53 protein-coding genes, 1 tRNA gene and 1 pseudogene (2 of these 55 only partly in view) are annotated in these 57,671 nt (G+C 50.4%); 22 read left to right on the top strand and 33 right to left on the bottom strand.

What is annotated here, in order from left to right; all coding sequences use genetic code 11:
* On the top strand, positions 1-598 hold the 3' portion of the coding sequence (locus XMA127_RS02500) for an RluA family pseudouridine synthase (protein ID WP_173480445.1). It extends 35 nt beyond the left edge of the window; 598 of the gene's 633 nt are visible here — the last part of the coding sequence; its start codon lies beyond the left edge, outside the window; its stop codon occupies positions 596-598.
* A gap of 52 nt (positions 599-650) precedes the next feature.
* On the opposite strand, the gene purC is transcribed toward XMA127_RS02500, so the two are convergent.
* Genes purC through dapA form a run of 3 tightly spaced genes read right to left on the bottom strand, consistent with a single transcriptional unit; the run spans position 651 to position 3,645 of the window.
* Positions 651-1,361 carry a phosphoribosylaminoimidazolesuccinocarboxamide synthase gene (gene purC, locus XMA127_RS02495; protein WP_173480444.1) on the bottom strand — a complete coding sequence of 237 codons (711 nt, stop codon included), beginning with the start codon at positions 1,359-1,361 and terminating at the stop codon, positions 651-653.
* A gap of 39 nt (positions 1,362-1,400) precedes the next feature.
* A complete protein-coding gene (gene bamC, locus XMA127_RS02490; protein ID WP_173498878.1) occupies positions 1,401-2,759 on the bottom strand; it encodes an outer membrane protein assembly factor BamC in 1,359 nt (452 codons plus the stop codon).
* A gap of 10 nt (positions 2,760-2,769) precedes the next feature.
* Positions 2,770-3,645: a 4-hydroxy-tetrahydrodipicolinate synthase gene (dapA, locus tag XMA127_RS02485; RefSeq protein WP_173480442.1), complete on the bottom strand. Its 876-nt coding sequence runs from the start codon at positions 3,643-3,645 to the stop codon at positions 2,770-2,772.
* Between the two features lie 153 nt (positions 3,646-3,798).
* On the opposite strand from dapA, the gene bcp reads away from it, so the two are divergent.
* Entirely contained in the window at positions 3,799-4,248 is a 450-nt protein-coding gene (gene bcp, locus XMA127_RS02480) for a thioredoxin-dependent thiol peroxidase (protein WP_173480441.1), read from the top strand.
* Positions 4,249-4,303: 55 nt separating this feature from the next.
* Here the strand turns inward: bcp and XMA127_RS02475 are convergent, their stop codons facing one another.
* The gene (locus XMA127_RS02475; protein ID WP_173480440.1) at positions 4,304-5,377 is read right to left on the bottom strand and encodes an AI-2E family transporter; all 1,074 of its coding nucleotides are present in this window, start codon (positions 5,375-5,377) and stop codon (positions 4,304-4,306) included.
* A gap of 7 nt (positions 5,378-5,384) precedes the next feature.
* Positions 5,385-5,621: a sulfurtransferase TusA family protein gene (locus XMA127_RS02470; protein WP_173480439.1), complete on the bottom strand. Its 237-nt coding sequence runs from the start codon at positions 5,619-5,621 to the stop codon at positions 5,385-5,387.
* A 75-nt stretch (positions 5,622-5,696) separates the two neighbouring features.
* Here XMA127_RS02470 and XMA127_RS02465 point away from each other — a divergent pair, with 75 nt between their 5' ends.
* The gene (locus XMA127_RS02465; protein ID WP_173498877.1) at positions 5,697-7,106 is read left to right on the top strand and encodes a M48 family metallopeptidase; all 1,410 of its coding nucleotides are present in this window, start codon (positions 5,697-5,699) and stop codon (positions 7,104-7,106) included.
* 44 nt (positions 7,107-7,150) lie between these two features.
* Here XMA127_RS02465 and nadA read toward each other — a convergent pair whose 3' ends face one another.
* From nadA to XMA127_RS02425, 8 genes are all read right to left on the bottom strand, one after another.
* Positions 7,151-8,194 (bottom strand): quinolinate synthase NadA, encoded by a 1,044-nt coding sequence (gene nadA / locus XMA127_RS02460; protein ID WP_173480437.1) that lies wholly within the window; start codon positions 8,192-8,194, stop codon positions 7,151-7,153.
* Positions 8,195-8,251: 57 nt separating this feature from the next.
* Positions 8,252-8,938, bottom strand: a complete 687-nt coding sequence (queC, locus tag XMA127_RS02455; protein ID WP_173483885.1) for a 7-cyano-7-deazaguanine synthase QueC — start codon at positions 8,936-8,938, stop codon at positions 8,252-8,254.
* Between the two features lie 2 nt (positions 8,939-8,940).
* Positions 8,941-9,783 carry a tol-pal system protein YbgF gene (gene ybgF / locus XMA127_RS02450; RefSeq protein ID WP_173483884.1) on the bottom strand — a complete coding sequence of 281 codons (843 nt, stop codon included), beginning with the start codon at positions 9,781-9,783 and terminating at the stop codon, positions 8,941-8,943.
* A complete protein-coding gene (gene pal, locus XMA127_RS02445; protein ID WP_173480434.1) occupies positions 9,783-10,301 on the bottom strand; it encodes a peptidoglycan-associated lipoprotein Pal in 519 nt (172 codons plus the stop codon). Before pal ends, ybgF begins: the two co-directional genes overlap by 1 nt.
* Positions 10,302-10,396: 95 nt before the next feature.
* Complete coding sequence (locus tag XMA127_RS02440; protein WP_173480433.1) at positions 10,397-11,260, bottom strand: Tim44 domain-containing protein; 864 nt, start codon at positions 11,258-11,260, stop codon at positions 10,397-10,399.
* 18 nt (positions 11,261-11,278) lie between these two features.
* Complete coding sequence (locus XMA127_RS02435) at positions 11,279-12,193, bottom strand: DMT family transporter (RefSeq protein WP_217361980.1); 915 nt, start codon at positions 12,191-12,193, stop codon at positions 11,279-11,281.
* Positions 12,190-13,884 (bottom strand): TrkA family potassium uptake protein, encoded by a 1,695-nt coding sequence (locus XMA127_RS02430; RefSeq protein ID WP_173480432.1) that lies wholly within the window; start codon positions 13,882-13,884, stop codon positions 12,190-12,192. Before XMA127_RS02430 ends, XMA127_RS02435 begins: the two co-directional genes overlap by 4 nt.
* Entirely contained in the window at positions 13,881-14,264 is a 384-nt protein-coding gene (locus XMA127_RS02425) for a DUF6394 family protein (RefSeq protein ID WP_173480431.1), read from the bottom strand. The genes XMA127_RS02430 and XMA127_RS02425 overlap by 4 nt, the downstream gene beginning before the upstream one ends.
* 141 nt (positions 14,265-14,405) lie before the next feature.
* Here XMA127_RS02425 and XMA127_RS02420 point away from each other — a divergent pair, with 141 nt between their 5' ends.
* Entirely contained in the window at positions 14,406-17,150 is a 2,745-nt protein-coding gene (locus XMA127_RS02420) for an insulinase family protein (protein WP_173498876.1), read from the top strand.
* Positions 17,151-17,159: 9 nt separating this feature from the next.
* Here the strand turns inward: XMA127_RS02420 and sbcB are convergent, their stop codons facing one another.
* Positions 17,160-18,605, bottom strand: a complete 1,446-nt coding sequence (sbcB, locus tag XMA127_RS02415; RefSeq protein ID WP_173483880.1) for an exodeoxyribonuclease I — start codon at positions 18,603-18,605, stop codon at positions 17,160-17,162.
* Between the two features lie 81 nt (positions 18,606-18,686).
* On the opposite strand from sbcB, the gene XMA127_RS02410 reads away from it, so the two are divergent.
* Positions 18,687-19,106, top strand: a complete 420-nt coding sequence (locus XMA127_RS02410; protein ID WP_173483879.1) for a YchJ family protein — start codon at positions 18,687-18,689, stop codon at positions 19,104-19,106.
* Positions 19,107-19,204: 98 nt separating this feature from the next.
* Here XMA127_RS02410 and phbB read toward each other — a convergent pair whose 3' ends face one another.
* Positions 19,205-19,954: an acetoacetyl-CoA reductase gene (gene phbB / locus XMA127_RS02405; RefSeq protein ID WP_173483878.1), complete on the bottom strand. Its 750-nt coding sequence runs from the start codon at positions 19,952-19,954 to the stop codon at positions 19,205-19,207.
* Positions 19,955-20,209: 255 nt separating this feature from the next.
* Positions 20,210-21,544 carry an MATE family efflux transporter gene (locus tag XMA127_RS02400; RefSeq protein ID WP_254442786.1) on the bottom strand — a complete coding sequence of 445 codons (1,335 nt, stop codon included), beginning with the start codon at positions 21,542-21,544 and terminating at the stop codon, positions 20,210-20,212.
* Positions 21,545-21,619: 75 nt separating this feature from the next.
* Here XMA127_RS02400 and XMA127_RS02395 point away from each other — a divergent pair, with 75 nt between their 5' ends.
* Positions 21,620-22,336, top strand: coding sequence for a 16S rRNA (uracil(1498)-N(3))-methyltransferase (locus tag XMA127_RS02395; protein ID WP_173480426.1), 717 nt, complete (start codon positions 21,620-21,622; stop codon positions 22,334-22,336).
* Positions 22,337-22,346: 10 nt separating this feature from the next.
* On the opposite strand, the gene ampD is transcribed toward XMA127_RS02395, so the two are convergent.
* Positions 22,347-22,883, bottom strand: a complete 537-nt coding sequence (gene ampD / locus XMA127_RS02390; RefSeq protein WP_173483373.1) for a 1,6-anhydro-N-acetylmuramyl-L-alanine amidase AmpD — start codon at positions 22,881-22,883, stop codon at positions 22,347-22,349.
* Positions 22,884-22,984: 101 nt separating this feature from the next.
* Here ampD and nadC point away from each other — a divergent pair, with 101 nt between their 5' ends.
* Positions 22,985-23,824 (top strand): carboxylating nicotinate-nucleotide diphosphorylase, encoded by an 840-nt coding sequence (gene nadC / locus XMA127_RS02385; RefSeq protein WP_173480425.1) that lies wholly within the window; start codon positions 22,985-22,987, stop codon positions 23,822-23,824.
* Between the two features lie 581 nt (positions 23,825-24,405).
* Here the strand turns inward: nadC and yacG are convergent.
* The 6 genes from yacG to pilB all read right to left on the bottom strand — a co-directional run bounded on the left by yacG (position 24,406) and on the right by pilB (position 30,496).
* A complete protein-coding gene (gene yacG, locus XMA127_RS02380; RefSeq protein ID WP_173480423.1) occupies positions 24,406-24,612 on the bottom strand; it encodes a DNA gyrase inhibitor YacG in 207 nt (68 codons plus the stop codon).
* A gap of 16 nt (positions 24,613-24,628) precedes the next feature.
* Complete coding sequence (coaE, locus tag XMA127_RS02375) at positions 24,629-25,231, bottom strand: dephospho-CoA kinase (protein WP_173483877.1); 603 nt, start codon at positions 25,229-25,231, stop codon at positions 24,629-24,631.
* The gene (gene mutT, locus XMA127_RS02370; RefSeq protein ID WP_173483876.1) at positions 25,231-25,629 is read right to left on the bottom strand and encodes an 8-oxo-dGTP diphosphatase MutT; all 399 of its coding nucleotides are present in this window, start codon (positions 25,627-25,629) and stop codon (positions 25,231-25,233) included. The genes coaE and mutT overlap by 1 nt, the downstream gene beginning before the upstream one ends.
* A gap of 21 nt (positions 25,630-25,650) precedes the next feature.
* Positions 25,651-26,865, bottom strand: coding sequence for a bifunctional glutamate N-acetyltransferase/amino-acid acetyltransferase ArgJ (gene argJ / locus XMA127_RS02365; protein WP_173483367.1), 1,215 nt, complete (start codon positions 26,863-26,865; stop codon positions 25,651-25,653).
* Positions 26,866-27,496: 631 nt separating this feature from the next.
* Positions 27,497-28,744, bottom strand: coding sequence for a type II secretion system F family protein (locus XMA127_RS02360; RefSeq protein ID WP_173483875.1), 1,248 nt, complete (start codon positions 28,742-28,744; stop codon positions 27,497-27,499).
* Positions 28,745-28,780: 36 nt separating this feature from the next.
* Positions 28,781-30,496 (bottom strand): type IV-A pilus assembly ATPase PilB, encoded by a 1,716-nt coding sequence (gene pilB, locus XMA127_RS02355; RefSeq protein ID WP_173483874.1) that lies wholly within the window; start codon positions 30,494-30,496, stop codon positions 28,781-28,783.
* 272 nt (positions 30,497-30,768) lie between these two features.
* Between pilB and XMA127_RS11755 the strand changes: the two are divergent.
* Both XMA127_RS11755 and XMA127_RS02345 read left to right on the top strand, forming a co-directional pair.
* Positions 30,769-30,865: pseudogene (locus XMA127_RS11755) on the top strand (prepilin-type N-terminal cleavage/methylation domain-containing protein); the annotation flags it as partial.
* Positions 30,866-31,227: 362 nt separating this feature from the next.
* Positions 31,228-31,581, top strand: coding sequence for a hypothetical protein (locus XMA127_RS02345; protein ID WP_173483873.1), 354 nt, complete (start codon positions 31,228-31,230; stop codon positions 31,579-31,581).
* A gap of 616 nt (positions 31,582-32,197) precedes the next feature.
* Here the strand turns inward: XMA127_RS02345 and XMA127_RS02340 are convergent.
* The 5 genes from XMA127_RS02340 to rpsU all read right to left on the bottom strand — a co-directional run bounded on the left by XMA127_RS02340 (position 32,198) and on the right by rpsU (position 36,992).
* A tRNA-Ile gene (locus tag XMA127_RS02340) sits at positions 32,198-32,274 on the bottom strand.
* 62 nt (positions 32,275-32,336) lie between these two features.
* Entirely contained in the window at positions 32,337-34,169 is a 1,833-nt protein-coding gene (rpoD, locus tag XMA127_RS02335; protein WP_173483872.1) for an RNA polymerase sigma factor RpoD, read from the bottom strand.
* A 141-nt stretch (positions 34,170-34,310) separates the two neighbouring features.
* The gene (dnaG, locus tag XMA127_RS02330; protein ID WP_173480409.1) at positions 34,311-36,227 is read right to left on the bottom strand and encodes a DNA primase; all 1,917 of its coding nucleotides are present in this window, start codon (positions 36,225-36,227) and stop codon (positions 34,311-34,313) included.
* A gap of 35 nt (positions 36,228-36,262) precedes the next feature.
* Entirely contained in the window at positions 36,263-36,706 is a 444-nt protein-coding gene (locus XMA127_RS02325; RefSeq protein ID WP_173483871.1) for a GatB/YqeY domain-containing protein, read from the bottom strand.
* A 70-nt stretch (positions 36,707-36,776) separates the two neighbouring features.
* Entirely contained in the window at positions 36,777-36,992 is a 216-nt protein-coding gene (gene rpsU / locus XMA127_RS02320) for a 30S ribosomal protein S21 (RefSeq protein ID WP_169451420.1), read from the bottom strand.
* Positions 36,993-37,167: 175 nt separating this feature from the next.
* Between rpsU and tsaD the strand changes: the two genes are divergently transcribed.
* From tsaD to XMA127_RS02275, 9 genes are read left to right on the top strand one after another with little or no spacing between them, the layout of a single operon-like run.
* On the top strand, positions 37,168-38,217 hold the full coding sequence (gene tsaD / locus XMA127_RS02315) for a tRNA (adenosine(37)-N6)-threonylcarbamoyltransferase complex transferase subunit TsaD (RefSeq protein WP_173483870.1): 1,050 nt from the start codon (positions 37,168-37,170) through the stop codon (positions 38,215-38,217).
* Positions 38,214-38,573 (top strand): dihydroneopterin aldolase, encoded by a 360-nt coding sequence (gene folB / locus XMA127_RS02310; protein WP_173480406.1) that lies wholly within the window; start codon positions 38,214-38,216, stop codon positions 38,571-38,573. The genes tsaD and folB overlap by 4 nt, the downstream gene beginning before the upstream one ends.
* Complete coding sequence (folK, locus tag XMA127_RS02305) at positions 38,573-39,052, top strand: 2-amino-4-hydroxy-6-hydroxymethyldihydropteridine diphosphokinase (RefSeq protein WP_173483869.1); 480 nt, start codon at positions 38,573-38,575, stop codon at positions 39,050-39,052. The genes folB and folK overlap by 1 nt, the downstream gene beginning before the upstream one ends.
* 43 nt (positions 39,053-39,095) lie before the next feature.
* A complete protein-coding gene (locus XMA127_RS02300; RefSeq protein ID WP_173483868.1) occupies positions 39,096-41,888 on the top strand; it encodes a monovalent cation/H+ antiporter subunit A in 2,793 nt (930 codons plus the stop codon).
* The gene (locus XMA127_RS02295) at positions 41,888-42,232 is read left to right on the top strand and encodes a Na+/H+ antiporter subunit C (protein WP_173480403.1); all 345 of its coding nucleotides are present in this window, start codon (positions 41,888-41,890) and stop codon (positions 42,230-42,232) included. The genes XMA127_RS02300 and XMA127_RS02295 overlap by 1 nt, the downstream gene beginning before the upstream one ends.
* Positions 42,229-43,740, top strand: coding sequence for a monovalent cation/H+ antiporter subunit D (locus tag XMA127_RS02290; protein WP_173480402.1), 1,512 nt, complete (start codon positions 42,229-42,231; stop codon positions 43,738-43,740). Before XMA127_RS02295 ends, XMA127_RS02290 begins: the two co-directional genes overlap by 4 nt.
* The gene (locus XMA127_RS02285; RefSeq protein WP_173482858.1) at positions 43,737-44,234 is read left to right on the top strand and encodes a Na+/H+ antiporter subunit E; all 498 of its coding nucleotides are present in this window, start codon (positions 43,737-43,739) and stop codon (positions 44,232-44,234) included. The genes XMA127_RS02290 and XMA127_RS02285 overlap by 4 nt, the downstream gene beginning before the upstream one ends.
* Positions 44,228-44,497, top strand: coding sequence for a K+/H+ antiporter subunit F (locus XMA127_RS02280; RefSeq protein ID WP_173480400.1), 270 nt, complete (start codon positions 44,228-44,230; stop codon positions 44,495-44,497). Before XMA127_RS02285 ends, XMA127_RS02280 begins: the two co-directional genes overlap by 7 nt.
* A 19-nt stretch (positions 44,498-44,516) precedes the next feature.
* A complete protein-coding gene (locus XMA127_RS02275; RefSeq protein WP_173480399.1) occupies positions 44,517-44,888 on the top strand; it encodes a Na+/H+ antiporter subunit G in 372 nt (123 codons plus the stop codon).
* On the opposite strand, the gene XMA127_RS02270 is transcribed toward XMA127_RS02275, so the two are convergent.
* Positions 44,873-46,651, bottom strand: coding sequence for an O-antigen ligase (locus tag XMA127_RS02270; RefSeq protein WP_173483867.1), 1,779 nt, complete (start codon positions 46,649-46,651; stop codon positions 44,873-44,875). The genes XMA127_RS02275 and XMA127_RS02270 overlap by 16 nt on opposite strands.
* 129 nt (positions 46,652-46,780) lie before the next feature.
* On the opposite strand from XMA127_RS02270, the gene galU reads away from it, so the two are divergent.
* The 4 genes from galU to mnmC are packed head-to-tail and all read left to right on the top strand — an operon-like array spanning position 46,781 to position 52,533.
* Positions 46,781-47,659 carry a UTP--glucose-1-phosphate uridylyltransferase GalU gene (galU, locus tag XMA127_RS02265; protein ID WP_173482860.1) on the top strand — a complete coding sequence of 293 codons (879 nt, stop codon included), beginning with the start codon at positions 46,781-46,783 and terminating at the stop codon, positions 47,657-47,659.
* Positions 47,660-47,668: 9 nt separating this feature from the next.
* Entirely contained in the window at positions 47,669-49,288 is a 1,620-nt protein-coding gene (gene pgi / locus XMA127_RS02260) for a glucose-6-phosphate isomerase (protein ID WP_173483866.1), read from the top strand.
* Positions 49,285-50,550, top strand: coding sequence for a UDP-glucose/GDP-mannose dehydrogenase family protein (locus XMA127_RS02255; RefSeq protein WP_173483865.1), 1,266 nt, complete (start codon positions 49,285-49,287; stop codon positions 50,548-50,550). The genes pgi and XMA127_RS02255 overlap by 4 nt, the downstream gene beginning before the upstream one ends.
* A gap of 15 nt (positions 50,551-50,565) precedes the next feature.
* On the top strand, positions 50,566-52,533 hold the full coding sequence (gene mnmC / locus XMA127_RS02250; RefSeq protein WP_173483864.1) for a bifunctional tRNA (5-methylaminomethyl-2-thiouridine)(34)-methyltransferase MnmD/FAD-dependent 5-carboxymethylaminomethyl-2-thiouridine(34) oxidoreductase MnmC: 1,968 nt from the start codon (positions 50,566-50,568) through the stop codon (positions 52,531-52,533).
* Positions 52,534-52,578: 45 nt separating this feature from the next.
* Here the strand turns inward: mnmC and XMA127_RS02245 are convergent, their stop codons facing one another.
* The 4 genes in view from XMA127_RS02245 to ccmI are tightly spaced (at most 46 nt apart) and all read right to left on the bottom strand, a layout consistent with a single transcriptional unit that may run on beyond the window.
* A complete protein-coding gene (locus XMA127_RS02245; protein ID WP_371731417.1) occupies positions 52,579-52,830 on the bottom strand; it encodes a YheU family protein in 252 nt (83 codons plus the stop codon).
* Positions 52,830-55,157, bottom strand: coding sequence for an NAD-dependent DNA ligase LigA (ligA, locus tag XMA127_RS02240; protein WP_173483863.1), 2,328 nt, complete (start codon positions 55,155-55,157; stop codon positions 52,830-52,832). Before ligA ends, XMA127_RS02245 begins: the two co-directional genes overlap by 1 nt.
* 11 nt (positions 55,158-55,168) lie before the next feature.
* Positions 55,169-56,734 (bottom strand): cell division protein ZipA C-terminal FtsZ-binding domain-containing protein, encoded by a 1,566-nt coding sequence (locus tag XMA127_RS02235; protein ID WP_173498875.1) that lies wholly within the window; start codon positions 56,732-56,734, stop codon positions 55,169-55,171.
* A 46-nt stretch (positions 56,735-56,780) separates the two neighbouring features.
* Positions 56,781-57,671, bottom strand: the 3' portion of a protein-coding gene (ccmI, locus tag XMA127_RS02230) for a c-type cytochrome biogenesis protein CcmI (RefSeq protein ID WP_173482865.1). 357 nt of this gene lie beyond the right edge of the window; only the last 891 of its 1,248 coding nucleotides appear in the window; its start codon lies off the right edge, out of view — the gene reads right to left on this strand; its stop codon occupies positions 56,781-56,783.

Genomic DNA, 57,671 nt, shown 5'->3' with positions numbered 1-57,671 from the left:
GATCTTAGAAAAACCGGCTGAAATGCTATCTGTTCCTGGACGAGGAGAGGATAAGCAAGACTGCTTATGGAGTCGTGCCGTTGAACAGTGGCCTGATGCGTTGATCGTTCATCGTCTCGACTGTTCAACGTCAGGGCTGATGGTGCTTGCTCGCTCAAAAATGACTCATCGCGAGCTCAGCATACAGTTTCAAAATCGTATTCCATTCAAACGATACGCCGCCCTAGTCAGCGGCGAAATGAGTCAAGCTGATGGCTGGGTTGAACAACCCCTTCGTTGTGACTGGGATCGCCGTCCCCTTCAGATCATTGATCACGAACAGGGAAAGCATGCGCTCACCTTCTACCGTAACCGAGGCCTGGAGCTAATCAATGGGCACACAGCCACTCGATTATCACTCTACCCGATTACTGGGCGTTCCCATCAGCTTAGAGTCCACTGCCAATACCTGGGTCAGCCAATATTAGGCGACAACCTATATGCTGAAGGGGAAGCGTTGACCTGTTCAGATAGACTGATGCTCCACGCTGACCTACTTGAGCTTCACCACCCTATTTCTGGAGAACGCCTGAGCTTTTCATCCCCCGCTCCCTTCTAAAGACAAAAAAGCCGGCATATTAAGCCGGCTTCTTGATGCGTTTTGATTGGAATTAAAAAGTAATTCCAAGACGGCGACCCACCTCTTCATAGGCTTCGATGACACCACCCAGCCCCTGACGGAAGCGGTCTTTATCCATCTTTTCACGGGTCTCTTTATCCCACAGACGACAGCCATCTGGAGAGAACTCATCACCTAATAACACTTCACCATTGAAGACGCCAAACTCAAGTTTGTAATCCACCAGTAACATACCAGCATCATCAAACATCTTCTTCAACACATCGTTAACTTTGAAGGTCAGTTCTTTTGCTGTGGCTAGATGAGCAGGCTCAGCCCAACCAAAGGTCTCAACAAGAGACTCATTGACCATCGGGTCACCCAACGCGTCGTTCTTAAGAAATAGTTCAAAGGTCGGCGGATTCAGCTCCAGCCCCTCTTCGACGCCGATACGGCGACAAAGCGAACCCGCTGAGATATTACGAACAACACACTCAACAGGCATCATGTCGAGTCGTTTTACCACAGATTCGTTATCAGACTGCAGCTCAACGAAATGAGTAGGTATACCCGCATTCGCAAGAGCCGTCATAATAAAAGCGTTGAACTTATTATTGACCATACCTTTACGATCAAGCTGTTCCATCTTTTTGCCATCAAACGCCGAGGTATCGTCTCTGAACTCCATGATCATTAGATCTGGGTTATCAGTCGTAAATACCGATTTCGCTTTACCGGCATATAGCTCTTCACGCTTTTCCATTCAAAACTCCAAAGCAGCTGCATCTATTGCAACTTATAATCAAAGAGGCAGATTATCCTTAATCAACCATAGAAGCTGTTCAGCACCACCCGCGTCAGCAGGCTTACCTTTATCATCATTGACCGTCAACAAAACACCAGTACGAGCACGATTGAAGCTCAACTGAAAACGTTTAATCAACTCAAGTTCACCAGTCGCATCGTTTAGGCGCTTCTGGTTATCTTGCCCAAAGACATAAACGACTCGACCGCCCATCCAAACTTTAAAGCCTTCCATTGCCTGAAGCTCTTCCTGAGTTGCTTGCGCACCAGCGACAATCGCATTGGGGTCTGAACTATAAACCACATCAGAGGGCTGCTCATCAGTTGCTTTGCCTGACAGCAGTTCGGTGTCCAGAGTGATAGGGCCCATCTCGTTGGAACGGAGCCACTCCAAGAAACCTTTAGGTTTCTCTTCTGCTACAGTCTGTTTAAAGGTTAGATAGATGATACCCTCGTCTCGATCGCGAGTACCTACGTCGACGCCGGCACTATCAAGAGCTTTATTCACAAGTTCCCAAGCCTGATCACCACTGGTTTTAACATTCAACAAGGGACGGTTACGTGAGTCACGCCCCATAGTCGCCGTTAAACGGTCGGCAGTTTGGAACTGAGATAGAGTAGGCGCGGTAGAAGCAACATCCCCCTTACCCAGGTAGTTCAACATAGCAAACATGATCTCATTAGAGTACGCCAACTCAGTCGCATCACTGCTCCAATCAAGTTCACTCTTATCAGCACTCAATGCAATCTGAGCATGCTCCATGCTGATGGCTGTTCTCTCGGTGTTATCAGGGTCAGGACGCAAACGCACTCGCAGTTTGTTGAGTGAGGGCTCATTTGCTTCAGAGTTAAACTTAACGGTATTCAATAGACGCTGAAAGTAGTTAAGATCCTCGCCTGCAACCTCTATCCACTCAGATTCCATCACGCCCGTTTTTGGGTCTGCAATGGCCAGGTTGATGTTGGCATCCTGCCAGAATGGCTTTAGTTCAACCCACACCTGGTCAATCGGCTCATCGACCAGAATGACACGCTCACCTTTAAGTGGTCGAATCGATGCACGATCATTGCCATCAACGGCAAAAAAGAACTCTGGGCGAGGCGCTTCTGGAACCAGTTCGTTTGATACGACTTCTGATTCATTTATCTCAGGAACCTGAAGTAGATCTTCAGTGCTCTTGGCATTGATACCCTCAGGGATGACAAGACGTTTACCCGGCTGTGCAAGAGCGTACTCTTGACCGCGATCACGGATAACACCCTTCTCGCCGTATATCGGGTTCGACTTGATTGCATCCTGCATCGTACAACCCGATACAACCAACGTTCCACACAGCATCCAAAAGCGAGCGTTCATAGTAGGGACCTTAAATCAAACCTGTCTGTTTCAGCGCAGCAACAACCGTTGGGCGATTCTCTTCAGATAGCGGCGTCAAAGGCAGACGAATCCCCTGACCAATCAAACCCATCTCATACATGGCCCATTTCACTGGAATAGGGTTGGATTCAACAAATAGATCTTTATGCAGCGGCATCAGCTTCTGCTGTAGTGCTCGAGCTTCGTCGAACTTTTTATCCAAGCCGAGCTGGCATAACTCGGCCATCGCCTTAGGCGCTGCGTTAGCGGTAACAGAGATATTCCCGTGACCGCCAGCAAGAATGAGCTCGATCGCGGTGGCATCATCGCCTGAGTAGATTGCGAAGTCGGCTGGTGCGTTATCGATCAGGTATTGAGCACGCTCGATATCACCGGTCGCCTCTTTGATTCCGACGATATTTTTCACCTCAGCCAGACGAAGCGTTGTCTCTGGCAACATATCACAGGCCGTACGACCGGGAACATTGTAGAGAATCTGAGGGATATCAACGGCTTCAGCAACCGCTTTGTAGTGTTGGTAGAGACCTTCTTGAGTCGGTTTGTTGTAGTAAGGGGTCACCAAAAGACAGGCATCAGCACCCGCATTTTTGGCACCGCGAGTCATCTCAATCGCTTCACGAGTAGAGTTAGCGCCTGTACCGGCAATGACCGGCATTTTGCCTTTACAACGCTCAACAACGCGAGCCACCACCTCTAGGTGCTCATCATAATCCAGTGTCGCAGACTCTCCAGAGGTACCCACAGCAACAATTGAGGCTGTACACTGTTCGATGTGCATATCGACAATGCGATCTAAAGCCTGCCAATCAATATCACCGTTATCGTGCATCGGCGTTACCAGCGCAACGAGGCTGCCAAGAATCATATATTTCACCTTATTATGGCTCGGTTGCTGATCTCTAAGGCGTTATCCTTTTAATGATCAGCAAGAATACTATTTAGCCAACCATTTTAAACGATTTCCGGGTAACATTCGTAGAGGCACAGTAACTTTTTATTGCATTACTAGGAGATAAAGATGGTTGAAGTCGGTCAAACAGCTCCGGACTTTGAAGCAAAGGACCAGAATGGAGAGACAATCACGCTAAGTCAGTACAAGGGTAAAAAGGTTGTTCTCTACTTCTACCCTCGTGACAACACGCCTGGCTGTACCGCTCAAGCTTGCGACCTGCGAGATAATATTGAGCGATTGGCGGACAATGGCTATCAAGTGATCGGTGTGAGCACAGATTCAGAGGCCAAGCATCGTAACTTCATCGAAAAGTATGATCTTCCCTTTCCACTTATTGCCGATACTGACAATGCCGTTCATGAACTCTACGGAACCTGGCAGCTGAAAAAGAATTACGGCAAAGAGTACATGGGTACGGTCAGAACCACCTTCATCATCGATGAGCAGGGCAAGGTTTCTGATGTAATTGCCAAAGTCAAAACCAAAGAGCACACCGCTCAGATATTGGGCGACTGATCGATACGATAAGGGGTGCCTCAGCACCCCTTCTTTTTAAAATTGACGATCCAACTTACCCTGCATCAGATGGGGGCAGTTCATCCGCTGTAGGCCAAGCTGAAACGATCGACTTAACCAGAGTCGCCAACGGGATAGCAAAGAACACACCCCAGAACCCCCATAGCGTTCCAAACACCAATACAGCGACAATGATAGAGACCGGGTGCAAATTAACCGCTTCGGAAAAGAGCAAGGGTACAATCACGTTACCATCGATCGCCTGAATGATCGTATAGGCAAGCATTAGGTAGAGAAACTGATCGCTCCAGCCCCATTGAAAGAAGGCAATCAGCGCCACTGGGACAGTCACCACCGCAGCACCGATATAAGGAATCAACACCGACAGACCAACCAACAAACCAAGTAGCGCAGCATAGTTGATACCCAGCAGTGCAAAAGAGATAAAGGTTGCGACACCAACGATTAAAATTTCAATCGCCTTACCGCGGATATAGTTAGCCAACTGAGAGTCCATCTCGTTCCAGACCTGATCCATCATCTCCCGCTTCTTAGGCAGAAATGCAGTCCAACCAGCGATCAAACGATCACCGTCCAACAGGAAGAAGAGCACCAGAATAGGCACCAAAACGAAGTAGATCAGCGCGGTTAACACACCCGTTAGAGAGCTTAACGAGAAGCTAAGTAGCCACTGCCCTAACTGACTCAGCTCAGCGGCAGCGGTGCCGATAAGGTTGCGAATCTGTTCAGCAGAGACCAATTCAGGGTAGTTCTGAGGGAGCAGCATCAATACCTGCTGCAGCTTGGTCACCATGCCGGGCAGCTCATTGAACAGGTTCACCAACTGCGTCCAAACAGCAGGGAGAATGAACAGGAACATTGCTACAACAAAACCGGTAAAGGCGATAAACATCGTTGCAACGGCACTTTTGTGACCCAAGCCAATGCTTTTCAATCGATTGACACCGCCCTGCATCATGAAAGCAAGAATGAGCCCGGCAAAGACCGGAATCAGCGCACCACCTAAGTGCCAAATCACCAAACCAGAGACAAACAGCAGTAAAAACAGCAACAGTGCCTCCTCATTTGAGAAGTAACGTTGTACCCATTTACTAAAAATCTTTTGCATCGCTCAATTAACCTCTGCGAAGAAGGTGAATATAGGTTTGGTTGTTCTCTGTCGTAGAGATCAACTCATGATTCGACAGATCAGCATAAGCTTTAAAGTCACGTACAGAACCCGCATCCGTCGCAATCAACTCAAGGACCTGCCCCACTTCAAGGGTGTTCAGCGCCTGCTTGGCTTTCAATAACGGCAGCGGACAAGCTAAACCGGTCGCGTCGACTCTTTTATCAATGTGAATCTCTGTCATACTAAAGTCAGTGTAAAAAGCGAATCTATCGGCGCAATGTAACTGATATACAGAACAAAGGCTATGCTACCTCTGATGCGAACCCCTTTAATCATTCTACTATCCAGCCTTATCTGCTTTAACGTGCAAGGCTCAGAGAAGCTGCCCTCCCTGGCGGGCAGCACCAACTCGAGCTATCAGCTTGAGCAAGAACGAGCACTTGGCCAAGCCTGGATGCGCATGATGAAAGCCCAAGCCCAGCTTCTGGACGATCCGATTGTCGAGAGCTATCTCAAGGATCGACTGTGGTACCTATCACCCTTTTCTGAGCTACAAGATAAGCGGTTAGATCTCCTGGTCATCGACCAACAGGAGGTTAATGCCTTTGCCGCACCGGGTGGCATCATTGGTATCAATGCGGGACTGCTATTAGCAACAGAGACAGAAGATCAATTAATGTCGGTGATCGCTCACGAGTTTGCCCACTTAAGTCAGCGTCACTTTGCACAACAACAGGCGGCCAGCGAGCAGCGACAACCACTGGTATTAGCAGGCATCGTCGGCAGTATTTTACTCTCCAGCATCAATCCCAACGCAGGAGCGGCCGCACTTCAAGGCACTATTGGTGCTTCAGAAAATGCGCGACTTAGTTTCAGTAGACAAAATGAGCTCGATGCAGACCAAGCAGGTATGCGCACGCTGGTTGCCGCAGGGTATGACCCTCAAGCGATGCCACAGATGTTTGCACAGCTAGCGCAAGCCAATCGTTTTTCGGGCAGCGCTGTACCCGAGTTTTTACGAACCCATCCAGTGACTGAATCGCGAATCGCCGATTCCACTAACCGTGCCATGAATTTACCGAGCGCAAGCGAAGAGAATCGTGACCACCAAAACTTTATGATTGCCAAATCGAGAGTGGCTGTTAAGTATGGCGCTGAAAACCAGTTACTTAACAACTCAGAATTAGATGAGTCAGCCAAGCAGTTTACTCACTACTTAAAAGCTCTATCTGTGAATAACAGCGAGGAAGCGCAAAGCCACTGGGAGGCACTCTCCAAAAGCTGGCAACAACACCCTTGGGTGCAACTCAGTCGTTTAACTCAACTCTCTCTCAGCGGGCAAGCGACTAGACAGTTAATGGATGAGCTAACGGACCTCTACCCTAATGACCTTGCCGTGCAAGCGGCACTGGCCAAGACCTATAGAGAGCAGGGAAACGTCTCACAAGCGATCAGCCTCTACAGAAAACTGCTTAGAGATCACCCCAACAATACACTGTTTTTATACCATCTCGCCGAGCTATATGGCTTGATCAATGATATAGAGCAGCTTCACCGTACCCGAATTGAGTTCTTTTTTCAGCGAGCTGAGTTTGATCTAGCGCTCAGACAGGTAGAGTTTGCCCGCAGGGATGCTAGAAACAATAGAGTTCAACTGGGTTGGCTCGAACAGAGGGAGAGAGAGATTCGAGCAGACCAACTGAGGTTTGATGAACTGTTTAAATAAAGGTTGATGTGAGCAACAGGGAGAGTCACTCACTCAATTAGAGATTAGCGGGCTTGAAAGCTCAACATTCTCTCAAGTGGGCGAAGCGCACGTTGACGAAGCTCTGGATCGACAAAGACCTCTTCACGGCCATGACGCAGTCCATCCAAAATATTTTCAAGGCCGTTCATTGCCATCCAGGGACAGTGTGCGCAACTTCGACAGGTTGCACCAGAACCTCCGGTGGGTGCTTCAATAAAGGTTTTGCCTGGAGCAGCCTGCTGCATCTTAAAGAAGATGCCTCGATCGGTTGCTACAATGAACCTATCGTTTGGTAGATCATGAGCCGCTTTGATTAACTGACTGGTAGAGCCCACTGCATCGGCAAGCTCGACAACAGAAGCGGGCGATTCTGGGTGAACAAGCACCGCAGCGTCTGGGTAGACCGCTTTAAGATCTAACAACCCTTTCGCTTTAAACTCTTCATGGACAATACAAGAGCCATCCCACAACAGCATCTCTGCGCCCGTTTGATTCTCGATGTAACTACCCAGGTGCTTATCAGGGCCCCAGATGATCTTTTTATCCTGATCAACCAGATGTTCAACGACTTGCAGTGCGATACTCGATGTCACCACCCAGTCCGCTCTGGCCTTCACCTCGGCAGAGGTATTGGCATAAACAACCACTTCATGATCAGGATGTGCATCACAAAACGCACTAAAGTCTTCGATAGGACAACCGATATCAAGTGAACAGGTTGCTTCCAAAGTAGGCATCAAGATGCGCTTATCTGGGCTAAGAATCTTAGACGTCTCACCCATAAATTTTACACCAGCGACCACAAGAGTAGATGCCGAGTGATTAGCACCAAAACGCGCCATCTCAAGCGAATCAGCAACACAACCACCGGTCTTCTCTGCCAGTGCTTGAACCAGAGGATCAGTGTAATAGTGAGCGACCAAGCATGCATCGCGCTCTTTCAGTTCAACCGCTATCTGCTCTTCAAGATCAGCGACTTGAGCAGGCGTAAGATCACTGGGCAGATGCTCTTGAGCAAAATGCTCTTGCACCATAATACGTTGATCAAGATCTGCTTTTGTTTGCATACCAACCTCAAAAAGTGACGTATAAAGCAACGTCGTAACGAGTCAATTAGTTAAGAGTTAGACTGGGATATAACGTGTCGGATCCGAAACACCCGCATCATCAAAGCCTTTAGCTCGTAGGCGGCAACTGTCACAGCGACCACAAGCCCGGCCATCATCGTCTGATTGATAGCAGGAGACAGTCAAAGCGTAGTCCAGACCCAAACGATGACCGGCTTGAATGATCTCTGCTTTAGTAAGATCAATCAAAGGTGTCTCAATTTTGAATGGCTGACCCGTGACGCCGTTTCTAGTCGCTAGGTTTGCCATCTCTTCGTAGGCCTTAATAAACTCTGGACGGCAATCAGGGTAGCCCGAATAGTCCACAGCATTAACACCTATAAAGATCGCATCCGCATGCAAAACTTCCGCCCAGGCCAGCGCCATAGAGAGGAAGATCGTATTACGAGCAGGCACATAGGTGATAGGAACGCCCTCGGTTTCACCCTCAGGCACCTCAATCGAACTATCGGTCAGGGCAGAGCCACCGAACTGAGCAAGATCAAGTGAAAATACGCGATGCTCTTTTGCACCAACAGAGGCACAAACCGCTTTGGCGGCATTCAACTCAGTCAAAGCGCGCTGCCCATAGTCAAAGCTTAGCGCGTAACACTCATACCCTTGATCAGCAGCAATCGCCAATACCGTAGCAGAGTCAAGGCCGCCTGATAGCAGAACGACCGCACGTTTCGTCTTTTGATTCATAGTTATGAGCGAGGCTTGTAGTTACGAGCTAGACCTGCAGCTGAGCTTTTCGGATACTCATCAAGCAGTTGTTTAAAACTGCTCTGTTGCGCAGCAGAATCACCTAAACGATCCTGCACAACACCCAGTTTATAGAGTGCATCTGGGCGCTTACGATGGCCAACAAACTGAGAAACCACCGTTTCAAATGCGACTTTGGCTGAGTCTAGTTGCTGCTGAGCAAGCTTCACTTCGCCAATCCAGTAGTAGGCATTCGCTAGGTTATCACTGCTAGGATAGGTCTGAATAAACTGTTCAAAGGCTTGAACTGACTCATCAAACTTACGTTCACGAACCAGTGTGAACGCTTGCTGGTAAGCCACTCGATCACTGACTGTAGGTTCAGCAGGGGCTACAGGTGCTTCCGCCTCAACAGGAGAACCAGCAACGGTCTTCTCGACTGGCTGTGTCGCAGCAGCACTACTTGAAACGGGTGCATTTGTTTCGGAAGCAGCCCGATTCTCACCAAGAGCCACACTTGGAGACGCTGTCTCAACAACAGGGTTAGACGTAACTGGGTCAGCAGCAACAGGAGCCGGCGCAGCAAGCGGGTCAGCTTGTTGAAGCACTAAAGAGCTTAGGCGGCGATCCATATCACGGTAACGATCCAACTGCTCTTTTTCGAGCTTTTGTAAACGATACTGCTGTGTCTCAATCTCACCACGCAACTGGCGAACCTCAGCCTGCAGCTGCTGCAGAAGAAGAACCAATTCGCTGTTAGCTGATTGAGAATGTTGTGCTGCAGAAACAGAACTGCTGGCAATAGTGCCAGCAGTCAGTAGAGCAATAAATAGACGCAATTTCATTAGCGGCTAGTGTAGCTCAGTTCTACACGACGGTTTAGCGCCCACTCAGCTTCAGTGTGACCAAGCATAGCTGGCTTCTCTTCACCGTAAGAGATAGTTTCGATCTGGTTGCTACCAGCACCGTTAACCATCAAAAGGCGAGCAACAGCGTTAGCGCGCTGTTCACCCAGTGCAATGTTGTACTCACGAGTACCACGCTCATCAGCGTGACCTTCTAGACGAACAGTTGCACCTGGGTTGTTCGATAGATACTTAGCATGCGCTTCAAGATCAGAGAAACCTTCTTGTTTAACAACAGCCTGATCGAAGTCGAAGTAGAAAACGGTGCGCAGTTTAGCAACTTCAGCAAAAGAGCCAGCAGTCACATTGCTGCCATCAGCGCCTTGAGTGGTTGCTGCATTATTGGTAGCTGCACCATCTGCACCGCCATCCGTTGTTGTGCTAGTTGAACTACAACCTGCAACAAGCGCTACGGCTGCTGCAAGTGCTGCTACTCGAGTCATTGCGATTGCGCGCATCGTCAATCTCCTAAAATAAATTTTTATTGGTCCTATTGGATAGTGCTTAAACTATAGGCTGAGCTAAAGGATTTCAAGCGACTACCTAAAAAAACTTAAGAAACCTGCTCAATCCCGACCAGAGTCCAGTTTCCAGAGTCTAAATCCGCATCTCGACTGAGGTGCCATGCTTCTGCAAACGGTGTAGTGGTGGCCGAACCGTTTTCACGAATTTCACCTTCAAAATAGAGGCTTACAATGTGTTCACCCAACAGCGTTTGGAAGTTAGCCAACTCAACATCAACTGACAAAACCTCAGTTACTTGGTTTTCTGGTAACACCATTCGATTGGTTTTAAGCGACTGCAATAGCTCTGGTGAGGTGTAAGAAGAGATCTCCTGCCAATCTTGACGATCCCATGCACTCTGCAAATTTTTGAAGTGATCCTTAGCGCCGGCCAGGAAAGCGTCTTCATCAAACCACTCAGGCGTATCAATCTTAGCGAACGTCGCGCTCATACCTGAAGCGTTTGAAGCACCACCCAATCCCTGTTCAGCATTTCTAGCCATGGGTACTTCATTCGGGGCGTAACCTCCCTGAGAGGCGCCAGCATAAGCAGCCCTTCTTTGCGACCCGAACAGTTTAAACAGCATAAAGATGACCAGACCAATCAACAGCATATCCATCAGCTGGATACCCTCAAAGGCACCACCGAAAAAGAGAGCTCCCAGAATACCGCCGGCCAATAGTCCACCCATTAAACCACCCATACCCGCTTTACCGCCTGCCGTTGAGGTCGGTGCCGTTTTTGATCCGGTTTGAGAAGGGGCAACCTGTTTGGTCGGAGCCGGAGCCGCCTTCTTAGGCATGGAGTAGCTTTTGCCCAAGCTAAAACCGCCACCAAAACGTTTAGCCTCCGCTTGATGGGGAATAGCTGCCACCAAACAAAATGCAAACAGGAGCGTAAAGAGTTGTTTCATTATTTTATAAACCTCAGATCAATTAACGGTTTTAGTACGGTTTTGTCGAATACCTGCTATCACTCGTCTTACGACGGCCAACCAGATGCCGAGCACAATGAGGGCAATTCCGATTAAATGGAAGCTGTGCATAGTCTCATTCAACACCAAGATAGACAAGAGGGTACCGAATACCGGAATCAGATAGATAAACAGCCCAGCGGTCGACGCTCCCAACTGCGCCACACCACGATTCCAGAAAGAGTAAGAGAGTATCGAGGGAAAGATAGCAATATAGACCACAACCGCCCAGACCGGCGTCTCGAGAGTCGGCACGACAAAGCCACCCTGCTCAAACAGTGCGAATGGGAAGATCACAAGCAAACCAATCAAAACCGACAGCCCGAAAAAGGTGAACGGCTCTAGCTCTTTAGGTTTGAACTTTAAGGTGATCGAATAGAGAGCCCAAGTCACAATCGCAGCCAATATCCAGACATCCCCTGGGTTAAGGTGCAGTGAGGCAATTCGCTGTAACTCACCTTGGGTAATCAGTACAAGAACTCCCATTAGTGAAGCCGCTATCCCTAACCACTGCAGCCCGCCCACAGACTCTTTGAAAAAGAGTCGGTTCAAGAGCAAAATTAGAACGGGAATAATTGCATGCATCAAGGTCGTGTTAGTAGCGGTGGTCGTCTCAACCCCCAAATAGATGAAAGTATTGAAACACCCCACACTGGTGAGTGATAACCAAAAGAGCAGTGGAAAATGCGCTTTTATAATCGGCCACTGTCGAATCGCTTTGGGCAGCCAGAAAGGCAATAGGATCAAAAAGGCGAGTCCCCAGCGTAAAAATGCCATCAATAGTGGGTCGGCAATATCAGCCACTCCTTTAGCCGCGACATGATTACCCGCCCAAAATAGTGGCGTTAAGATCAACAATAGATAGGCGATCAACGTGCATTTCCTTTAGCAAAATAACTCAACAGACCGTAATGCGGCTCTTCACCTGTCACAACGTAATTGAGAGTACGAGCGTTCTCAAACAACCAGCGCTGTTGAGACAGGTCCGCCCCTCTCCCGGCAAACAGGATCTGATCTCCCAACTGCAGCTCAGTCAGCTCACCCGGCTCGATCATAAATTGACCACCACGCTTCACCAGCAGAGCCAAACATTTCAGCTCCTTTGCTCGATCTGCTGGGGATTTGAGTAGTGATCGTAACGTCAGGATCTGACCAGATTCTATCCACTCTTTTACAGCAGGCGTCTCATCGCCCAGTGTAAAGGCTTGAATGCGAACCTGGCCATCACCTACCAAGCGATTGAGGCGCTGAATAAGCTCTCTGGCATCCACTTCATCAAGCGCCATCGATTGGTCTAAAAACTCAGCTAGCAAGGGTGTACGGAGATGAGCCAGAATGCGACTGGCAATGGTACGTCCTGGGTTCATGACAAAATCGGCTTTAAGTCGCTCAAAAATTAACTCATTAGAGTCCAAGTTTTGGCGAACAACCGTCTGCAACCTAGGATTTAATTCGCGAGCGGTCATGATAATCGACAGATTATCCGCATCATTACCGGTACCGGCAATAATACCCACCGCCCCTTCAACACCCGCTTGAATCAGGGTAGACGCCTCAGTACCTATACCGACAATCGATGTGGGCTCATCACCTCTGAAGCTATCCATATGAGGATCCACTAACGTAATTTCTGTCCCCTCAGCACGCATTGAGCCAGCTAACGCGCGACCAAAGCGACCATAGCCACATAAAATCCATCGACCCGATTGATGCTTATAGGTTGATGCGATTGAGCGGTGCTCAGAGTAAATTAGCCAATCAACGATCAGGTGCTTTTGCGGGCTGTGGGCCGCTAGGCCAAGGTACTCGGCAAACTGCTTAAAGGGGTCAACTACCAGATCGGTGCCAAAGGAGTAGAGGTTGGCAGTGGTCGTATCATTTTCGCTGCGGCTCACCACAATGCGTTTCGGATAGAGCAGCTTGCTGGCAATCGAGACCGACAGATTGACGTTATCATCATTGGTCAGGGCCAACACACCCAGACAACTTGAGTTCTGCAAACCGGCCAGATCGAGATTTTCTGGCAGTGAAGCATCGGCACATAGACCCACCACCGGCAGTGAATACTGTTCAAGTTCTAAAGCATCAATTCGGCTCTGATCGATATCGATGACCACTGACTTGATACCCTGTTGCTCTAGTCCAGCCACCACATCTCGGCCCGTTGTGCCAAAGCCACAAATTAGATAGAAGGGCTCTCGAATCGATCGAACTTGATGAGCAAAACGGCGAGTGCGCAACAGACGCGAGAATCCTTGATCTTGCAGCACACTCAACATGGCACCGATGGCATAGAGCCAAGCAATGACGGTTGCGTAGATGCAGACCAGGGTCCACATCCGCTGAGCACTGGTGAATGGGTAAGGAATCTCACCAAAACCGATGGTGGAACCCATAAACGAGACAAAGTAGAAGGCGTGGAAGAAATCCATACGCCAAGGCTGACCCTGATCATCAAGCCCAGGTATTAAAACAAACCCAAGCACAGAGACGGCGTAAACGCCGATTAGAACGCTCAGGGGCAGTCTTAGCCGCCTAAGTAGAATATAAAGCAGTGTATTCATCGACGAATCGACGCACTCTCAACCACTAGCAGAACCACCGACACAACATTCGCCACCAGTGCACCAGCAGCAAGCGACACAATACTCGCCATCGTCCCATCCGTCATTCCCAGTGACGAGATCTGCTCGGCATACGCCCAGACCACCGCAGCTGCAATCAATTGCAAATCGGCAACCAAACTGGTCGCCAGCAACAGTGCTCCAAGGTGGCTGCGGTCACCAAACTTCAACACCGTACAAATTAAACTAACTACCAGGGCCAAAAAGAGCTCAAACACTTCATGATGTGCAGGATTATCGATATCCCCAAGAACAAAGCCGACATTCAGCGTCAGGGCTAAGATGATAAAGAATCCAAATACAACCTTTTCACGGTTCATCAACAAGCGCTCCCAATAATCCAGTTAGTCAGCTTAAAACGTATTTCTGTTCAACATCTTAACGACGTTTAAGTTAGGCTTAATATTAATGACTGAAGCTAACACTTATCGTGACTGTTTATCTAGGGGGTATTTCACATCGTGATCAAGAAATCGATCGTTTCTCTTCTATTTCTCGTTTTTTTATCACTGTCGTCGATCGTTGGTGCCGACGTAATCAAAAGCCTCAACGACACTCGTGAGTATCGAATTCTTGAGCTGGACAATCAGTTAAGAGCATTGCTGATCTCGGATATGCAGAGCGACAAAGGAGCCGCCTCCTTGAATGTACAAGTAGGTAGTAGCGCCAACCCACCGGAGCGTGCAGGACTGGCCCATTTCCTAGAGCACATGCTCTTTTTAGGCACCGAAAAATACCCAGAGGCGGACGCCTATCAAGCGTTCATTAACTCTAATGGCGGCAGCCACAACGCCTTCACCGCCTACGATGATACGAACTACTTTTTTGATGTCCGAGCAGAGGCGTTCCCAGAAGCGCTCGATCGTTTCGCTCAATTTTTCATAGCACCACTCTTCACTGAGGCTTACGTGGATCGTGAACGAAATGCCGTCCACTCTGAGTACGAGTCAAAACGGCTGGATGATGGACGTCGCATCTACGTGGCTAAAAAAGAGGCGATGAACCCAGAGCACAACTGGACCCAGTTTTCGGTCGGCAACCTCGATACTCTGGAAAACACGCCAGAGAACCCCATCCGCCCCGATTTGATCGACTTTTACAACCGTTACTACTCGGCCAATTTGATGACACTAGTGGTCAGCGCACCGCTCTCTTTAGACGAACTAGAGACGCTAGTAACTCAGCGTTTCTCTAAGGTTAAAAACAGCAACGCCACGCCCTACAGCGATGCGGTGCCGCTGTTCACAGAGAACGAGATAGGTCGTGAGATTCGCATCAAAACCCTCAAAGAGAGCCGCCAACTAACGCTCACTTTTCCTGTTCCCCCCAGAGAAGGTTACTGGAAGAAAAAACCGCTCTACTTTATTGCAAACCAAATCGGCTATGAGGGCAAAGGGTCACTCCTCTCTTACCTTAAGGATGAAGGTCTAGCCGACAGCGTCGGGGCTTGGATTGGCATCGATCAACCCGAACAATCGACCTTTGATATCCATATCGATCTCACCCTAAAAGGTCTGGAGCAGAAAGAGCGTGTGATTGAGGCAGTGTTTAGCAAAATTGAGCTTATTAAACAGGCCGGTGTTCAACAGTCACTCTTTGATGAACAAGCTCTTCTTGCGATGAATGAGTTCCGATTCCAGCAGAGTTCAGAACCGATCCACAACGTGATGCGTCTTTCTAAGATGATGGTGGACTACCCTGAGGCTGAATTGATCAGGGCCTCCTACGCGTTTGATCAGTTTGATGCCGCGTTGATTAATGACTACCTCTCGTACATGACGCCGGACAACTTAGTGCTAGGCCTCTATTCACAGCAGGTTGAGACCGATCAGCAAGAACCTCGATATGAGATCGACTACAGCATTAAAACGATCGACTCCGCCCTTCTAGAGCGCTGGAAGAGTCCAAAACTCATTCCGGCCCTCAGCATTAAACCCTTGAATCCCTATATTGCTGATCAGTTCGATCTTCTCGAAGAGACGCAAGCAGAGTTGCCTGAGACTGTTTTTAAAGAGGGTAATCTCACTGCGCTGCACAAGGTTGATGTCAGCTACAAGCAGCCCAGAGGAGCAATCAATCTGGCGATACTGTCGAATAATGCTCAGCCTGATGCAGCCGCATCCGTCGCCAATTCACTGTTGACCGACATGATCAATGAACAGCTCAACGAAGCGCTCTACGATGCCGCACTGGCTGGACTGAACGCCGAGATCTACCCTCACCTGCGAGGCCTATCCATTAAAGTGAGTGGCTACAACCAGCGTCTGGATCGGTTGTTAGAAACACTGCTCAGGTCTCTGAGTATGCCTTTGCAGGATGAGGCGTTGTTTGCTCGATTGAAGCAGAACCTTAAAGAGGATCTTGCCAACAGCCTTAAAGAGAAACCCTACAACCGAACCTTTGCCCTGCTCTACCAAGAGTTATTGGATAATAGCTGGAGCAGTGAAGAGAAACTGGCGGTGATTGATTCGATGACACTGGCTGATCTTTCCAAGCAGAGAGAGAAACTGCTTGCTGAAGGTCAGTTAAAACTGTTTATCCACGGTAATATCAGTCGTGAACAAGCCGAGCTGATCAGCTCAACCGTTCACTCAGCACTGTCTGCGATGAAACCCGCTAATGTGAACCCGATCAAAGCGAACAGCCTAGATGATGGAGAGACAACTAAATCGATCTCGGTCGCTCATACCGACTCCGCACTGCTGCTCTACCTTCAGGCGGACAGTGACACGGCTCAAGCACGCGTGGAAACCGCTCTGATCAACGAGCTTCTGTCGACACCGTTTTACACTCAGCTGAGAACAGAGCAGCAACTGGGCTATGTGGTCTTTACAAACCTTCTACCTATAGGTGAAACACCCGGAGTCGGTTTGACCGTGCAATCTCCGACGGCTGATTCGCAAGCGCTGAAACAGGCTTATAGTGATTTCTTATCGGGTTGGCGTGCAGGGTTAGCAGCAGAGCTAGAGCAAAACATCGAACAGTATCGAGCAAGTCTGCGCTCGCGAATTGCCTCACCCTCCAAGCGGTTGGCGGATGAGACTGAAAGACTCTGGCGAGAGATTGATCGTGACAACCTAAACTTTGATACCAGAGAGCAGCTTCTAACCGCGTTAGACCGTCTGACGCCTGAGCAGATACTCAAACGCGCAGATCAGCTGCTTGAACGTAAACTTTGGATAGAGGCTAACCCTGAGCAATCTTAGTCATACTCTCTAAGGTTCAAAGGGGTAGATCGACTCCGCATAGAGGGCGATATCTTCCAATATCGCCCTTTGCTCAGCCGTAGTCTCCGGTAGTTCAGCAATGCGATTCAGCTCTGCATAGAGTGCTTCAAAGGTGAGGTAACCACCGGTGCCTTTCAGTAGCTTTTGCGCTCGAAACTCCTCCCAACTCAACTGTTCCTCATCGGTTAGGGTTTCTGGGAAATTTCGAGCTTTATACCGCAGCAACATCTCCTCTAGACGGGGATCCTGAAACGGCAGCTGTAATTCGTACAAGCTCTCTTCATCCGCCTCACGCACGCGATCGATCAGTTTTTTGTCATCATTGGAGAAGAAGCCACCAGAGTAGATCTGCAGATCAGGGTCAGCAATCGCATCGCGATCCTCTTGGTAAACCGCCATCAGTTTCTCTCGGAGATTGGGTTCATTGCGCAATAGCGCCAAATGCGCCCGACATTGATCGCCATCAATGGCAAACTTTGCCGGTTCATCACCACGCAGCATGTTGGCCGGTGCCACAATCGGGCAACGATTGGCATGCAGTAACTTCAGAGCTAATTTAGGGGTATTCTCATCACGCTGATCGCGCGGGAGATAGAGATTCTGTTTAATCTGCTCGGCAGTCAGTTCAAAAAGCGGGGCTGGGTCGTGTCGTAGATCCCAAACAATGCTGGCATTCTTGTTGGTTGGGTGCACCGCAATCGGGGCAACAACCGCCATATTGCCTTGCTCTACCGGGTAACGTGATGAGACGTGTAACACCGGCTTCATGCTTTGCGGATCGATCAGTTTTTGAATCGCCAATTTGGAGCGATGACGAATCACATAATCAAATAGCTTGGGTTGTCTCTCTTTGACCAGCTTGGCCATCGCAATAGTGGCGTAGACATCAGAAAGCGCATCGTGGGCACTGCCATGCTCAATGCCGTTGGCCTTGGTCAGATCTTCCAGACGCAAACTCGGCGTGCCATCTTCGTAGCTAGGCCAAACGATTCCGTCGGGACGCAGTGCGCGAGTGAGACGCAACATGTCGATGATATCCCAACGAGAGCAGCCATTTTGCCACTCACGCGCATAGGGATCGTAGAAATTGCGATAGAGGGTATTTCGCGTCACCTCATCATCAAAGCGGATTGAGTTGTAACCGACACCGCAGGTACCCGGCCGTGCAAGTTCTGCATGAATCCTTGCGATGAACTCGGCTTCACTAAGCCCTTTCTCTAAGGCGATTTGTGGCGTAATCCCAGTAATCAAACAGGCCATCGGGTGCGGCAACATATCATCGGCAGGACGAGCGTAGATCATCACAGGATCCTCAATGATATTGAGGTCGGCATCGGTCCGAATACCAGCAAACTGCATGGGACGATCTCGTTGTGGATCGGTTCCGCTGGTCTCGTAGTCGTGCCAAAAAAACGTCTCGTTTTGCGCACTCATCTTCGCATCCTTGATGAAAATTGCTGATAATAGCGTTAAGAGTAACAGGCCCTTTCCATTCTGGCTAAGAGAGTTCTAAAAATGCTAAACAATCCTACTGAATCAAACTGCCCCTGCGGCAGTGGCGCCCCCTTTTCAGAGTGCTGCCAACCCTATCTAGCCGGCATCGCAGTCGCACCCACTGCTGAAAAGCTGATGCGCTCACGCTACACCGCTTTCTCTGTCGGTGCTGTGGACTATTTGATCGATACTTTAGCGCCAGAGCGACGCTCACCAGGTGAAGCGAACATGCTGGCACAAGAGCTTCGCTCAACCGAGTGGGTGAAACTGGAGATACTGGATACGCATGAGGGTGGACCTCTGCACCAAAAAGGACAGGTCGAGTTCAATGCTCACTTTAAAGCGGCCGATGGAAGAGCTGGGGTACTGCACGAACGATCCAATTTTCGCCGTGACGCTGACAAATGGATCTATGTGGATGGCGACGTTGAAGTCAATTGAAGGAAAGTGATGTCAGACGCACTGACTAGGCCTTTAAATACGCCTTTTGAAAAAATTGCGTCTGACATCGATTAATCCCTAACTCTATTAGAGAGGGATTAGAACATGTGTAGACCACCGTTCACTGAGAAGTCCGCACCGGTCATGTAACCCGACTCTTCGTCAGCAATAAAGGCTACCGTGCGACCGATCTCATCCGGTGTACCGAAACGTTTAACCGGAATCGTTGAAGTAATCTTATCCTGAATTGCCTGATCAATCTTAGCCACCATTGGGGTTAGGATATAACCTGGTGACACCGTATTGACGGTAATCCCTTTAGCAGCCACCTCTTGCGCCAGCGCCTTAGTAAAGCCGTGGATACCCGCTTTAGCTGCCGAGTAGTTTGCCTGACCAAACTGACCCTTCTGAGCGTTTACAGAAGAGATATTGATGATGCGACCAAAGCCCTTCTCAAGCATTGGGTTAATCACTAGGCGAGTCATGTGGAACATACTGTCGAGGTTGGCGCTAAGTACTTCGTCCCACTGTTCCCAGCTCATCTTCTTGAACTGACCATCGCGAGTAATACCCGCATTGTTGACTAGGACATCAACTGAACCACCAGTTAGCCTTTCAACCGTCGCAATACAATCAGCACAAGACTCAGCATTGGTAACATCACCGTAAGCGACTTCGATCTCGTAGCCATCTTTGCGTTGCTCCTCTTGCCAAGCTTTGGCTTTCTCGTGATTACCACCTGAGTTGTAGCCGGCAACGACTTTAAAACCAGCATCAGCCAACTTACGACAGATGCTGACACCCAAGCCACCGGTACCACCAGTAACGAGTGCGACTTTTTGACTCATATTATTCACCCTTGTGTTGTGATCGACTCTTAATGAGGCGATTGATATGCAGGGAATTGACCTCTCTTTTTGCGTTCTGCGATCCATTCCCTGTAAGAGAGAAATAGAAAAACATAGACCGTGGAGGCTTTAAAAACCCTACGTTAGATAAGTAATTACTCTACTTTTTAGAACCTGACAAGTCTTAATGACTGACTATGAACCAAAGTAGTGAATCAATTTAGACTAGAGAGATGACAGCTAAATGACGTCAAATTAGACCCTATTGAGGGTACGGATCATCCAGAACCAAGCGAACAGAGCCGTCAGAGCATTGGCAACCACCAGACCGATGAAGAGCCCTTTAAGGTCGAACAGGGTGCTACCAAGCCAGCCAAGTGGAATGTAGAAGAGAAAGAGTCGAACGATGCTGACACGCATCGCATGATAGGGGAGATGCAGAGCATTAAAGCTGGACGAGCTGAGGAAGGTGGTCGCCTGAAATCCAAAGCCCAGCGGTACAATCAACATCCAGAGAACCAACCAGCGACCAACCTCAGAGTCGTTGGTAAAGAGTGGCACCCAAAGCCCTGCCCCCAAGGCTAACAGCAAGTAGATCAACAGCTGCCAACTCAGTGCAAAGAACACCGCATCACTGTAGGCAGACTTAACACGCGAGATCTGTTTCGCACCTAAGTTCTGACTTATGAAAGGTGGCAATGTCATCGACAATGCCAAACAGACCAGTAGGGCCAGAGATTCGATACGACTGCCTACCCCAAACGCTGCAACCGCAGCTGCTCCGTGCTGAGCAACAATCGCTGTCAGAATCCCGTTAGCCAAGGGTGTCATCATATTTGAAAGAGCTGCGGGCAGACTGATCTTTAAGACTGCACGCCAGTTTTTAAACAGCACGCTTGGGTCTAACACACCTAGCAGGATCATCTTTTTACGAACGAACAGCACCCAAATCGCTAACACAGAGGTGATCGCCCAAGCGATTAAGCTAGCAATGGCAGCACCCTGTATGCCCATCGCAGGAATAGCGGCCCAACCAAAAATCAGGATGGGATCCAGGATAAAGTTGAGAATTGAAGAGCCCAACATCAGCGCGGCTGAGGTGCGAGTATCACCCATCGAGCGGAAGGTGCTGTTACAGACCATGTTCAGAACCATAAAGATGGCCGCAAAGAACCAGACCGACATGTATGCGTCTATATAAGGGATCAGATACTCAGCAGCCCCCATCAACTCTACGATAGGAATCAAAAGAAACTGCCCGATAAAGCCCACCACAGCAGTAATCAAAACTGCCATCAGTAGGTTATCAGTCGCTAAACGTGCCACTCGCTGTTTCTCACCGCGACCGATCAGGCGAGCTAGAGTTGCAGAAGTCCCCACACCAAGACCGATGGCCAGACTGGTCAGCGAGAAGCTAATCGGAAAGGTAAAGGATAGTGCCGCCAGCGGCCAAGTGCCTAAGCGACCGACAAACCAAGCGTCTGCCAAGTTAAACAGCATCAGACTGATCATGCCGAACATCATCGGCACAGTCATGCGCACCAGTGTCGGTCTTATCGGGTCATTAGTCAGATCTGCAGCTTTAGACATGCGGGCACTATAACCTAGGTTCCCACGCACACCCAGCTTTGCAGTACACTATTACAAAATTTGTCAGGGCTTAATGTGAATTTACTGATTCTAGAAAAAGAGGATTTCACCTCCTCAACTGAGGTGCGCATCAGTGACCGTCGTCACCGCCACATGCTTGAAGTACAAAAACTAGAGGTCGGCGACACCCTAAGAGCGGGCGAACTGAATGGACTGATTGGCTCAGCCAGAGTGGATCAGATCGATTCTGAGTCGGTATCCCTTAAGGTTGACCTTCAAAAAGAGCCCCCCAAACCACTGCCAGCGACTCTACTACTGGCCCTACCCCGTCCAAAAATGTTGAAACGGACCTTTCAAACCCTAGCCGCCATGGGGGTAAAAGAGATCTACCTGATCAACGCCTATCGCGTCGATAAGAGCTACTGGTCAACGCCTGTCCTGTCAGAAGACTCGATCCGCGAACATCTGATTCTGGGTCTAGAGCAAGCTGGCGACACACAACTGCCCAAAGTGCATATCCGTAAACGATTTAAACCCTTTGTTGAGGATGAACTGCCAGCGCTGGTTAATGGGAAACGCGCACTGATCGCCCATCCCTACAACGCTTCACTCTGCCCTGAACCATCAGATGAAGAGACATTGATAGCAGTCGGTCCTGAAGGCGGATTTATCCCTTACGAAGTCGATCTGATGCAGCAACAGGGGCTAGAGGCCATTCACCTTGGGGAGCGGATTTTACGGGTCGAGACCGCTGTACCCGTGTTACTGTCGCGACTTTTTCCCATTAGTTAGCTGACAGTGATCAAAGGGCGTTTAAATAACGACCCCAATCGAAACAGGGTCCCGGATCGGTTTTACGTCCCGGTGCAATATCACTATGACCGGTGATTCGGTGTGGGGTAATCAGCGGGTAGTGGGTCAGCAGTTGCTCAGTGATCTGAACCAATTGGTCGTACTGCTGATCGGTAAAGGGTTGATCATCGCTCCCTTCCAATTCAATGCCAATCGAGAAATCATTACACTGTTCGCGTCCATCAAAACTGGACTGCCCGGCATGCCATGCACGCTTGTTAAATGGTACAAACTGAACCACACGCCCCGTCCGCTCTATAAGCAGATGGGCAGAGACCTCTAACCCCTCTATCTGTTGGTAGTAGGGGTGCTCGCTGCAGTCCAACTCATTACAAAAGAAGCGCTCTACCGCCTGAGTATTAAACTGTCCTGGCGGCAAGCTGATGTTGTGAATCACCAACAGTGAGATCTCATCACTAGGTCGCTCATTACAATTGGGCGAGGCGATCCAGTCGGCGCCTATGAGCCGGCCTGAAGGCTGATCGATACTGAAACTAACTGACAAATTGAACCCCGCTAACAGTGGCGATGCAGGTAAGATCACGTACAATACCTGCTCAAATCATATTACCCGAAGAGTCCCTGTCGATGCTAACGCTAGAAACCCTAAAGCCCACCATTGAAGCGAATGTCCGTCTTGCAATTGAAGAGGACGTCAGTACAGGTGACATCACGGCGGAGCTGATCCCAGAGAGCCAGCAGGCCAAAGCCGAGATCATCTCACGCGATCAAGCGGTGATTGCCGGCAGTGCTTGGGTCAATGAGGTCTTTAAGCAGGTCGATCCGACCGTAGAGGTAGATTGGAAAGTGGCAGATGGGGACTCCGTCGCACCGAACACACTGCTCTTCACTCTAAAAGGTTCGGCCAGAAGCCTATTGACCGGAGAGCGCGCAGCACTGAACTTCCTTCAAACGTTATCAGGCACTGCCACCCTCGCCAAACAGTACTCTGACAAGGTCGCCAACACCCCAGTTAAACTCTTAGATACGCGCAAGACACTTCCGGGGCTGCGTTTGGCACAGAAGTACGCCGTCACCTGCGGCGGTTGCTACAACCACCGCATCGGTCTGTTTGATGCGTTTCTAATCAAAGAGAATCACATTCTAGCGGCCGGCGGCATTGAATCCGCCATCTCACAAGCCAAGTCCAACCACCCAGGCAAACCGGTGGAGGTCGAAGTCGAAAGCTTTGACGAGTTAAACCAAGCCCTAGAAGCGGGTGCAGACATCATCATGCTCGATAACTTCACTCCCGATCAGATGCGCGAAGCGGTTGCCTTGGTTGATGGCAGAGCCAAACTGGAAGCGTCCGGCAACATCACTGATGACACTCTAGTGAGTTACGCCGAAACCGGCGTTGATTACATCTCGATTGGTGCGCTAACCAAGCACTGCCGCGCGATTGATCTATCGATGCGGTTGGTCTAGTTCAGATAAGTAACATCGTAGGAGTGATCTTGCAGAGATCGCGATAGTGCCGGTGACTGGCAGGTAGACTTTACTGCCAATCTGGAAAACACCGATAAAGCAGATGACAGGCTGAAGCCAGTCACTGGTGTTTTTTAAAAAATTTTATTGCATACCAATCGCGGCCTTTTCAAGACCGCTCCAACAAAGTGACAGATACAAATCTCGTGCCGATTCGTCCACGTCCGATCGAGAGTGAGTACGATGGTTTTTCACGGTTAAGAGTTCAATCGGCTGAGGCTCGGATGGCCGAAGTCTGCAACGGAGGCAGGAGCCGACTTATTGCCATGGAAGGCATGTATTCCGTTAATGCAGGAGCAATTAACGGTTTGCAGTGTCCTATTGGACTTCAGTGAAAAATCATTGAACGGAGCGTGCCGAAGGTCGAAGGAGCGGGGTGTGTTTGATCCACAGGATGTGGTGAATGCCGAAAGTGCAGGAGCACACTTTCGGCGCTGCTTACTTTTTGCTGACCAAAAAGTAAGGTTGATCGCCTTTAGGCGATTAGAAAGTTCTGGCTTTAAATGAGTTTGCCAACAAACTCAATGCCGAGTCGGTGTATGTTCAAACTCTTCAGGACTCATACCCGAACTGAAATCCTCAATATCCGGCTGAGTCGCGACCTTGTATCCCTCGCTTGCCCACTCGCCTAGGTCAATCAACTTACAGCGCTCTGAACAGAATGGGCGGTACTTGTTTTCGGTGGAGTACTCGACCTTTTTTTCGCAGGTGGGGCATTTAACTTTCACAAGGGCTCCTGTCGGATTATGTCGTTTGTTGAGTGGTCAGCTGATGATAGAGCGCATCCACCTGAGAATAAAGCTCATCCAGGGTGCCGGTATTGCTGATCACATAATCGGCCCGATCAATTCGAGATTGACGATCCATCTGAGCGGCAAGAATCGAATCGACTTGAGCTTCACTGACACCGTCACGACTCAAGGTTCGCTGTCGTTGTACCTCGACCGGCACATCGATCACTAGCGATGCATCAATCTCTTGGTAGTGCCCGCTCTCAAACAGCAAGGGTACAACCACCAACGCGATTGGGGTCTCGGCGTTTAAGGCACGTTCCATAGTGGTTTGACGAATCAGTGGGTGCAACAAAGCCTCTAACCACTGACGCTCATTAGGATCTTGAAAGACCCTCTCACGCAGTGCCGCACGATTCAACCGGCCATCATCTTGAATCACTTCGGGACCAAAGTGCTGTTTAATCTGAGTCAGCGCCGGCTGACCAGGCTCTACTACTTCGCGCGAAATAAGATCGGTATCCACCAGTGTCGCACCGAGTGATTCTAAACGATCGGCGGCGGCCGTTTTACCGCTGGCGATACCGCCTGTTAACCCTAAAATAAACGGAGGCATTAGAGGCCCAATCTCGTTTTCAGTGCGGCGATAATCGGCAGATTCGCTTCTGGAAATTGGTAGGAGTCCATCTCAACAGGGTTGATCCACTCAATAGGTTGGCCTTCTAAACCGGACGCTTCGCCACTGAATGAGCTGACCACCCAGACATCCAAGACAACCGATTTATCACTGTAGTCGTGCTCAATACGGACCAGAGGCTCGCACTGCACAACCTCAATACCGATCTCCTCAAGCAGTTCACGCTTAAGTGCTGTCTCAACCGACTCTTCGGCCTCTACCTTACCGCCCGGAAACTCCCAAAGCCCGCCCTGGTGTTTATCATCGGGGCGCTTGGCAATCAGCAGTTGGCCTTGTAGATTCAGTATTGCGGCAGCGGCAACCAGTATCTGTTTCATAGCGATTATTTGAACAGTCTCTTATGAACGGTAGTCGGCATTGATCGACACATACTCTTTCGATAGGTCAGTCGTCCAAACCGTCTCGCTCGCACTACCTCGGTTGAGCACCACGTGAATCAGAATATCCTCCTCATTCATCACAGCCTGCCCCTGCTCTTCGGTGTAGCTGGCCGCTCGACCACCTTTCTCGACAATGCAGACATCGCCTAAGTAGATTTGCAGCGCGTCCAGATCAAGGTTTTCAATGCCGGCACGACCCACACAGGCCAAGATACGGCCCCAGTTAGGGTCACTGGCGAATAGAGCGGTTTTCACCAGTGGCGAATGAGCAATGGTGTAAGCAACATCCAACGCCTCTTTTGACGTTTCAGCCGAGTCGACACGGATCTCAACAAACTTCGTTGCGCCCTCGCCATCACGCACAATCAACTGAGCGAGTTGCAACATAATACGGTTAAAGGCTTCAACAAAGGCCGTTGCTGCAGCGCTGTCCGCCTCTATTCGAACCCCAGAAGCACCCGTCGCAACCAGAGTACAGCTATCATTTGTCGAGGTGTCGCCATCGACAGTGATGCGGTTAAAGGATCGTTCCGTCGCAGCACTCATCCACGACTGCAACAAGACCTGATCAATCTCGGCATCGGTCGCCACATAGCCGAGCATTGTCGCCATGTTTGGCATGATCATCCCTGCACCTTTGGAGATGCCGGTAATCGTGATGGTTTTGCCATCCACTTCGATCTGCTCAGAGGCTGCTTTAGCACGGGTATCGGTCGTCATAATGCCCCAAGCAGCATCCAACCAGTTGTCCTCTTTAAGATCGGCTAATGCCGCATCTAATGCACCAACGATCTTATCGACAGGCAGAGGCTCACCGATCACGCCCGTTGAGTAGGGCATCACCTGAGACTCGGCAACACCCGCGCGCTGTGCAAGCTCAGCACAGACCGCTTTAGCATCCGCCATCCCCTGCTCACCGGTACCGGCATTCGCATTCCCAGTATTAGTGACCAAGTAACGCACCTGACCCTTCGCCATATTGGCTTTCGCTAAATGGACAGGCGCCGCACAGAAAGCATTTTTGGTGAATACGCCCGCTACTGACGCACTCTCTGGAAACTCCATCACCACAATATCGCGACGCCCAGGCTTCTTAATGCCCGCACTGGCAATACCAATTTTGAAACCTGCAACAGGGTGAAGCGTAGGAAGAGTGTCAGGACCGACAGCCATGGAGAGTACCTCGGAGTTAAAATAATAGGCCATTATTTTAATGGGTTTGATCTGTGCCAGCTAACTATTTTTGTGTTGTTGTTTTGGGAAGATCAAGGGCAATCTATCCGACTGGCGTCGGCTAGCCTTCTTCTTTGTGTGAGCAAAGAAGAAGCAGGGCCGAAAGTGTGCTCCTGCACTTTCGGCATTCACCACATCTTGTGGATCAAACACACCCCGCTCCTTCGGCCTTCGGCACACTGCGCGCGATACTCTTTTTTTAACATCGAAAGGCACATTTCAGACAGATGATTTGCACCTGCATCATCTGCATACAAAACGTCGTGTTTCTAAGCCTGCTCCGTGCAGGCGCTGAAACTCTCGCCCATCCGGGGCTCGATCCTTTCAACGTCTTAACGAAAAAGAGCACCGTGCTCGTTCTCAGTCGGACGGGGACGACTGGCACGAGATTCGAATCAGGCACTTTGTTGGAGCGGTCTTGAAAAGGCCGCGATTGGTATTCATTAGAATTATCTAAAAGCATCAGTGACTGGCTTTAGCCTGACATCCACTCTTTCAACGTTTTCCAGATTGCCGGTTAAAATCTACCAGCAGATGACAGGCTGAAGCCTGTCACTGGAGGATAGTAAAACTATCCTCCTACAACCTGCCCAAGCTGGAAGATCGGTAGATACATGGCAACAACCAAACCACCGACCAGGGTACCTAGCACCACCATGATCAGCGGTTCTAACAGGCTGGATAGGTTATCAACGGCGTTATCGACGGAAGCCTCGAAAAACTCGGCGACTTTATCGAGCATGGAGTCGAGTGAACCGGCCTCTTCACCGATGGCGACCATCTGAACGGTCATCACGGGGAATACACCGGTCATATTGATCGCATTTTTCAAGGATTGTCCGGCCGCTATACCGTTGCGGATCTGCATGATGGCATCGTGGAACACCACGTTACCGGCCGCACCTGCACAGGACTCTAGAGCTTGCACCAAAGGGACACCCGCCGAGAAGGTCGTCGCCAGTGTCCGGGCAAATCGAGCAACCGCTGCGTTATAGAGAATACCCCCGATCACTGGGATTTTAAGACTGGTTCGTTCGACGGAGTCTCTGAACTTTTTCGAATGGATCATGCCGCGCCGGAAGAAGTAGCCACCGATAAACAACAGGCCTAGCACGTAGAGCCAATAGCTTTGCGCGATCTCAGAGAGATTAACAACGAACTTAGTAAAGGCGGGCAGATCGGCGCCGAAGCTGCCGAATACATCCTCAAACACTGGCACCACTTTAACCAACAGAATCGCGGTGACTAGAATACCGACCACAATAACCGCGGTTGGGTAGGTCAGTGCTTTTTTGATCTTGGCTTTAAGCGCTTCACTCTTCTCTTTGTAGAGTGCCAAGCGATCCAGCATCGCCTCTAGGGAACCAGACTGCTCACCGGCAGCGACCAACGAGACGTAGAGATCATCAAAATATTGTGGAAATCGTGACAACGCAGTTGATAGATCCGAGCCACCATTCACATCCGCACGAATGTCGTAAATCAGTTTTTTCAGTTTCGCCTTCTCAGCACCCTGACCGACGATATCTAAGCCCTGCAATAGTGGAACGCCCGAACGCATCATGGTGGCCATTTGACGTGTGAAAAAGGCGATATCGATCGGTTTAATCGGTTTATCTTTGTTCGAGAAGATCGAAACGCTCTGTTTTTTGACCTTATCGTAGTTGATCCCCTGCTTACGCAACTGAATCTTCGCTTCAGAGAGCGTCAACGCATCAACCGTACCCTTACTCTTGTTACCGGCTTTATCTTTACCGGTCCAAGCAAAGGTCAGAATTTTTGGCTCTTTGTATTTTTTTCGCGCTAAGGTCTTCGCCATTCAGAGTACTTCTATCAATCAATTAAGCGTCAATGATCAGTTCTTAATGACGCGGTTCATCTCTTCGAGACTGGTCAGTCCCTCAGCAACCTTTTTAAGTCCTGCTGTCCTAAGCGTAGCAAAGCCTTCACGTTTCGCCACCTCAAGGATGTCGAGCGACGAGCCATTCTCCATAATGCACTCAGCCACCGCCGGCGTCACTTCAAGCATCTCGTAGATACCGACACGCCCCCGGTAGCCACGGTTACAGCGTGGACAACCCTCTGGGTTATGTTCAAACAGGTGCAGATCAGCAAGTTGAGACTCTTCAAAGCCCTGATCTAACAGAGTCTCATGTGGAATATCGGTCTGTTTTTTACAGCCGGTGCAGAGTCGACGTGCCAGGCGTTGCGCTATGATCAAAGTAGCTGAGGTGGCAATATTGAACGACGCCACCCCCATGTTACGTAGACGCGTCAATGTCTCAGGCGCCGAGTTGGTGTGCAGGGTTGATAACACCATATGACCCGTTTGAGCCGCTTTAATCGCGATCTCGGCCGTCTCCAAGTCTCGAATCTCACCGACCATGACAACATCCGGGTCCTGACGCAGGAAGGCGCGCAGCGCTTCGGCAAAGGTTAAACCCACTTTTGGATTCACATGGACCTGGTTGATTCCATCCATGTTAATCTCGACCGGATCCTCCGCGGTGGAGATGTTTCGCTCCTCTTCATTGAGGATGTTCAAACCGGTATAGAGCGTCACCGTTTTACCCGAGCCGGTTGGACCGGTCACCAGCACCATACCTTGAGGACGTGCCAGAGTATCTAAATAGAGCTCACGCTGCCCTGGCTCAAAACCTAGGGCATCCACGCCCATCTTGGCACTGGAGGGATCCAGGATACGCAGTACGATCTTCTCGCCCCATAGGGTCGGCAGGCTGTTGACACGGAAGTCGATAGAGCGCTTCGCTGAGATCTTTAACTTAATGCGGCCATCCTGCGGCACACGACGCTCGGCAATATCCATATTGGACATGACCTTTAGACGCGCAGAGAGGCGCGCTGCCAGGTTTCTAGGCGGCGAGCTGACCTCTTGTAAAATACCATCGATGCGCGAACGGACACGGTAGCTCTTCTCGTAGGGCTCAAAGTGAATATCGGACGCACCACCATTAATGGCATCCAACAGAATCTTATTGATAAAGCGAACAATTGGCGCATCGGATGCGGCATCCTCGGCACTGCTCTCCTCTTTCGGCAGCTCCGTATCGCTCACTTCGAGGTTATCTAAGTCACTATCACCCAGATCGCCAAGGGAGGCAGAACTGTCCTCGGAATCGAGTACCATCTCGATCTTACGCGTCAGCTTATCCTCTTCCACCAATATCGCTTCGGTCGGAAGACCGCTAGTAAAGCGCATCTCATCAAGAGCTTTGATATTGGTCGGATCCGAGATCGCCACATAGAGACGAGAATTACGCTTCATCAGCGGCAGTGCGTGGTGGCGAACAATCACCTTAGAATCGACCACATCTTTAGGGATTACATCTAATGGGATCGCATCTAGATCCAATACCGGCAGACCAAACTCTTCAGATGCAGCACTGGCGGCACGACGGGCACTGATAACACGATTGGCAATCAGGTAAGAGATAAACGAGCGTTGCTCGGCACGCGCTTTAAGCAGAGCCTGTTGCGCAGTCTCGGCTGTAAACACACCGTCACTAACCAACCGCTTCGCTAAACCGCTCAAATTACTCGATGCCTGCACAGATGATTCCTAAAATACGTGTAACAAATTCTCTTTTCATTGCTCTAACTATGGCAAAGAAATCGAATTCTTGCACCTTTAAACAAAAAAAGTGAGTCAAATCATAGTTTTTCACATTTATTTAGAATTTTTTAAAATTTTTACTTGGAACTTCCCAAATCTGGTCTATGTTTAATACAACGGATTGAGAAGCCCTCAGGGAGGGTTCAAGTGGCACAAAGGATGTACCGCTTAATGTATTTAATAGTTAACTCACTGGAGAGTTTCTTATGATGAAGAAAACACAAAAGGGCTTCACCCTAATCGAATTGATGATCGTAGTCGCGATCATCGGTATTTTGGCTGCGATCGCGTTGCCGGCATATAATGAATATATTACTACATCTCGAAACAATTCTTGCTTGGCTGAAGCTAAAGGGCAAGCAAACACAATTGTTATTAGAGCATCGCAAAATGAGGCTTACACAGCGCTTGATTCTGATGCAGCTTGCGAATGGGGTACTGGAAATAACTCCGGTTGGACTACATCTGCAGCATCAGCAGCCATAGGTGTAACTGGCACGGAAAGCTCAGCTGTTTGTACACTATCTGGCAACGGTGCTGGCAACTGTGAAATTCAGTAGAGTCTAATAAATCATCAAGGCCGCATCTGCGGCCTTTTTCTTTGGTCGAGTTGTTCTTCCCCTCCCCTCATACTACACTGCGCCTCAATTAATTAATGAGGTCTCCCCTTGAAAAGCTATAAGCGTCTTACCCTGCTCATTCTGATTATTTTAGCTGCCGGCGTTACCTACTACATTGAGAGTGGCAAGCCGGAAGTGTCGCTGCAGACTCGTGCACAAGTTGAGGCGGAGCTCGCTAAAGACCCTACTTTCCCGGCACGTCCTGTTTGGTGGGATAAGGGGCATATCTTAGGGGTAGGTGTTCTACCCAACGGCCAAAACCGTAATAGCGACGCAGAACGCGTCTGCCAACTACTGACCCGCTATGACATCAAACCCGCCGAAGTGCAGGTGTTTGATGTACTGCAGATTCAAAATGATGATGAGTGGGTACAGATTGGTGGGGCGATTTGTAGCCGGTAGATGAAGCATCATCGGTGACAGGCCTTCAGCCTGTCATCCGCTCGTAGACTTTAAGACAATCTGGAAAACGCTGAGAAAGTTGGGTCAGAGCAGAGGTCAGACCCGCAGCGGCGTATCTAGTTTAGCACTCCGGTGTCTGACCTTTGGTCTGAAACCACTCTTCAATTAAACACCAATCTATCGCGGCCTTTGCAAGACCGCTCCAACTTCAAAATCAAAATGCCGAACTCGATCGGACGTGGACGATTGGCACGAGATTCGAATCTGGCACCCCGTTCCCCGTCCGACTGAGAACGAGCACGGTGCTCTTTTTCGTTAAGACGTTGAAAGGATCGAGCCCCGGATGGGCGAGAGTTTCAGCGCCTGCACGGAGCAGGCTCTGAAATGTGCCTTTCGATGTTAGAAAAAGAGTATCGCGCGCAGTGTGCCGAAGGCCGAAGGAGCGGGGTGTGTTTTCTTGCTTCTTCTTTGCTCACACAAAGAAGAAGGCTAGCCGACGCGAGTCGGATAGACAGCTCTTGATCTAGAGATAAAATGATCGCGACCTCTTCGAGATCGCTCCAACAAGAGAAAGTCGCGGCCTTTTCAAGACCGCTCCAACGGGAGCTAAAGAGAGTGGTGGGCCCAGCAGGACTTGAACCTGCGACCGATCGATTATGAGTCGAGCGCTCTAACCAACTGAGCTATGGGCCCTAAGAAGCGCGCCCATAATACCTAGCTGGTAATATGGGCGCAATAACTTATAAATCAAAGATTTATTCGTCGATGAAACCACGTAGGTGATCAGAACGACTTGGGTGACGAAGCTTGCGCAGTGCTTTCGCTTCGATCTGACGAATACGCTCACGCGTTACGTCGAACTGCTTACCCACCTCTTCTAGAGTGTGGTCAGTGTTCATATCGATACCAAAGCGCATACGAAGTACTTTTGCTTCACGAGCAGTAAGACCCGCCAAGACAGCACGAGTCGATTCACGTAGGCCTTCACCCGTTGCTGAATCGATCGGTGAGTCCATCGTTGTATCTTCGATAAAGTCACCTAGGCTCGAATCTTCGTCGTCACCGATTGGAGTCTCCATCGAGATCGGCTCTTTCGCGATCTTCAATACTTTACGGATCTTATCTTCCGGCATCTCCATACGCTCTGCCAGCTCTTCCGGTGTCGCTTCGCGACCCATCTCTTGCAGCATTTGACGCGAGATACGGTTCAGTTTGTTGATCGTCTCGATCATGTGAACTGGAATACGGATAGTACGTGCTTGGTCGGCAATCGAACGAGTGATCGCCTGACGGATCCACCAGGTCGCGTAGGTCGAGAACTTGTAACCACGACGGTATTCAAACTTATCAACCGCCTTCATCAAGCCGATATTACCCTCTTGGATCAGATCCAAGAACTGCAGACCACGGTTGGTGTACTTCTTAGCGATCGAGATAACCAGACGTAAGTTGGCTTCAACCATCTCTTTCTTCGCGCGACGTGAACGCGCTTCGCCGATCGATAACTGACGGTTAACCTCTTTGATCTCGGTTAGATCAATGTTTAGCTCCTCTTCAACGGCAACCAGACGACGCTGTGCACGTTTAAGATCATCTAGGCTTGCTGAGATCGCATCAGAGTATGGCTTACCCGCTTTAACGAGATCATCGAAGTAATCAGGATTAGTTTCGTTACCTGGGAAGGTTTTAATGAACTGATCGCGCGGCATACGGCACTTCTGAGTACACATACGCATGATATTGCGCTCTTGTGTACGGATGCGATCGATGTAGCCACGAACACGGCTAACCAACATGTCGTAGTAGCGTGGCGACAGCTTAACGGGAGCGAATACCAGTGCCAGCTCTTCTAGGGCTGCATCAAAGGCTGATGAATCACGACCTTTGCTCTCTGCTTTAATCAGTTTAGCCAGAGCCTCTTCGATGGCACCGAAACGTTCAGCCGCCTCTTCTGGGTCTGGACCACGATCCTTTTCTGAATCATCATCGTTGCTGTCGTCGTCATCCGAATCATCGTCTGTGTCTTCAACCTCCTCCTCTTCAGGAATAGGATTGTTATTGGCGATTTCAGCATCAGGATCGATGTAACCGCTGAACAAATCGCTTAAACGACCCTCCTCTTCAACGGTTGTTTTGTAGGCATCAAGCACCAAGGCAACACTGCCTGGGAACTGAGCAAGCGCCCCCATGACACCACGGATACCCTCTTCAATTCGTTTCGCAATTTCGATCTCGCCTTCACGAGTCAGCAGCTCAACGGTACCCATCTCACGCATGTACATGCGCACGGGATCGGTAGTACGACCGGCATCCGATTCCACTGCAGCAAGAGCGGCAACCGCCTCTTCGTCAGTATCGTCACCTGCATCACCATCGGTCATTAGAAGGGTCTCAGCATCCGGCGCAACTTCAGACACAGAGATACCCATGTCATTGATCATGCGGATGATATCTTCTACCTGATCGGGATCGGCGATATCTTCAGGGAGGTGATCGTTCACCTCAGCGTAGGTCAAATAGCCCTGTTCTTTACCTTTAGCGATAAGTTCCTTAAGGCGTGATTGCTGCTGTTCAGTGTTGTCAGACATTTAAAATCCTGTGTCTAGCCACGTTGGGCGCGCAAAAATTGCAAGCGCCGAAGTATAGCTAAAAAGTTCAACCTCTGCCAGTTAAAGACGGATTAACGGCAGGGTTATTAATAGTTTATAAATGGGGACAGAGCGAAGGGTTTACAAGGCCTTACGCGCCAAGAGTTGCGCCAGCTGTTGTTTCTCTTCGTTAGTCAGTGGTCGCTCACGCGAGAGACGTGTCAATTCAGCCAATTCGTGCTCGTATTTACGTGATAATAAGCGCCCCATGGCATCATCCAGCAACACCTTGGCATCGACATTGTCGAGCACTGGATCGACCTGTGAGATCTCATTAAGCATCAGCAGGTTGGGCGCCATTTCTGGGTCACGCTGCCAATCCAACAGAAGCGTACCCAGACTCGCATCGGGAGTGGTCTGCAGATAGCTGAGCAACTGCCTAAGCAGCGAAATATTCTCAACGTAGAGCCCTTCCAATTCGGTCGCCTGAACCACCTGATGCGCTAAGTCAGGACGGTGCAGCAGTATCGAGATTGCAGAGTTAACCAAGTTGATCTTAGTACTGATACCCGATCGCACTGGCCCTGAAGCTTGTGGAGTCTGAGAGGAGTAAGAATCTGAGGAGCTCGACTCCGATTCGAAATAGCGCGGATGCTGATACTCACCCGAGTCGTAATCCGGCATCGAATCTGACTGATACGAGGGCTTGGGTCGAGCAGCAGGTTCGGGAGCGATCGTCTCCACTTTGGAGTGCAGATTCGCGATGGTATCGAGCTGCTCTATCGTCAGACCGGTCATCTCGGCAACCCGATCCAACATCATCTGCTGCAGCACCGAGGTCTGCATGCTACGAATTTTGGGCAGCGCCTGGGTCGAAAATCGAGCTCGACCATCCATAGAAGTGAGATCGATGTTGTCACTCAAGGCTTTAAAGAAATACTCACTGAACGGCAGAGACTCATCCACTCGTGCCGTAAAGGCATCCAGACCTTCACTGCGCACCAGTGTGTCGGGATCTTCACCATCGGGCAGGAATAGAAAACGGGCTGTTAGGCCATCTTTCATAACCGGCACACAGGTATCCAACGCACGCTTGGCCGCTTGACGCCCTGCAGCATCCCCATCAAAACAGAAGATCACTTCAGTCACTATCTTAAAGATACGCTCGAGGTGCGCTTCAGTGGTTGCTGTACCCAAGGTAGCCACCGACCAGGTTAAACCGTGCTGCGCCAAACTCACCACATCCATGTAGCCTTCCACGATCAGCAGACGCTCTAATGAGCCGGTATGCTGACGCGCCTCATAGAGGCCATAAAGCTCTTTACCCTTATGGAAGGTATCGGTCTCTGGGGAGTTAAGGTATTTCGGTTTTTCGTCCGTTAATACACGTCCACCAAAACCGATCGTGCGACCACGCATATCACGAATAGGGAACATAATACGGTCACGAAAACGGTCGTAACGACGGCCGCGCTCTTCGTTCTCGACCATCAAGCCGGACTTTAGCAGCAGCGAATCGGCGTCCTCAGTCTCTTTGGCAATGTGTTTCTGCAGATTATCCCAACCCGGAGGGGCATAACCCAATTGAAAACGCGCAGCGATCTGACCACTTAGGCCACGCTCTTTCAGATAGGCTACTGCTTTGGCTTTGTCGCTATGATTGCGCAACTGCTGTTGGTAAAAGGCGTTAGCACTCTCGAGCAGATCGAACTGTTTCTTGACCTGTTTCTCATAAGCCACATCGCGCTGACGATCATGCTCACGCGGCACATCCACACCAACGGTACGCGCTAACTCTTCAATAGCTTCAGGAAAGTTGAGCTTCTCATACTCCATAACAAAACCGAGCGCATTGCCGCCAGCACCACAACCAAAACAGTAGTAGAACTGCTTATCAGGACTGACTGAAAACGACGGGGATTTCTCTTTATGGAATGGGCAGAGTGCGGAGTAGTTTTTACCGGCACGCTTAAGCTTGATACGCGAATCGATCACATCAACGATGTTTACTCGCGCTAAAAGGTCATCTATGAAGTGCTGCGGAATTCTTCCTGACATTCAACTGCTCGCTGTCTGTTCCAGCGAACACTCTATCAGAGTTTCGCTTTGACCTTACCTGAAACGGCTCCCATGTCGGCACGACCTTGAAGTTGCGGCTTGATGATGGCCATTACTTGGCCCATCGCCTGCATGCCGGAAGCATCGGTTGCAGCAATTGCTGCATCGATAATTGCATCGATCTCTACATCACTGAGAGGCTGCGGCAAGAAAGTTTTAATCACCTCCGTCTCTTGCTGCTCCTTTTCCGCCAGTTCAGGACGCTCAGCCGCCTGATACTGGGCAATCGAGTCTTTGCGCTGCTTGACCATCTTGTCTAGCACCGCGAGCACGCGATCATCATCAAGTTCGATGCGCTCATCCACTTCGATGCGCTTTAACTCAGCCAGCATCAATCGGATCGTTCCAAGACGCACTTTATCTTTAGCGCGCATTGCAACCTTCATTTCATCAGTAATCTGACTCTTCAATGAAGACATCTCAATAACCTAATCTATCGTTTACTACAAAGACTCGACCACAAGGAATCTAGTCTGCGTCTTTACTTAATTAGTAAAGGCGAACGCGACGAGCGTTTTCACGCTGAAGCTTTTTAGCGTGACGCTTAACTGCTGCTGCAGCTGCACGCTTACGAGCAGTTGTTGGCTTTTCGTACGCTTCACGTTTACGAACTTCAGCTAGGATACCTGCTTTTTCGCAAGAACGTTTGAAACGACGTAGTGCAACGTCAAATGGCTCGTTATCTTTAACTTTAACGGCTGGCATGTTTTCCAATTACCTTTCAAGCTTGGTTTAAATTAACCTCGGACGTAATTTTCCGAGGGCGCCAAATAATACAGAGCACCACAGCTGATGTAAAGCAATTTAACGCTTCACTAACTAGCCAGATTTCTGAATAATATGAGGCACCATTAATAGCACTGATTAAGGCCAGCTCTGAATGCTTGTACTCGGTATTGAAACCTCCTGTGATGAAACCGGCGTAGCGCTCTATGACAGCGAACGCGGCCTTTTAGGTGACGCGCTCTACTCGCAAGTAGAGATGCACGCCGAGTATGGTGGCGTCGTACCAGAACTCGCCTCGCGAGATCACGTGCGCAAGCTAATCCCACTGATTAGAGAAGTCTGTAAAGAGGCAGAGTGTACGTTGCACTCTATTGATGCCATTGCTTATACGGCTGGCCCCGGTCTAATTGGTGCCCTGATGGTCGGTGCCTCTACCGGTCGGGCATTGGCTCTAGCTCTAGGTATCCCTGCGGTGGGCGTCCATCATATGGAGGGCCACCTATTAGCCCCGATGCTAGAGGAGACACCGCCCAGCTTTCCTTTTGTCGCGCTTTTAGTGTCAGGTGGCCACACCCAGCTCGTCAGCGTCAAAGGGATCGGCGAATACTCACTGCTGGGCGAATCTTTGGATGATGCAGCCGGCGAAGCCTTTGATAAAGCGGCCAAAATGATGGGGCTGGACTACCCTGGTGGCCCGCTGATCGCCAAACTGGCCGAAAATGGCAACAGCGATCGCTATACTTTCCCAAGACCGATGACCGATCGTCCTGGGCTCGATTTTAGCTTCTCAGGTTTAAAGACCTTCACCTTGAACACCGTCGAAGCAGCAAAACGCGAAATGGGCGAACTGGATCAACAAACCTCAGCTGACATTGCGGCCTGTTTTGAAGATGCCGTGGTCGATACATTGGCGATTAAGTGTCGCCGTGCGATTCAACAGACCGGTTTTAAAGAGCTGGTGATCGCAGGTGGTGTTAGCGCCAACAAAAAACTTCGTAAAAAATTGGGCGATATAGCCAAAAAAGAGGGCGCTAAACTCTTCTACGCCCGCCCCAAGTTCTGTACCGACAACGGCGCGATGATTGCCTATGCAGGCACTCAGCGCTTGATGGCTGGAGAGCGTTCACCGCTCGCCATTACAGCCCAGCCACGCTGGCCAATGGAGACACTGCCAGCCCTTGGTTCAGTTGGAGAGGTGCAATGATGGACACTATCTTTATAAAAAATCTTAGATTCGAAGCGATCATCGGCATCTATCCGCATGAGCGGACAGAACTTCAGCCTATGGTGATCAATTTAGAGATGGCCAACGACATTCGTGACGCGGCCAAGAACAATGATTTAGAGGCCTCTATCAATTACGCCGCCGTCAGTGAAGCGGTTATCCAGTTCTGCCAAGAGGCCAAAGCGGAGCTACTAGAGACGCTCGCCGAAAATCTATCCGAGTTCTTAATGGCTCAATTCAATATTCCTGGACTGCGTCTTGAAATCGGCAAACCGATCGCCGTAGCTGAAGCGGAACTGGTCGGCGTTCGAATTGCTCGCGGAGTAAGTTTCTAGTGCACCACATTCTGCTCGGCGTCGGTAGCAACCATCATGCTGAATCCAACATTCGCGCCGGCCTAGAGCAGCTCACTCACTTTTGCAGCAACATCGAACACTCACCCTGCTATCGAAGCTCCGCCATCGATCCTACTCAACCCGACTACCTCAATCTCGTCACCAAAGCTGAAACAGAACTAGACCAAGAGTCCTTGATTAGTGCACTGAAGTCGATCGAGATTCAGCAGGGACGAATGAGTGGTCGCTACTGCGCTCTCGACATCGACCTGCTCTGTTTTGACCAAGAGATCGTCGAATCTGAACAGTTCAACCTGCCACACAAGGACCTAGAAAACTACGCACACGTGTTACTGCCAGCCGCCGATCTATGCCCAAACCAGCAACACCCAACGCTTGGTTATACCTTTATTGAATTATGGAATAAAAAAAGGGATCAGTTGCTTGAAAATCAATCCCTTTACCCGCACTCTTTATAGATCAGAAACAAGATAAAACCTTACATTTCAGAGGTCTACTTCGGTGCTAAACCTGTTCTGGATCCCCCTACTGACACTCATTGGGGTGTTCGTTTCACTTTCTGCCAACAAGGTGTCGAGAACGGCCTGCGCGTTTGCAACAGCCGCACTGCCAGCGGTCGCTATGGCTACCCTGATCTCTTACGCACCCTCGGTACTCGATGGCGAGCGTTTTATTGAGCGATTCGAATGGATTCCAGCAGTCGGATTAGAACTCGCCTTCCGACTCGATGGGTTTGCACTGCTGTTTGCCCTGTTGATCTTAGGCATCGGTCTTCTTGTTATCCTCTATGCTCGTTACTACCTCTCAGAGCAGGACAACATGCCGCGCTTCTATGCGATGTTGATTCTCTTCATGACCGCCATGTTGGGTATTGTGCTGTCAGAGAACCTGATTCAACTCTGGCTATTTTGGGAACTGACCAGCATCAGCTCCTTCTTGTTGATCAGCTTCTGGAATCACAAGAGCGAAGCGCGCAAAGGTGCTCGCATGGCACTGACCATTACTGGCATGGGTGGTTTGGCGTTGTTTGCAGGCATTTTGCTGATCGGCCAGGTAGTCGGCAGCTACAACCTGACGGATGTATTGGCTCAAGGGGATCTAATCCGTGGCTCTGAGCTCTACCCCTATATTCTAGTCCTAGTGCTTCTGGGAGCCTTTACTAAGTCGGCACAGTTCCCATTCCACTTCTGGCTGCCCCACGCAATGGCGGCGCCAACGCCGGTCTCTGCTTATCTTCACTCAGCAACCATGGTGAAAGCGGGCATCTTTTTAATGGCTCGACTCTACCCGGCGCTTGCGGGTACCGACATGTGGTTCTTGATCGTCACCTTGACCGGTCTTGCCACCTTGCTGGTTGGCGCTTACATGGCTCTGTTTAAGCACGATCTTAAGGGGCTTCTCGCCTACTCCACTATCAGTCACTTAGGTCTGATCACGCTACTACTCGGTTTAAACTCAAAGCTTGCGGCGGTCGCTGCTACCTTCCACATCATTAACCACGCGACCTTTAAAGCCTCACTGTTCATGGCAGCGGGCATCATCGATCATGAGACGGGTTCACGGGATATGCGCAAGCTGAACGGCTTGTGGAGATACATGCCTCACACAGCAATGCTAGCGATGGTCGCGGCACTGGCCATGGCAGGGGTACCGCTACTGAACGGCTTCTTGTCCAAAGAGATGTTCTTTGCAGAGACCCTACAGCAGGGGTCACTGGGTGCGCTCTCATGGATTCTGCCTGTTCTAGCGACTGTTGCCGGTATCTTTTCGGTTGCCTACTCGTTGCGCTTCATTCATGACGTCTTCTTTAACGGTGAACCGATCAATCTTCCTAAGACACCGCATGAGCCTCCACGCTACATGAAGATTCCGGTCGAGATACTGGTCGCACTCTGTTTTGTCGTGGGTATTGCCCCTGGTCTGGTAGTTGCAGAGATTCTACACAGCGCTGCAACCTCTCTGCTGCAAGGCGAGACGCCCTACTACAGCTTGGCCATATGGCACGGATTTAACTTCCCACTGCTGATGAGTTTCATTGCACTGTTGGGTGGCATTGTCGTCTACGCGACCCGTAAGCAGTTGTTTGAGTTTCAGGCGCAATTCCCTGAACGAGACGCTAAAGCGATCTTTGATCAAAACATCAAGCGCATTGTGGATGCTGCCACAAGAATTTACGGCACACTTGAGAACGGATCGCTGCAACGCTACACCATGCTGTTCATCTTGAGTGTTGCGCTCTTTACGACGGTTCCAATGACGAAGCTGATCAATTTAGAGGGAGCACGCCCACTGCTGCCGGTCGATGGTATTAGCATCGTCGCTACCATCATTTTGGTCGTCTCCACACTGGTGACGCTGATCTGGCACCGCAAACGGATGATCGCACTGATTGCTGTCTCGGTCGTCGGCTTAATCGTCTCGCTTATCTTTGCCCGCTTCTCAGCACCTGACCTAGCACTGACTCAACTCTCAGTTGAAGTGGTCACGGTGATACTGTTGATGCTCGCACTCTTCTTCTTACCACAGGTCACTGCAAAAGCCGCTAGCCCCTCATCGGTGGTACGTGATCTTGGTTTGGCAACCTTGATTGGTGGTGTGATGGCAACCATTAGTTACGCCATGATGACGCATCCGCAAACCTCGATTGCCGACTTCTTCATCGCCAATTCAAAAATAGGCGGTGGTGGTACCAATGTGGTCAACGTGATTCTGGTCGACTTCAGGGGCTTTGATACCTTTGGCGAGATCACCGTACTGGGCATTGCCGGTTTAGGTATCTACAAACTGATCGCACGCATGAAACTCTTCATGCCATCAGCTGATCTTAACGGCATACCTTGGAGCAACGATCACCACCCGATGATGCTTGCGACCGTCTCAAGAGCACTGCTTCCTTTAGCACTTTTGGTGTCGGCTTACATCTTCTTACGTGGCCACAACCTGCCAGGTGGTGGCTTTATTGCCGGTCTAGTAACCGCTGTAGCACTGATCCTGCAGTACATCGCCAACGGTGTCGATTTCATGCGCGAACGCTCGAAACTGAACTACCAGTGGCTGATCTCTGTCGGTTTGATCATCGCAGGCGCTACGGGAATGGGCAGCTGGCTGTTTGGCTACCCCTTCTTAAGTTCGTGGTTTGATTACTTCTATCTGCCGGGTATCGGAAAGTTCGAGTTGGCCAGTGCCATGCTGTTTGATCTAGGGGTCTACCTAACCGTCATTGGATCCACCCTACTTATACTCGGGAATCTAGGCGCATTAACGACCCACGCACGTCCAGAGGAGTCTAAATAATGGAGCTATTGATCAGTTTGATTATTGGCCTACTCACCGCTGTGGGGGTATTTCTAGTACTTCGTGGTCGTACTTTCCCAGTGGTACTTGGCTTAACGGTGCTCTCTTACGCTGTGAACCTGTTTATCTTTTCCGCCGGTCGACTCGTCATTGATGGTGCCGCGGTATTGAAATCTGGCCTAGCAATACCGGACCCTGTTCCGCAGGCGCTGGTTCTCACCGCCATTGTTATCGGTTTTGCGATGACCGCCTTCGCGGTCATCCTGGCCATTCGAGCCCGTGCCGACCTAGGTAACGATCATGTCGATGGCCGACTACCAGAACAGAGCGGAGAGCAGAAATGAATCACCTAATCACTCTGCCTATCATTCTGCCGCTTCTGTTAGCCACGCTGCAGCTACTGCCTCTGTTTGAAAAAAGCATTGAGCGCCAACGTGTCATCAGCCTGGTAGGTTCGCTCACTATGGTGATCGTCTCAGTCGCTCTGCTCATGTCAGCATCAGCAGGTAATGTAACGCTTTATGCACTGGGTAACTGGGATGCGCCGTTCGGCATCCAGCTAGTTGGAGATCGTCTATCGAGTCTGATGGTTCTGCTGACCTCTGTTCTGTTATTGGCCGCCAATCTCTATGCCAGCGCAGGTGACGATAACCAAGGGCGCTACTTCTACCCATTGATGATGTTCCAAGCGATGGGGATCAACGGTGCTTTTCTGACAGGGGATATATTCAACCTATTCGTCTTTTTTGAGATCCTGCTGATCGCCTCTTACTCTCTACTGATTCACGGTGGCGGAAAACACAAAACCAGTGCAGCTGTGCACTATGTTTTCCTGAACCTTGTCGGCTCTGCGATCTTTCTGTTTGCGTTAGGCATCATCTACGGCACGCTCGGCACCCTAAACATGGCCGATATGGCGCTGCGAGTACGTGAGCTTAATGAGTCTGAGATTCAACTGACTAAGATTGGCGGCATGATGCTGCTCTCGGTGTTCGCTCTGAAAGCGGCGCTACTGCCTCTACAATTTTGGCTACCAAGAACCTACGCATCGGCCCCAGGCCCCGTTGTGGCGCTCTTTGCCATCATGACCAAAGTGGGCATCTACTCAATCATTCGCGTTCAAAACCTGATCTTTGGTGACAGCGCTGGTGCTCTAACCGATCTAGGACAGGATTGGATCTGGGTATTGGCGCTCGGCACACTGGTGATGGCAACTCTGGGGGTTATTTCAGCACCGAGCGTGAAACGTCTAGCCGCTCACTTAGTCATTTTGTCTGTCGGCACGCTGTTGGTGGCCGTCGGTTTTGGCAGTGCAAACTCGCTATCAGCAGCGCTCTATTACGCCGTTCACTCTACGCTAGCGGGCGCTGCTTTCTTCCTAATCGGGGACATTATCGCTGAGCAGCGTGAACGCTCGTTTGACCGAATCGTGGCCGGTCGCTCTTTGGCGCAGCCGATGGGCATTGGGATACTCTTTTTCATTGCAGCTCTAACTCTGATCGGCATGCCACCACTGTCGGGCTTTATTGGTAAGTTTTTGATCATGAAGTCGATCGACAGCAGCTCGGCACTGGTCTGGGCTTGGCCGCTGTTATTGATCGGCAGTTTGGCAGCACTGGTCGCCTTTTCACGCGCCGGATCGACACTGTTTTGGCGTTCCAACGGCAAACCGGATAGCAGCAAGGCCTCAGCAACGCGTAAATTTATTGCGGTCGGCATACTGCTGAGCGCTGCACCGTTGATGAGCCTATTTGCCGGCCCAATCACCCAGTACACAGACGCAACTGTTGAGCAGTTACGAGCGTTTGAGCAGGACCCGACACAGATTATGGCTAAAGGAGTGCAACGATGAGTTTCGTACGATCTTGGCTACCACGCCCCTTCTTATCACTGGTTCTGTTAATTGTCTGGTTGCTGATGAACAACAGTTTCTCGCTCGGGCAAATAGTGCTGGGGTTGATCCTAGCCTTGGGAATCCCACTACTGACAGAACCTCTACAGACTCAACAGATGGCGGTTAAGAGACCGCTAAAACTGATCAGATACATTCTGGTATTACTGTGGGATATCGTGGTCGCCAATCTTGCGGTAGCCAAATTGATTCTAGGGCCAACCAAAGCACTGCAACCTGGTTTTATCGCCTACCCGCTTAACTTAACGGGGGATCTACCGATCACCCTGCTTGCCTCAACCATATCACTGACGCCTGGAACCTTGAGTGCCGAAGTGAGCAAGGATCGAGAGTGGCTTTACATACACGCCCTTGATCTTCCCGACGAGCAAGCGTTGATTGATGAGATTAAACAGCGTTACGAGACCCCGCTGAAGGAGATATTCCAATGTTAGAGATCAGCCTTAAAATCGTTCTCGTCATGATCAGCATCGCTCTTATCATGAACACTTACAGTTTAGTCAGAGGCCCCTCGTTGCCCGAGCGCATTCTGAGCTTGGATACGCTCTACATTAACAGTATTGGTTTGATTCTGATCTATGGCATTGTGCAAGCCAGCTCCATCAACTTTGAAGCCGCACTGTTAATCGCCATGCTTGGCTTTGTCAGCACGGCCGCGCTCTGCAAATACCTTCTGCGCGGCGATATCATTGAGTAAGGGATAGGACAGAAGAACTATGAATTTTGCGATTGAACTGATCCTATCTCTGCTACTACTGCTAGGCGGATCATTAATTCTGATTGGCTCACTGGGTCTGATTCGTCTTCCTGACGTTTACACTCGTTTGCACGCGCCTACAAAAGCGACCACCCTCGGTATGGGTGCGATCTTGATTGCATCAATGCTATTCACTCTGTTCGATCAGGGTTCATTAAGTGTGCAGCAACTCTTGATCACGCTGTTCCTGTTCATCAGCGCCCCTTTGACAGGGCACCTGTTAGCCAAAACAGCCATGCATCAGCGCTTAAAACAGATCGACAAGACCAAAAACGCGGAACTGATTGAAGTAGCTAGGGATCGAGAAGCCCCCAATCACTCTTCGGATTGAAGCAAGGCTAGGCTCGATGTAACCAACTGCTCACCGGCCTCTAATCGACGGTGAGTATCTTCGATGGATCGATCCTTAGGGTAGATCGCTTTCGCTTGAGCAATCAGCGCTAGAGCACCCTCCTCATCCCCGATATTTTGACGAGCAATCGCCACATCTCTATAGAGTTGAATATCCGGTATCTGTTCAAGATAGGCTTCGCCCCACTCAATAAAGCCCAATACAGCATTCTGATCTTGATGCTCTATCGCACCATAGAGTGAAGAGCGCATGACAAAATACTCACCCAACTCTTTAAAGTAGACATTGTTGAGCGCGAACCTCAAATGGGTTGGCTGAGTGCCGCGATGTTTGTAGTACTGCATGATTCCGGTCTGCGACAACAGCGAGTGAACTAAAAAGAGCACCATAATCGGCACAATGAATAGTGGACTACCTTTCAAAAGAGCCGTCGCACCCAGCGAGAGTTTGACCGGTTTGATAAGAGTGCGGTACGAGAAGAGCACGGCTAACAGCAGTGTCAGTAGAATCCAGTGGTATGTTGAAATATAAAAAGGTAACTCTGTCTGGGTATGCAGAGCGATGGGTAATAGCAGTGCGGCAAGCGCCAACCCCTCTCCCCACCCTAAACGGATCAACTGCAACACAACCCCTAAGACCGCGATACCAATGGCCAGCAGTGCGACCAAGCCGCCCTCGTCCATCCAAAACAGCAGTTCATTATGAGGATGGGAGAATCGAGGACTTCCATCGACCGCTGAAGCGTCCGTTGTCTGATAGTAGGTGACACGCTCTTTTTGGAATTCAGACTGGAAGCTACCGATGCCGTGACCAAACAGCGGCGAGCGTTCAAACACATCCAGTGCGATACGATAGATATGAGGACGAGCATCCTTACCCTCCTCTGCCAGTTTTTCTATCTTATTGTAGGCCTGCAGTGCACCATCATTGGCTTGATAACCGGCAATAGCTCCGGTTCCCAGTGTGAATGCCAACGCAATCGCCAGTAGCGGCTGACTGATTAGTGCTTTAATGCGCCCTGCGCAAATCAACAATAGTGCCAGCAAAGCACCGATCAAACCGACCCTAGAACCGGATGCGGCGACCTCTAGTGACGCTAGAAACAGCGTCAGAAACAGCGCTGATTTTTGCGGCCAGCGCTGTTCACTGAAGGTTTTCGTAGTCGCTAACCAAAGCGCTAGCGCCACCGCCGTTGCCATCAATGAGGCTTGTAAATTGGGTTGCTGGAACATCCCCAGCAGTCGATTGCCCGATGAGATAGGCACCCAACCTCTAAACAGTGGGTGTGAAATCATCTGTACCAGGCCGACCAGGGCATGAATCAACATCGACGCCATTAACAGATAGAGCAACTGATTCATCTGTTGCTCACTGAGTCGATACTGCAGCACAGAGAACCAGAGCGCGATACCGCCAAACACCACACCGAGTCGAATCAGCCACTCGCCGGGGCGATCCATACCTGAGACAAACCCCGTCAGGTAGAGCCCTATCGGCATCGCCAAAATTAACCAAAGGTAGTTTGGACGCACCCATTCACCAGACTCTATAATCTTAAAAATGGCGCCCGCAATGATAAAGAGCACCGGCAACCAGACCACCGCATTAAACGGTAGATTCAACCCTTCACCACCTAAATTGTCCTGGTAATAGAAGGGCGCAACCAGAAACAGCAGACTCAAAAGAATCGTTAAAACTTTAGATGCACGACTCTCATCTGAATCTTGGCCCAATAGTTGCATGTAATCTCCATAAGTTTGGTAAATAGCAGTCGACTATTAAGTAATAGCACATGTAAGAAAATTGTCGTGCTTTTATGCTTATAATGACAGTTATACCTATAAAGTAGATTTATTGATTAAGGAAATTCAATGCTCTCTAAAGTGATCATCCCCGTTGCCGGCCTAGGTACTCGAGTTCTTCCAGCCTCTAAAGCCATTCCGAAAGAGATGCTGCCCGTTGTCGATAAACCGGTTATCCAACACGTCGTAGAAGAGGCCGCACGCGCAGGATTTCGCCAGATTGTTCTAGTAACTCGTTCTGGCAAAGAGTCGATCGAAAACCATTTCGATGCCAACTACGAGCTAGAGCAGATGCTTGCCCTTAAGAATAAGACTGCTCTTTTGAATGCGGTAGAGAACTCACTACCAAAGGGCATCGAGGTCATCTCTGTGCGCCAACCTAGTGCAAAAGGTTTGGGGCATGCGGTTTTGTGTGCTGCCCACGTCATTGGTTCAGAGGACTTTGCAGTCATGCTGCCCGATATGGTGATTGACGATGAGGGGCTTGCCAGCGACTTCTCTGAAATGGTGAAACGTTACCAGAAGAACGGTTCTGGCCAGATCATGGTGGAGGGCGTACCACAGGAACATGTTGATCGTTACGGTATCGTGGATTGCGGTGGCCAACAGCTGACCGCAGGCACAGGCGCCCCGATTCATGGCATGGTTGAGAAACCACCCGTCGATCAAGCGCCATCAAACCAAGCGATTGTAGGTCGTTACATTCTGCCTAACCGTGTGATGGAGCTGTTGAAGACGACACAACCCGGTGCCGGCGGCGAAATCCAACTAACCGATGCGATGCTAGAGCTACTATCAGAGTCAACAATGGAGGCCTACAGCATGCGCGGCACCGTCTATGACTGTGGTAACAAAGCGGGTCTTCTACAAGCTAACCTTGCATTCGGTTTGAAGCACCCTGAAACCGCTGATGCGATGCGTGACTTCCTAGCTAAGAAGCAACTCTAAGAGGTCGATATGACTCAAGCTTGGTCGAAACTGGAACAATCAGCTGCACGCCTGAGTGCACAGCATCTTCGTGAATTGATCGATACTGATCAACGCTTTGAATCACTCTCGTTCCGACATGAAGGGATGTTGATGGACCTCAGCCGCCAGCGAATCGATGCTCAGGTGATGAGTGAGCTATTGGCACTGGCCAACGAGAAGCAGCTTCCGTCAGCCATCAAAGCGCTGTTACAAGGTGAACACGTCAACAATACGGAAGACAGAGCGGCGCTTCACTCTGCACTGCGTCTACCTAAAAGTGCACAGCTCCAAGTCGATGATCAAGATGTTGTCAGTGATGTTCACAAAACTTTGGATCGCATGGAGCAGTTTGTTAACCAGATTCATCAGGGCCAGTGGCGTGGCTACACGGGTAAACCGATCACCGACGTGGTCAACATCGGTGTCGGGGGGTCCGATCTTGGGCCGCTAATGGTCTGTGAAGCGACTCACCAGTTCCGACCAGAAGCGTCATTGAACATCGGTTTGCACTTTGTCTCCTCTATGGATGGCAGTCAGCTTTCGAATCTACTCCTTGAGCTAGACTCAGAGACCACCCTATTCGTTCTATCGTCTAAATCCTTTGGCACCATTGATACGCTGGCTAACGCGGCAACGGCGGTGGATTGGCTACAAGAGCGCAGCGGTTTAAATCGTGAGCTTCTGATCAAGCAGCACTTTATTGGCGTCACAGCCGCTCCTGAAAAAGCGGTCGCTTGGGGCCTCTCTGAAGAGACACTGCTGGAGTTTTGGGAGTGGACCGGTGGACGCTACTCGCTCTGGTCAGCGATCGGCCTTCCGATTGCTATCAGCATAGGGATGCAGGGCTTCCGTGATCTGCTGGCCGGTGCACACAGCATGGACAAACATTTCGAAGAGGCGGAGTTTGCCAATAACCTTCCTGTGCTTCTGGCGCTGATCGGTATCTGGAACATCAACTTCCAGGACATTCATGCCCATGCGATCTTGCCGTATGACGGTCGATTAGCCCACCTTCCTGCCTATCTAGAGCAGTTGGAGATGGAGAGTAACGGCAAGAGTGTTGGTATTGATGGAAACTCGATTGCACAGCGCACCTGTCCAATTCTTTGGGGCGAGATTGGCCCGAATGCACAGCATGCGTTTTACCAGCTTCTTCACCAGGGCACTGAGCGTGTGATGTGTGACTTTATTGTCCCTGCACGCCGCTACGTCGATCGTGAGAGCTCACTGCAAGAGCAGCATCAACTGGCCCTGGCTAACTGTTTAGCTCAAGCTCGCGTGCTTGCGCTAGGCGATGCTGCGCTGACCGATGGTATTGAGCGTCCAGCCTGGCAACGCTACTTCGGCAACCAGCCTAGCACTGTTCTGATGCTGGATGAGCTGACCCCCTACAATTTAGGGAGCCTGATCGCACTCTATGAACATAAGGTCTACGTCCAAGCGGTTATCTGGGGCATCAATCCATTTGACCAGTGGGGTGTCGAACTGGGCAAGAAGGTGGCTAACGACCTAATTACTGCACTCAACCAAAGTGCCGACCATCAGTACGACCCTGCTACCGAGGGACTACTGAATGAGATTCAAAATTTGCGAGGTAACGGACAATGAAGATCAGCGTTTGGGGACACGAACTCAGCGCATGGATTGCCCGTGCGCAATTGGCTGCCTATGGTAATGACATCTACCACGCGGTCGCCGATAACGAACCCATTGAGAGCCACCTGCGATCTGAACCGGGGCTTCTAACCAGCATCCAAGCAGCCGAGTTTAATCAGCGTCTGATTATCGCCCCTCATAAAGCCCTAGAGTCCGATGTTCACTGGATTGCAATGGAGTCGAGCGATTTCGATGAAGCGAAAACACTGGTCGAGCGTTTAGCTGAATCGGACAAACCTCTGCTTCTCATTAACCAGAGTAACTTTGGGGTTGGTGCGAGCGATGAACTGCAGTCGATGCTGGATGAGAGCAAAGGGCAGTACGTTGTCTACTTCCCGGATGTATTGCAAGCGGGCCAAGCGATGCAGCAGTTTGCCAACCCTCAAGCTCTGCTAATCGGCAGTGAGCACGAGGTAGCAACAGATCTACTGCTAAGCCTGTTACGCCCCTTCCACCTAGGGCAGAGAGCCATTCAACGCATGACACGCCGTGAGGCCGAATTCGTTAAGTATGCGATCACCGGTATCTTGGCGCTCCGTCTAGGCTACATTAATGAGATGGCGGGACTGTGCGATCAGCTGGGTATCGATATTGATGCGATTCGTCGTGGTATGACCACCGATGTGCGTATCGGTAGCCACTACCTGCAGCCAGGCTCTGGATTTGGTGGTCAGCAGTTCACCCAATACCTAGAAGGACTATCAACACTGCTCAGTGAACAGAAGGGCTCTGTCTTTGTCGATACCCTACTGCAGCAGAATGAGGTCAATAAAGAGTGGCCATTTAGAACCCTGTGGCAACACTATCAGTGTGACCTAAGTAACAAGACCTTTGCTATCTGGGGAGTTGCATTCAAGCCAGGTGTGGCCGACGTTGAGACCTCACCAGCACTGCGCGTCATCGATGCACTGTTGGCGCAGGGGGCGAAACTACAGATCCATGATCCTGAAGCGCTACAGACACTAGCCGCGCGCTATCCAGGCAACCAGCAGATACAACTGATGACGCATAACTACGACGCCTGTGAGGGCGCCGATGCGCTGTTGGTACTGACGGCCTGGCCAGAGTACGCATCACCCGACTTCAATCGCATCGCCTCCCAGTTGGAGAATCCTCTTATCATTGATGGGCGCAATCTGTATGATCCAAACCGCGTCCAATCAGCAGGCATAACCTACTACTGTATGGGACGCAGCTGTTTAACCAACGCCTAATTTCAAAAGGTTGCTGTGACCGATAAAAAGATTGAACACGCCCAGCTGAACTGGCGTGACGAACAACCCGAGTCGACTCAGTTTGGTGATATCTACTTCAGTGTTGAAGATGGTATCGCCGAGACTGAGCATGTGTTCATTCAATCCAATCAGCTTCCAGAGAGACTAGCATCACTCGACAAGCCAATGTTCACCATTGGTGAAACCGGATTTGGTACCGGACTTAATTTCCTAGTAGCTCGTCACCATTTTTTAACGACGGCTAAACCGCAGCAAACACTGCACTTCATCAGTTGTGAAAAGTACCCAATGCGCCTCGCTGATCTTAAGCGCGCATTGACACCCATTGGTGCAAAAGAGCCGTTCGCAGAGGGCGTTGATCAACTGGTGAGGCTATGGCCTGCTGCTCTACCTGGGTTTCACCAATTAAGCTTCGACAACGGGAGAATTCAGTTATGGCTCCTATTCGGCGATGCAGCCCAACAACTGTCGCAGATCGACGCCAGAGTGGATGCATGGTTCTTAGATGGGTTCGCTCCGTCAAAAAACCCTGAGATGTGGCACGAAGGTCTGTTTAAACAGCTGGCCAGATTGAGCAGTGAGAACACCAGTTTTGCGACTTTTACTTCTGCCGGCATCGTTAAACGAGGCCTGCAATCGGTGGGTTTTGAGATCAAAAAGATTCCTGGATTCGGCCGAAAGCGAGAGATGATTCACGGCCAATTTATTCAGGCCAGAGATTCACAGTCGCAGACTAAGCCATGGTTAGCTCGCCCGACTGCTCAAGAGAGAGGCAAAAACTGCGCTGTCATCGGGGCTGGGCTTGCCGGTGCTAGCGTTGCTCACGCATTAGCTGAGCGGGGCATAGAGGTTGATCTCTATGAGCGAGCACCGAAACCCGCAACGGGCGGCTCCGGTAACCCACAAGGGGCGCTCTATGCCAAGTTACCGGCGGTGCCGACTGCGGCATCCCGCGTCCACGCCAACGGCCTGCAGTTCACCGTCAATCAACTCAAGGCATTAAACCTTGATGACCAACAGCACGCCGATCTGTGTGGGGTGTTACAGCTCGCTGTCAGTGAAAAAGATCAAAAACTGCAGCAGAAGTTGATCGAAGCAAACAACTACCCTGAGTCGCTGGTTAAACGGGTATCTGCAGAAGAGGCGTCTGAACTGGCAGGTACCGTCACAGAACATTCAGCACTCTATTTTCCAGACGCGGGTTGGGCATCGCCTCCTAAACTGGTCGACTATCTACTCAAACATGACAATATTCGCAGCCACTTTAACTGCCCCATTGAAACCCTTGAGCGTGACGGCAGCCAATGGCTAATCAACGGTGAAGCCTATTCACAGGTGGTTATCTGCAGTGCGTATGAGACAGAGCTACTAACAGGGTTAGCGAAGCTTGATCTGAAGCCTATTCGTGGCCAGACCAGCTGGTGCTCATCCGAAGAGACACCGAACTTAAAAACCGTGGTGTGCGGTGAGGGGTACATTTCACCGGCTCTGAATGGACAGTACTGTTTTGGCGCCTCATTTAAGGTGAATGACACTAGTCAGGATCTGAAACAGGCAGAGCACCAACACAACTTAGATCTTCTTGAACGGGCGCTGCCTGAGCTGTCTGAATCGGTGCAAAACAGAGAACTCTCTGGACGAGCATCGCAGCGAGCAGGGACTCGCGACTACCTGCCGATGGTCGGGGCTTTGTGTGATACAGAGAAATTGGTTGAGCAGTACCAGCGCTTAAGTGTCGATGCCAGTACAGAGTTCAATGACACAGCGCCTTGGCTTGAGGGGCTCTATGTCAGTGTGGGGCATGGCTCTAAAGGGTTGATCACCTGCCCTATCGCAGCGGAGATCATTGCCGCGCAAATCACCCACCAGCCCTACCCCTTAGAGCAGGAGTTGGTGGATATCTTATCGCCACAGCGATTTGCGATCCGCGATCTGATTAGAGCGGCTCATTCAAAAGGCTAATGCGAACCGCTAGTAAGCTTGAGCCAGGTTTAATCAGCTAATCGCTTATTCTGAGGCTTGCTCTGCGTTCTGCTGCTGAATCTTGGCAAGATCTTCAGCAGGGATAATGGTTGTGGTCTCGGTTTTACTGTCGAACATGATCAGCGCTTTACCGGTAAGGATCTGCTCTCTCACCTCTTCGACACGCTCTTCAAGACTCACTTCCTGTTCACCGTAGTCTGTCCCATCACGGGTAACAAACTCTTCGATCATGCCACGTAGGGCATCATCCGAAAGCATATTCGCTGGAACAATCACTACACTCTTCCTAACAACTGGTTAAATTCATTTTCATCTAGCACGCGGATGCCCAACTGCTCTGCTTTGGCCAATTTGGACCCAGCACCGGGTCCTGCGACCACCGCATCCGTTTTGGACGAGACACTGCCAGAGACCTTCGCACCCATCTCTTGAAGAAGCGCTTTCGCTTCACTGCGTCCCATAGTTTCAAGCGTACCAGTAAGCACCCAAGTCTGCCCTTCTAATGGCGCACTGGCGTCGCTGACCCTTCTCTCAGAGTACCAATGCATACCGAACTCAATCAGCTGCGTTTCAAAACGCTGCAACTGTTGGCACCAAGTCTCATCTTGGATCGCTTCTAGGACGCCAGCTGCCGCACGACTACTCAATTTAGGCACAGCTTTAAGCGCATCTTCATCTGCAGCCAAAAGCGCTTCGACTGTTTCAAAATGGGCTGCCAAAGCCTTAGCACCGGTCGCTGCTACACCTTTAATGTTAGACCCCTCAATCAGCTCAGCAAAGCTGACACTGGCCTGCAGCTTGGCGGCAATCTGCTCCTGCTCTTCCAGTTGAATGCCTAACGACAGGAGATCATCCAGAACCTTCTGGTTATGTTCCTCCGCCATAAAGTGGGTAATCTCATGGGCTACTTCCAGACCAATATCTGGAAGAAGGGTCAACGTACGAGACTGCGCCTGACGAATTCGTTCAAGCGTCCCCAAACTTAGCGCTAAAGTTCGAGCCGTCTCTTCCCCTACTTCAGGAATACCGAGGGCATAGATAAAGCGAGCTAGAGAGATGGTTTTAGACTGACCGACCGCATCGATCAGGTTTTGCGCTGACAGCTCAGCATATCCCTCTAGGGTTAACACCTGATCTTTGGTCAGTCTAAACAGATCCGCAGGTGATTTAACCAGCTCACGATCCACCAGTTGTTCAATCGCCTTGTCGCCCAGACCATCAATATCGAGCGCTTTACGAGAGACGAAGTGGATCAACGCCTGCTTCAACTGGGCACTGCAACTGAGGCGCCCAACACAACGGTAGACCGAACCTTCGACCTTCTGCTCCTGTCCTTTGCTGCGCTTAACGAGCTGCACACGCTCCACCTCAGAGCCACACACAGGACAAGCAGAAGGGATAGCAATCGGTTGTTCATCACCGGTGCGACGATCGGTTGCCACTTTGACGATTTGCGGAATAACATCACCTGCGCGGCGAATAACAACCCAATCCCCTACTTTCGCATCCAGTCGCGCGATCTCGTCCATGTTGTGTAGGGTGGCATTACTGACCGTGACTCCACCGACGAATACGGGTTCTAAACGAGCAACAGGGGTCACAGCACCTGTACGGCCAACTTGGAAATCAACATCGAGAAGCTGTGTCACCTCCTCTTGGGCAGGGTACTTAAACGCCGTAGCCCAGCGAGGATCACGTGAGCGGAAACCTAGGGTCTCTTGCACCTCTCGCGAATCGCACTTCAATACCACGCCATCTATGTCATAAGGGAGAGCGTCACGTTTAGCACCCAGAGCCTCGATGTAGTCGAAACAGGCATCCGCGCCCTCAACACGAGCGATTTGATCACTGATCTTGAGGCCCCAGCTATTAATTAACTGCAAGGTCTCATAGTAACTATCAGGCAGCTCATCGGAACCAACGCCCGTTCCATAACAGCAGAAGGTCAAAGGACGACTGGCGGTAATCGATGGGTCGAGCTGACGCAGGCTGCCTGCTGCAGCATTACGCGGATTCACAAAGCTCTTTTGACCCGTCTCACGAGCCTGTTGATTGAGCGCTTCAAACCCAGCCCGCGGCATATAGACCTCGCCACGCACTTCAATACGCTCTGGCCAACCCGCTCCCATCAATTTCAGAGGGACACTTTGGATGGTGCGTACGTTGCTGGTGATATCCTCACCGGTAGAGCCATCACCACGGGTCGCTGCTCTAACCAAAAAGCCATTCTCATAGAGGATGCTGACGGCCAGACCATCCAGTTTGGGTTCAAGCGTAATCGCCAGCGAGGCATCGCTGTCCAACCCCTCTTGAGCACGACGGTAGAATGCATGAACGTCATCACGATTGAACTGGTTGCTCAGACTCAGCATAGGGATCTCGTGTACCACTTCAGCGAAGCCACCCTCGGGTTTAGCGCCGACACGTTGAGTTGGCGAATCCGCGGTAACTAGCTCAGGGTGGTCTGCTTCGAGTGCTTCGAGTTGGCGATAGAGGTGGTCATACTCAGCATCCGTGACCGAGGGGTCATCGAGTACATAATAGCGATAGGCGTGCTGTTGGAGCTGCTCTCTGAGCTCCAGAATCTGTTGTTCAATCGACATAAGGTTTGGACTTATTTGGATTTGCGAGTACGACGGCTCTTAGCGCGTGAACGAAGCTTGTAGGCCTTCACCAACTCACGATAGTGCTCCTGAGTTTGGGGACGCATCACTGAACGATCACTGTCGAGCATCTCGCCACCCAGTGCCTTAGCCAGAGTCTCCGCCGTGGCCAACATGCAATCAACCGCGTAGGAAGGATCACGTGGTTCGGTCATCGACATAAAGAAGGTGACCGCAGGCGTCTCATGGTCAGCCAAGGTCTCTATATTGAATGAGCCAGGTTCACCCACATCACTCATGGTAAATTGAATCGGTGAGTGATCACTGTTGTCTTCGAAACGATGGAAAAGATCCATCTGACCAAACTCCATACCACAGCGTTCAACCACGGTTTGAATATGAGCACCCGACAGGGAGCCACCCTTGGGTGCAACAACAAAGACAACCAAGCGGGTTTCTGGATCACTGAGGTCAAGTTCACGGAACTGTCGTCCGGTCGATGGAGATGCAGCGGCGACTGCAGCCTCTTGAGTCTCGGAGTCCTGTATCGCTTCAGCCTGGTCGATCAGCTCAGGCTCTTCGATCTCTGGCAGCGAGCTCACCAGTGATTCAATATCCTCAAGCGGTTCATCAACGGCATCCACATTAGGCTCAAGGAGCTGATCGAACTCACTGGCCTCTGGTTCCGGCTTTTTGGCAGGTGATTTGCGTTTACGAGCCGGTTTCTCTTTTTTGGCGCCCGCATCGACCAACTCATGAATTGGGCGATCAAGATCTAGGCCAAATAGGTCATCGACGTGACCGACAGGTTGTTCTGCAACGGGTTCAGCCTCTGGCTCTGGCTCTGGCTCTGGCTCTGGCTCTGGCTCTGGCTCTGGCTCTGCAGTCTGTTCGACTGTAATCTCTTGTTCAAGCGCCTCTTCAGGTGACTCGTCAGCAATTTCAACTTCAGGTGCTGCGGGCTCTTCCTGAACGGCTTCCTCTTGGATTGCCTCTTCTTGGACAGACTCTTCTAGAACGGCTTCTTCGATGGGTTGCTCAAGCGTTTCTTCAGGCTCAGTGCTATCTTCAGGCTCAGGACTGCTCTCAAGCTCAGGGCTGTTCTCAGACTCAGGGCTGTCAATAGAGAGCGTCGGCTCACTGGGCTTAAGATTGGTTTTGCGAGGAGCCGATACGATACCTTCATCCGATAGGCTATCAAATGGATCGGGCTCAAGATCATCGACTCGAAGATCAGCGAGAGGGTCATCAATCACTGGCTCAGCTTCAACAGAGGATTGTTCAGGCTGCGCCGTTAGACTATCAAGTGGGTCTTCAGTTTGACTGGCTTGCTGAGCTTCGGCTGCCATTAAGGCATCGATATCGGGGCGCTCAACTTTGCGCTTTACTCGAGCACCCCCGTTAGGCAGTTCAGGATTATGTTTATCGGCAATTTCATCAGTGTCAGTCGATTCAGAGGAGGGATCGATCTTCATGCGGATTCGATTGGAGCCACCGCTGATACGTCGCCATCCATCGACAAGGATAAGCAGAATCAGCACGGCACCTGCCGCCATCAACCAATCTCTTAACTCCATTAAACGCTATCCTTGAACCACTGAAATTTATGCTTTTTGTAAACCCCTACTTTACAACTTCAGAGACCACTATTTCTAGTGGTTGAGACAAACCTTTTGTAGGTATATCAGTGATTTCCGCAATCATATCGCCTGGCTGTGGAGTCACATCACCACTGAGGCTGATTCGGGCGCTGACTGAAACGGTCTCATAACCCGATAGACGGGCTTGAGGTGTCATCGCATTGGCATCACTTAACACCAACTCAACCGGCAAATCGGCCGCCGTTAAACGCACACCTGCCAGTGGCATACCACCCTCTAAAGGACGCGCAACAATGAAGACTGGCGTCTCTGCTGGTACATTAGCGAGCAGTTCAGCAGCCACTGAAACTTTTACGGGTATAGCCGCCATCGCAGGCATTTCGATATCGCTGACATCTTCACCCAAGGCGATTAACTCATTTCGAGCACGCTCAACGCCATTCTGTAACGACTGAGCAGAAGCACCATCGGCATTGATTAGCGCTGTTGACCAGAAGCCAATCGCATCGCGATAGGCCTTACGCTCAAAGGCATCGATTCCCAAAATGCCTAGTGCTGTGATTTCGAACGGTTCCGCCGCTAGCGTTTTATCAACTTGGTCACGAACTTCAGGCGTCATGCCACCGGCAACGAAGAACATAGACTGAGCCAACTGCCCCATCACTGTCGCGTACTGAACATCCTGAGGCGTGAGGTAGGCTAAGGTATTTTGATAAGCCTCTAACGCACCCTGATAATCTTGTTGGCCCATCAGCGTGCTGGCTAACAGATACCAACCTTCTGGGTTTGCGGGTTGTAGCTCCAGCTCTTTACGCAGCTGATCAATCGCTTCTTGCAGCGTGGGCTGACGACCATCAAATGGATCTTCAGACATGTTCAGTGCCACTTCTAGCGCTGGTGCACTACCGACTTT

The organism is Marinobacterium sp. xm-a-127 (genome assembly GCF_013283425.1).
Classification (GTDB): Bacteria; Pseudomonadota; Gammaproteobacteria; order Pseudomonadales; family Balneatricaceae; genus Marinobacterium_E.
Note: the sequence above shows the minus strand (reverse complement) of the source record. Positions and strands in the feature narration are given on the sequence as shown.

Coding starts and splice junctions, on each gene's coding strand:
- XMA127_RS02400 (WP_254442786.1), bottom strand. CDS start 21,544: ATGTCTAAAGCTGCAGATCTGACTAATGACCCGATAAGACCGACACTG.
- ybgF (WP_173483884.1), bottom strand. CDS start 9,783: ATGAAATTGCGTCTATTTATTGCTCTACTGACTGCTGGCACTATTGCC.
- XMA127_RS02475 (WP_173480440.1), bottom strand. CDS start 5,377: ATGCAAAAGATTTTTAGTAAATGGGTACAACGTTACTTCTCAAATGAG.
- XMA127_RS02425 (WP_173480431.1), bottom strand. CDS start 14,264: ATGAACCGTGAAAAGGTTGTATTTGGATTCTTTATCATCTTAGCCCTG.
- mutT (WP_173483876.1), bottom strand. CDS start 25,629: ATGAAACAGATACTGGTTGCCGCTGCCGCAATACTGAATCTACAAGGC.
- XMA127_RS02470 (WP_173480439.1), bottom strand. CDS start 5,621: ATGACAGAGATTCACATTGATAAAAGAGTCGACGCGACCGGTTTAGCT.
- rpoD (WP_173483872.1), bottom strand. CDS start 34,169: ATGTCTGACAACACTGAACAGCAGCAATCACGCCTTAAGGAACTTATC.
- XMA127_RS02290 (WP_173480402.1), top strand. CDS start 42,229: ATGAATCACCTAATCACTCTGCCTATCATTCTGCCGCTTCTGTTAGCC.
- purC (WP_173480444.1), bottom strand. CDS start 1,361: ATGGAAAAGCGTGAAGAGCTATATGCCGGTAAAGCGAAATCGGTATTT.
- pal (WP_173480434.1), bottom strand. CDS start 10,301: ATGCGCGCAATCGCAATGACTCGAGTAGCAGCACTTGCAGCAGCCGTA.
- XMA127_RS02270 (WP_173483867.1), bottom strand. CDS start 46,651: ATGCAACTATTGGGCCAAGATTCAGATGAGAGTCGTGCATCTAAAGTT.
- XMA127_RS02235 (WP_173498875.1), bottom strand. CDS start 56,734: ATGGAGTTAAGAGATTGGTTGATGGCGGCAGGTGCCGTGCTGATTCTG.
- folB (WP_173480406.1), top strand. CDS start 38,214: ATGATGGACACTATCTTTATAAAAAATCTTAGATTCGAAGCGATCATC.
- coaE (WP_173483877.1), bottom strand. CDS start 25,231: ATGCCTCCGTTTATTTTAGGGTTAACAGGCGGTATCGCCAGCGGTAAA.
- bamC (WP_173498878.1), bottom strand. CDS start 2,759: ATGAACGCTCGCTTTTGGATGCTGTGTGGAACGTTGGTTGTATCGGGT.
- nadA (WP_173480437.1), bottom strand. CDS start 8,194: ATGCAAACAAAAGCAGATCTTGATCAACGTATTATGGTGCAAGAGCAT.
- XMA127_RS02255 (WP_173483865.1), top strand. CDS start 49,285: ATGAAGATCAGCGTTTGGGGACACGAACTCAGCGCATGGATTGCCCGT.
- XMA127_RS02430 (WP_173480432.1), bottom strand. CDS start 13,884: ATGAATACACTGCTTTATATTCTACTTAGGCGGCTAAGACTGCCCCTG.
- phbB (WP_173483878.1), bottom strand. CDS start 19,954: ATGAGTCAAAAAGTCGCACTCGTTACTGGTGGTACCGGTGGCTTGGGT.
- rpsU (WP_169451420.1), bottom strand. CDS start 36,992: ATGCCAGCCGTTAAAGTTAAAGATAACGAGCCATTTGACGTTGCACTA.
- dnaG (WP_173480409.1), bottom strand. CDS start 36,227: ATGTCAGGAAGAATTCCGCAGCACTTCATAGATGACCTTTTAGCGCGA.
- XMA127_RS02465 (WP_173498877.1), top strand. CDS start 5,697: ATGCGAACCCCTTTAATCATTCTACTATCCAGCCTTATCTGCTTTAAC.
- XMA127_RS02295 (WP_173480403.1), top strand. CDS start 41,888: ATGGAGCTATTGATCAGTTTGATTATTGGCCTACTCACCGCTGTGGGG.
- tsaD (WP_173483870.1), top strand. CDS start 37,168: ATGCTTGTACTCGGTATTGAAACCTCCTGTGATGAAACCGGCGTAGCG.
- ligA (WP_173483863.1), bottom strand. CDS start 55,157: ATGTCGATTGAACAACAGATTCTGGAGCTCAGAGAGCAGCTCCAACAG.
- queC (WP_173483885.1), bottom strand. CDS start 8,938: ATGAATCAAAAGACGAAACGTGCGGTCGTTCTGCTATCAGGCGGCCTT.
- pgi (WP_173483866.1), top strand. CDS start 47,669: ATGACTCAAGCTTGGTCGAAACTGGAACAATCAGCTGCACGCCTGAGT.
- XMA127_RS02285 (WP_173482858.1), top strand. CDS start 43,737: ATGAGTTTCGTACGATCTTGGCTACCACGCCCCTTCTTATCACTGGTT.
- dapA (WP_173480442.1), bottom strand. CDS start 3,645: ATGATTCTTGGCAGCCTCGTTGCGCTGGTAACGCCGATGCACGATAAC.
- bcp (WP_173480441.1), top strand. CDS start 3,799: ATGGTTGAAGTCGGTCAAACAGCTCCGGACTTTGAAGCAAAGGACCAG.
- XMA127_RS02410 (WP_173483879.1), top strand. CDS start 18,687: ATGCTAAACAATCCTACTGAATCAAACTGCCCCTGCGGCAGTGGCGCC.
- XMA127_RS02360 (WP_173483875.1), bottom strand. CDS start 28,744: ATGGCGAAGACCTTAGCGCGAAAAAAATACAAAGAGCCAAAAATTCTG.
- XMA127_RS02280 (WP_173480400.1), top strand. CDS start 44,228: ATGTTAGAGATCAGCCTTAAAATCGTTCTCGTCATGATCAGCATCGCT.
- nadC (WP_173480425.1), top strand. CDS start 22,985: ATGCTAACGCTAGAAACCCTAAAGCCCACCATTGAAGCGAATGTCCGT.
- XMA127_RS02325 (WP_173483871.1), bottom strand. CDS start 36,706: ATGTCTTCATTGAAGAGTCAGATTACTGATGAAATGAAGGTTGCAATG.
- galU (WP_173482860.1), top strand. CDS start 46,781: ATGCTCTCTAAAGTGATCATCCCCGTTGCCGGCCTAGGTACTCGAGTT.
- XMA127_RS02275 (WP_173480399.1), top strand. CDS start 44,517: ATGAATTTTGCGATTGAACTGATCCTATCTCTGCTACTACTGCTAGGC.
- sbcB (WP_173483880.1), bottom strand. CDS start 18,605: ATGAGTGCGCAAAACGAGACGTTTTTTTGGCACGACTACGAGACCAGC.
- XMA127_RS02440 (WP_173480433.1), bottom strand. CDS start 11,260: ATGAAACAACTCTTTACGCTCCTGTTTGCATTTTGTTTGGTGGCAGCT.
- argJ (WP_173483367.1), bottom strand. CDS start 26,865: ATGGCTGTCGGTCCTGACACTCTTCCTACGCTTCACCCTGTTGCAGGT.